Raw genomic sequence first — 57,013 nt, 5'->3', positions numbered from 1 at the left:
CGAGCTGGTCAACCAAGGCCCCACCGTGCAGCGGGACTTGGTGACGGCGACGGGGTCGGACAAGGCGGGCATCATGCGGATCGTGGACGACCTGGAGCGCAAGGGGCTGGCCGTCCGCAAGTCCGTACCGGGGGACCGGCGGGTGCGGGCGGTGGAGATCACGCAGCAGGGCCTCGACCTCTACGACGCGGCCCATGTGGCGGCGGAGCCGCTGGCCGAGCGGCTGGTCGCCGACCTGGGCCCCGGCGAGCCGGGGCAGCTGACGGATCTGCTGACCCGGCTCGCCCACCCCGCCGCCGACGGAACCTAGACGCACCTCATACGGCCTTCGTGGCCAGCCGCTCCGCGAGCGCCTTGGCCTTGGTGGCCGCGTCCTGGAAGGCGCGCTCGCGGGACGCCTCGTAGAGGGGGATCAGCCCGGACATGGCCGGGTTGCGGGGCGCCATGGTGAGTTCCGGGACGATGAAGTCGAGGTCCAGACCGAGGGTGCCCTGGAGGACGGCCTCCAGGTAGTTCTGTACGAAGTCGAAGCCCTCGCGCGGGGTGCCCGGCGCGTACGAACCGCCACGGCTGGCGATGACGGTGACCGGGGTGCCCTGGGCCGAAGGGGTCTCGCCCGCGGTGCGGCCGAGCAGAAGCACGTTGTCCAGCCACGCCTTGAGGGTCGAGGGGATCGAGAAGTTGTGCATGGGCGCGCCGATCAGGACGGCGTCCGCCCGCTCCAGCTCCTCGATGAGCGTGATGCGCGCGGCGAACGCGGCGGACTGCTCCGGGGTGTGCTCGGACGCGTCGGCGTAACCGGCGGACCAGGCGTCGGCGGTGATGTGCGGGACCGGGTGGGCGGCGACGTCGCGGTAGATCACGGTGCCCTCCGGGTGCTGCTCCTCCCAGGCCTGGCGGAAGGCGGCCGCGACCGAACGGGACGAGGACGCCTCGCCGGGGAGCACGGACGAGTCGATGTGCAACAGCGTGACCATGAGGTTTCTCCTGATGAGAGGGGTACGAGAGCTGTAGTCTCGCACGAGACTGTATCGAATGATACGGTTGTGAGCGTAACGAAGCGTGAGGGAAGCCGAACGACTGGGAGGCAGGCGATCGTGGACGTCTATGAGGCGGTCACCACCCGACGAGCGGTGCGCGGATTCACCGACCGGCCCGTCCCACGGGAGGCGCTGGAGCGCGTGCTGTCCGCCGCCGCGTGGGCACCGTCCGGGTCGAACATCCAGCCGTGGCACGCCTACGTGGTGACCGGCGCGCCGCTGGCCGAGCTGAAGAAGCGCGCCGGTGAGCGGCTGGCCACGGGCGACCCCTGGGACGAGGCGGAGTACACGCAGTACCCGCCCGCGCTGAAATCCCCGTACCGCGAGCGCCGAGCCGCCTTCGGCGAGCAGCGCTACGGCGCCCTCGGCATTCCGCGCGAGGACATCGAGGCACGTCAGCGGGCCGCCTCCGCGAACTGGGACTGCTTCGGCGCGCCCGCCGCCCTGTTCTGCTACATCGACCGCGACCAGGGCCCGGCCCAGTGGTCCGACGTCGGGATGTATCTGCAGACCGTCATGGTGCTGCTCCGTGCCGAAGGGCTGCACAGCTGCCCGCAAATGGCGTGGGCGAAATTCCACCGGACCGTCGCGGAGGTCCTGTCGCCCCCGGATGAGCTGATGCTCTTCTGCGGTATGTCGATCGGATTCGAGGACGTGGCGGTGGATGACGTCCGCACGGGCCGGGCGCCGCTCGGCGAGACGGTCACGTTCGCCGGGGATTAGCGCGGGATTAGCGCGGGTCGTCATGGCCAGAAGGCCGCTCCGGTCTTTACTTATGACCCATGCCGAGCAAAAAGCCACCATTCGAAGCGTGGAAGACGGCGCTGACCACGCTGCAGACGGCAACGCCGCCATTCGTCCCGGAAGGGGCGCACGTGATGACCGTCCTCGTCGAATATCCCCCGGGTGATCCCGGCACCCCTCCGCACCGGCATTCCGGTCCCGCGTTCGGATACCTGCTCGAAGGGGAGATGCTCTTCGAGCTGGAAGGCGAGCCGGAGCGGGTGATCAGGGCCGGAGAGACGTTCTGGGAGCCGGGCGGCGATGTCATCCACTACCAGGACGGGAACAACCGAACGGATTCCTGGAGCCGTTTTCTCGTGACGATGATGTGCGCACCGGATCAGCCCATGCTGACTCTGGTGGACGACGAGGAACTGGCCCAGCGCACGGACCGGCGCGCCCCGCGCCCTGCCCGACCCTGAAACGAAGGTGACCATGAAGATCGCAGTTCTCGGCGGTACCGGCCTCATCGGATCGAAGGTCGTGAAGAAACTGAACGCGGCGGGCCATGAGGCCGTGGCGTGTTCGCCCTCCACCGGGGTCGATATCGTCACCGGAAAGGGCCTGGAACAGGCGGTGGCCGGTGCCGACACCGTCGTCAACCTGACGAATTCCCCGACCTTCGACGCCGCCTCCACGGCCTTCTTCCAGACCTCGATGGACAACCTCCTGGCCGCCGCCCAGAAGGGCGGGGTGCGGCACGTCGTCATTCTCTCGATCGTCGGCGCGGAAAAGGTGACCGAGCTGGACTACTTCCAGGCCAAGGTCCTCCAGGAAGACGTCCTCAAGGCCGGGCCGGTCCCGTATTCGATCGTCCGCGCCACCCAGTTCATGGAATTCATGGACGCGGTCCTGTCCTGGACCACCGAGGGCGACACCGTCCGCCTGCCCGCCACGCCGATCCAGCCGATCGCCGCGCAGGACGTCGCCGACGCCGTCTCCGAGGTCGCCGTCGGCGCCCCGCTGAACGGCACCCGCGACATCGGCGGGCCCGACGTCTTCACCCTCGACGAACTCGGTCGGGTCACCGTGGACGCCCGCTCCGACGGCCGCACCGTCGTCCTCGACGACACCGCGGGCATGTACGCCGCCGTCCGCGGCGACGTCCTCACCACCAAGGGCGACGCCCGCCTCGCCCCCACCCACTACACCGACTGGCTCACCGCCTGAGCCGCCGGGCGCCCGGCCGCTTCGTGTCGGCCGCCGCGTTCGGCGGCCGACATGACGTACGGGCGGGCCGCTACTTCGTCCAGTAGCGCACGTTCCGGAAGCGGGCCTCGGCCTTGCCCGAACCGTGGTGGTAGACGCCGTTCTTGAAGTAGCGGGTGGCCTCTCCGCGGTCGTCGGCGGTCAGGACCAGCTTGTCGTCCGCGTAGACCTGGATCGTTCCGGCGGTCGCGTCGTGGGCGACCTTGAGGTTCCACCAGGTGTTGTAGATCCCGGTCTTGATGGTCTCGTTCGTATAGCGCTTGAGCGTGCCGCCGTTCGCGCTGGACGCCCGGAACATGATGTCGGTGGCGGGGGTCCCGGACGGGCGCTTGGTGCGCAGGATCTGCATGATGTCCGCGCCGTTGGTGCCGGACGGGATGTACACATCGGCGTCCCACATCCGCTTGCCCGAGGTGTAGTCGTTCTTCCAGCGCATCTCGGTGCGCGGATTGGTCGAATTGCCTTCCTCGAAGGGCTTGTCGGTGGAGTTCACCCACATGGTGTGGGTCTTGGTGCCGGAGTTGTAGCTGTAGCGGTCGCTGAGATCCAGGTCGTACGGCTTCTGCATGCTGTACGTGTACGTCTTCTCCGTCCACCCGTCGGTCGGATCGGCGGCGGCCTCCGCGCCGTGCGCGGTGGCGGTCCCCGTCAGCGCGGCCATGAGCGCGCCGACGGCGACGCCCACTCTGGCCCTCGTGCGTAACGCGGGCATGTGCCCACCTCCAGTCGTCATGCGGTCGTCATGGTCCGGACCAGGCGTCAACGTAGGCCAGGGTCGATGACGTGTCCATATCAATGAACGCACCGCTTCTGTCGATCTGAGTCGTCGGGCATTCAGAACTGAATTGGGTCGCTTGCGCCCGGAACCTCTCGGTCAGTACACCGAGTTGCTTGGCAAATGCGGAGTGTTAGGGTCCACTGCGGGTAAAGATCATCTTCTTGTGCCCCGACAGTTGCGACCGGCCGTTGCTGTCGTTCTCTCTCCCGCTCCTATGGATGGATGGCGCCTTCATGTCTATGCCGTTCGACCCGACCACTGCCGGCCAGGACGGCCGACAGCCGCAGCTGAGCCTGGCCACGGCTGCCGCGCGGAATCTGGCGAGTACGACCAAGACCCCGCCGCAGATGCAGGGCATCTCCTCGCGGTGGCTGCTGCGCCTGCTGCCGTGGGTGCAGGTCTCCGGAGGCGCGTACCGGGTGAACCGCCGACTCACGCACACCCTCGGCGACGGCCGGGTCGAGTTCGTCGCCACCGGCGAGGACGTCCGGGTCATTCCCGCCGAGCTGCGCGAGCTGCCGCCGCTGCGGGACTTCACGGACGAGCAGGCCCTGGGCGCGCTGGCGGAGCGGTTCGAGCAGCGGGAGGTGGCCGCCGGCGAGACCATAGTGGAGTCGGGCCGCCCGGCCGACGAGGTCGTTCTCATCGCGCACGGCAAGGGCAACAAGCTGGGCACCGGCAAGTACGGCGACCCGACCGTCCTCGGTGTGCTCGCGGACGGCGACTACGTCGGCGAGGGGATGCTGACCGGCTCGGCCGGCGAGTGGGAGTTCACGGTGCGCGCGGTGACGGCGTGCACCGTCCTGAGCCTGCCCCGGGCGGCCTTCGAGGAGGTCCAGGGCCGCTCGGAAGGGCTGCGCACGCACCTGGAGGCGCTCCGCTCCGTCGCTCGCCCGCCGCAGAACAAGCAGGGAGAGGCCGCCATCGACCTGGCCTCCGGGCACGAGGGCGAGTTGTCCCTGCCCGGCACTTTCGTCGACTACGAGCTGAGCCCCCGCGAGTACGAGCTGAGCGTCGCCCAGACCGTGCTCCGCGTGCACAGCCGCGTCGCCGACCTCTACAACGATCCCATGAACCAGGTGGAGCAGCAGCTCCGTCTCACGGTCGAGGCACTGCGCGAGCGCCAGGAACACGAGCTGGTCAACAACCGTGACTTCGGTCTCCTCCACAACGCCGACCTGAAGCAGCGCATCCGTACCCACAGCGGCCCGCCCACCCCCGACGACCTCGACGAGCTGATCTCGCGGCGGCGCAAGACCCAGTTCCTGCTGGCCCACCCGAAGGCGATCGCGGCCTTCGGCCGGGAGTGCAACAAGCGCGGGCTCTACCCGCAGGGCGGGGAGCTGGAGGGCCACCAGGTGCCGGCCTGGCGCGGCATCCCGATCCTGCCCTGCAACAAGATCCCGGTCAGCTCCACCGGCACCAGCTCCATCCTGGCCATGCGCACGGGCGAGGAGGACCAGGGCGTCGTCGGTCTCCACCAGACCGGCATCCCCGACGAGATCGAGCCCGGCCTCAACGCCCGCTTCATGAGCATCGATGAGAAAGCGATCATCTCCTACCTGGTCAGTACCTACTACTCTGCGGCGGTACTCGTCCCGGACGCGCTCGGCATCCTCGAAGACGTCGAAATCGGTCACTACGGGGACTAGAGATGCCCGGCGGATCAGGGTGCGCGCCCCCGGGTGATCCGCCGGACACGGCTTGATCGCACGCTTCGCATTCAGGAAAGGGCCGGGCACCCGTGACACAGCCTTTCGAACTGCCGGACTTCTACATGCCGCACCCCGCGCGCCGGAACCCTCATCTGGAGGAGGCGCGGCAGCACTCGAAGCGGTGGGCCCGTGAGATGGGCATGCTCGAGGGCTCGGGGGTCTGGGAGGAGCGGGACCTCGACGCGCACGACTACGCCCTGCTGTGCGCCTACACCCACCCCGACGCGTCCGGCCCGGCCCTTTCCCTGGTGACCGACTGGTACGTGTGGGTCTTCTTCTTCGACGACCACTTCCTCGAGGAATTCAAGTACACGAACGACCGGGAGGGCGGCAAGGCGTACCTCGACCGCCTGCCGCTCTTCATGCCGGCCGACCCCGCGGCGGCCGTCCCCGAGCCGACGAACCCGGTCGAGGCCGGTCTGGCCGACCTGTGGGCCCGTACGGTGCCGAGCATGTCCGCGGACTGGCGGGCCCGGTTCGCGGAGAGCACCGAGAACCTCCTCAACGAGTCGTTGTGGGAGCTGTCCAACATCAACGCCCACCGCATTCCCAACCCCGTCGAGTACATCGAGATGCGCCGAAAGGTCGGCGGTGCCCCCTGGTCGGCGGGGCTCGTCGAGTACGCGATCGGGGCCGAGGTGCCCGCGCCGGTCGCCGCCTCACGCCCGTTGCAGGTGCTGCGGGACAGCTTCTCCGACGCCGTGCACCTGCGGAACGACCTGTTCTCGTACCAGCGCGAGGTTGAAGAGGAGGGAGAGAACAGTAACGGCGTGCTGGTCCTGGAGACCTTCCTCGGCTGCGCCACCCAGGAGGCCGCCGACGCCGTGGGCGACCTGCTCACCTCCCGCCTCCAGCAGTTCGAGAACACCGTCTTCACCGAACTCCCCCCGCTCTTCGCCGAGACCGGCCTGAGCCCGGACCAGTGCGCGGCCGTCCTCGCCTACGTCAAGGGGTTGCAGGACTGGCAGTCGGGCGGCCACGAGTGGCACATGCGGTCCAGCCGCTACATGAACGGGGGCGGGGCGGAGGGGAGCCCGGATCCGTCGGGACTCGGCGGCTTCTCGCTCCTGCCGAGCGGGCTGGGCACCTCGGCGGCGCGGATCGGGCTGACGACCACCCGCCGGGCCGAGGCCGGCCGGCTGCGGAGCTTCACCCACGTCCCGCACCAGCGCGTGGGGCCCTCTCAACTTCCCGACTTCTTCATGCCGTTCACCACCCGGCTCAGTCCGCACCTGGACGGTGCCCGGCGGAACGTGGTCGAGTGGGGGCGCCGCATGGGCATGCTCGAAGCCCAGCCCGGCATCCCCGGCTCGCACATCTGGAACGAGCGCAAGCTCGCCGGTTTCGACTTCCCCTTGTGCGCGGCCGGCATCCACCCCGACGCCACCCCGGAGCAGCTCGACATCACCTCCGGCTGGCTGACCTGGGGCACGTACGGGGACGACTACTTCCCCGTAGTCTTCGGCCGCACCCGGGACCTGGCCGGGGCGACGGCCGCCAACCAGCGGCTCTCGTCCTTCATGCCGGTGGACGGCTCCGCGCCGCCCGCCCCCGCCAACGCGCTGGAGCGCGGCTTGGCCGACCTCTGGACCCGCACCGCCGGCCCCATGACCCCGCAGGCCCGCCGCACCTTCCGCACGGCCATCGAGGACATGAGCTCCAGCTGGCTGTGGGAACTGGCCAACCAGGCCCAGAACCGTATCCCCGACCCCGTCGACTACATCGAGATGCGCCGGATGACCTTCGGCTCCGACCTCACCATGAGCCTGTGCCGACTGGCCCACGGGCAGCAGGTCCCACCCGAGATCTACCGCAGCGGCCCGTTGCGCTCCCTGGAGAACGCCGCCGCGGACTACGCCTGCCTCCTCAACGACGTCTTCTCCTACCAGAAGGAGATCGAGTACGAGGGCGAGGTGCACAACGGCGTCCTGGTCGTCCAGAACTTCTTCAACTGCGACTACCCGACCGCCCTCGGCATCGTCCACGACCTGATGACCTCCCGGATGCGCCAGTTCCAGCATGTCGCGCAGCACGAACTCCCCGTCGTCTACGACGACTTCAAGCTGGGTCCGGACGCCCGCCGCATCCTGGACGGCTACGTGCGCGAGCTGGAGAACTGGCTGTCGGGCATCCTCACCTGGCACCAGGGCTGCCGCCGCTACAAGGAGGACGACCTGCGCCGTGACCTCCCCGGGCGCCCGCACCGCCGCCTCGACATCCCCACCGGTCTGGGAACCTCGGCCGCCCGCCTCCCTGGGCTCACGGGACGGCGGTGACGCCTCGGCATCAACCTCGCAGACCATGAGACTTCCCGTGGCCTCGGTGAGCCGCTGCGGAGCAGTGGTATCGACGTGCTTGCCAAGCACGGTCCGGCTGTCGCGAGGGCGTTGACGCGGTTCGCGTGGCTCACCCCGCTCCGCCGTCGAGGAGCCAGCTGTGGCGCAGCCGCAACGCTCGCTCGGTGCTGGCCGTCGCCGTGGCGAAGCCGAGGGTGATGTTGCCCCACTTCGGCAGGTCGATCGGCGAGGTGAAGGTCCCGGTGTGCTGGGCGATGGCCTCGGGCTGGGTGAGCTGTTCGGCGGCTTGTGGGATGAGGATGGCCAGGGCGGCGACGAGCACGCACAGCGAGAGGAGACCGATGGCGCGGCTCAGCGCGGGGTGCCCGTGTTCGAGGCGTGCGCGGCGCCCCTCGGCGGAGTGGGGATCGGGGACGAGCTGGTGCTCATAACCGCCGTCGGTGACGTAGTGGCAGCGCTTGACCCCGAAGGCGCTCGTCCTCACCTCGACGGTGCCGCCCGGGACGGGGAAGACGGCGGGGAGTGTGGACACGGCGTGCTGCCTGCCGTCGCGGTAGAGGTGGGCCTTGAGGGTGTCGGACGAGTAGTTCTGCCAGTGTCTTATGTCGACGGCGTAGACCGGGTGCGTGCCGTCGTCGCTCGTCGGCCGAAGATGGAACAGCGCGCGGAAGGGCAACTGCCACCAGCGGAAGGGCTTCAGCGCTCGCCCGTCTCCCGGCTTGACCCGCTGCGCAGCCCGCTGTCGCCGCCACTCTCTGATCACGTCTTCGCCGGACAGGTGAGGTCCCGTGGCGGGCGCTGGCCCGTGGTGAGGAACGCGGTCGTGGTGTTCAGCGCGCAGGGGTTGTCGCCCAGGACGTAGGCGCCGTGGCCGCCGTCGTCCACGCTGACGAGCCGGGAGCGGTTCGGGAACTTCTGGCGCAGCGTCTGCGCGCCGACGTGCGGTGTCGGCGCGTCGCGCAGGTTCTGTACGAGGAGTACGTTGCGCGGGCCGTCGTCGTTGACCGGGACCGGCGGCTCGGCCGGGGTGTGCGGCCAGTAGGCGCAGGGCGTGATGTTGGCGGTGGCGGCGCCGAACAGTGGGTAGCGGTCGCGGTCCTTGGCGACGCCGTTCCGGTAGGTGTCGACGCCCTTGGGCCACTTGACGTCGTTGCAGGTCACGGCGAGGAACACCGACAGGGAGTTGTCGAACGAGGACGGCGCGTCGTCCGTGGTGGCGTGACGCGGCAGGGGGCGGCGGGCCGCCGTACCGTCGCCGCCCGCTAGCGCCTGCCACTGCTGGGCCAGCTTCGGGTACTGCGTCTTCTTGAACAGATTGCCGAAGGTGTACAGCCGCATCAGGCTGCCGTCGAAGCCCGCCACCGGAGCCTTGTCGAGCCGCGCGGCCAGGGTGAGGTAGGTCCTGCGGACCTGCGCGGGAGTGCGGCCCAGGCCGTAGCTGTCGTGCCGTGCGGCGGCCCACTTCGCGAAGTCGGGGAACGACTGCTCCATCCCGAGGGCGTAGCGGCGCAGGCCGTCGCGGTCGAGGTGGGTGTCACCGATGTTGCTGTCGAGCACGACGCGGTCGGAGCGCTCGGGGAACATCGACGCGTAGGCGGCGCCCAGCGCCGTGCCGTAGGAGTAGCCCAGGTAGCTGGTCTTCTCCTCGCCGAGCGCGGCCCGGATGCGGTCCAGGTCGCGGGCGGTGTTCGCCGTGGTCAGGTGGCGCAGCCGTCCGTCGCGGTCGTGGCGCGCGCACTGCCTGGCCACCCGCTTGGCGACCTTCGCCTGTCGGGTGACCGCCGCGTCGTCGGCCGCGTAGGGAGGAATGTTGGCGATGTACGGGCCGTCGGGCGTGAACCCGCACGTGACCGGTGCCGAGTGGCCGATGCCCCGGGTGTCCATGCCGATCAGGTCGTAGCTGTCCAGGACGCTGGCGGGAATGCCCCGGGCCACCAGCAGCGCGGGCAGCGCCAGTCCGGACCCGCCGGGGCCGCCCGGGTTGAGCATGAGCGTCCCGCGCCGCTGGTCCGGGTCCGTACTGGCCAGCCGGGAGATCATGAGGTCGATCCGGGCGCTGCCGGGGTCGGCGTAGTCCACCGGTACGGGCACGGTGGCGCACCGCAGCACGGTCGGGGCCGCTTCCGCCACGACGTCCTCGGGGCAGGTGCCCCACCGCACCTGCGGCGCCCGCGCCCCGTCCGCGAGGACGGGCGGCGCCGCGAGCAGCGAGCCGCCGAGGCCGAGGACGGCCGCCAGGGCCGAGCCTCGGCCGATACCGCGTCGTCGTTTCATGTCCGGTCGTTTCATGTCCGGTCTCCGCATCCCCGTCTCACATCCGTGGTCGCCGCCCATCGCACTCCGTGCCCTTGGGGCATGGTCAACCCGGCGCGGCCGGATGTTGACCATGCCCCAGGGGCACGGTCTTGAATGGGCATCCGTCCAGGAAGGGCCTTGCCGTGGCGTGGAGTACGAGTCAGCTGGCCGAACTCGCCGGTACGACACTGAAAACCGTCCGGCACTATCACGCGATCGGCCTGCTGGACGAGCCGGAACGAGCGCCCAACGGCTACAAGCGGTACGGCGTCACGCACCTGGTCCGCCTGCTGCGCATCCGCAGGCTGGTCGACCTCGGCGTGCCGCTGTCGGACATCCCCTCGATCGAATCCGCCGACGAGAAGGCGGAGCAGATCCTGCGCGCCCTGGATACGGAACTCGCGGCGAGCATCGAACGCCAGCAGCGGATGCGGCGGGAACTGGCGGCGATCCTCGACAACCAGGCCTCCCTCGACATGCCGTTGGACTTCAGGACACTCGCCGACGACCTGCCGGAGGCGGCGCGATCCTTCCTGCTGGCGTGCTCCAGCCTGCTCACCCCCTCGGCGATGTCCGCCCTCAAGGAGCAGCTGTCCGCGCCGCGCGGCGACCTCGACGCGCAGTTCGAGGCCCTTCCGGCGGACGCGCCCGAGGACGTTCGCGAGCAGCTCGCGCGGCGCCTCGCGCCCGTAGCCCGCAGACAGCAGCGGGACCACCCGATCCTGCGCGACCTGGAAGCCTCCTCCCACCGGGGGCGGGCGGTCGCCGAGTCGGTCGTCGCGCACGCGCTGGTCGAGTTCTACAACGAGGCCCATATCGACGTCCTGCAGCGCGTGCACGCGTTGCTTTCGGAGGACGACGCCACGCGGTCCCCTGAGCGGTCTGGCGGATCGCCGGATCATGATCAAAGCTAGGTGGCGTGGATGGATTTTCGGACGGCACGGTCCTCGCCCTGATCGGCGTTCTGCTCGGGACGACGGGGACCCTCGTAGGGCAGCACCTGGCCAACCGCGTCGAGGTGCAGCGCGACCACCGGCACCGCGCGGACGTGGCGCGGTCGGAGCGCAAGGAGGCGATATCGGGGTTCTTAAAGGCGGTGCAGCGGGTCGAGTTGGTCCTTGACCGCCGAAAGCTCGGCATGCCGACCCTCGATGACCCCGAGGACGAGAAGCTGCACGACCTGTGGCTGGCGACGAAGGCCGTCGAGCTGGTGTGTTCCACCGAGGCCGCCCAGGCCGCCCACGACTACACCAAGGAGCTGCACGCGCTGATGCGCAGCGAGGAAGGGCGGTCGCCGGTCAAGCGGGAGCGGCGCGAGGCGTTCGTGGAGGTGGCCCGCGAGGAGCTGGAGAGCGGTCGCGCCCGTATCAGGCGGTGAGCCCTTCCGGCGGAAATCTCTAATGATCTCCCTGGCCTCCGGCGTGGACAATGCGGTCCGTGGTGGCCCCACCGACCCCCCACACGGACCGCCAAGGAGGATGTATGACGTCCGCCCAGCCCGCCGAGCCCCTGACGTACCCGTTCGCGGCCGAGAAGCTGAACCTGGCCCCGCTGTACACCCAGTTGCGCCACGAGGAGCCCCTCGCGTGGGTCCAACTCCCGTACGGCGAACCGGGGTGGCTGGCCACGCGCTACGAGGACGCCCGGCTCGTCCTCGGCGACCCCCGGTTCAGCCGGGCGGCCTCCGTCGGCCGCGACTCCCCGCGCGTACGGCCGTACGCGCCCGGCCCCGGCACGATCAGCACGTTCGACCCGCCGGAGCACAGCCGGTTGCGCCGCCTGGTGACGAAGGCGTTCACCGTGCGCCAGATCGACCGGCTGCGGCCACGCGTCCAGCACATCGCCGACGACCTGCTCGACGCGATACGGGCGGACGGCGCCCCCGCCGACCTGGTCGAGGACTTCGCCCTGCCGCTGCCGATCACCGTCATCTGCGAGCTGCTGGGCGTCCCGTTCGAGGACCGGGCCGACTTCCGGCTGTGGTCCGAGGCGTTCCTCTCCACCACGAAGTACACCCTCGAAGAGATCAAGGGCTACCGGACCCTCCTGCGCGACTACATGGCCGGTCTCGCCGAACAGCGCCGCACCGACCCGCAGGAGGACCTGCTCAGCTCGCTGGTCGCCGCGCGCGAGAACGACGACCGGCTGTCCGAGGACGAATTGCTCTCGCTGTCCGAAGCGATCCTCATCGCCGGTCACGAGACCACCGCCACCCAGCTCGGCAACTTCCTCTACGTCCTGCTCACCCAGCCCGACCACCTCGCCGCCCTGCGCGCGGACCTTTCCCTCGTCCCCCAGGCGGTCGAGGAGCTGCTGCGCTTCACCCCGCTCGGCTCGGGCAGCATGCAGCCCCGCTACGCGCTCGAAGACATCGAGCTGGGCGGGGTGACCGTACGGGCCGGTGAGCCGGTCGTCGTCGCGATCAACTCGGCCAACCGCGACGAGTCCGTCTTCACCGACTCCGCCCAACTCGACCTGCGCCGCCGCGAAGCCACCCACCTCGGCTTCGGCCACGGCCCCCACCACTGCCTGGGCGCTCCACTGGCCCGCGTGGAACTCCAGATTGCCCTGCGGACGCTGCTGGAACGGTTGCCGGGGCTACGGTTTGCCGACGCCGAGCGGGACGTGGAGTGGAAGGTCGGCGTATCCACGCGCGGCGTGCGGCACCTACCGGTTACGTGGGACGGGTGAGGGTGCCCAGGAAGGCCGACCAGGCGTCGGCAGCTATCTGAAGGTTCGGCCCGTCCGGGACCTTGGAGTCCCGGACGTGGACGGTGGCGGGCGTCTGCGCCACCTCGACGCACTGGCCGCCGGTGTTGTCGCTGTAGCTCGACTTGTGCCAGTCGAGGGCGACCTCGACGCATTGGCCGCCGCCGGAGTCGCTGTAGCTGCTCTTGAACCACCTGAGTCTGCTCATAGCTCACCCATCAACTGCTCGATGAAGCGCACGGATTCCTCTGGCCCGAGAGCCTGGGACCTGATCATGGCATAGCGACGGGCCAGGACGCCGACCTCGTCCGGCTTGGAAAGCAGCATGCTCTTCCCCTGGCCCTCCAGATAGACAAGCGTCGTGTCGTCCGGGGTCTCGATGAGTGTCATCGGGCCTGCAAGGCCCGCATGCCCGGGTCGACTTTGCGGCATGACCTGGATGACCACGTTGGGGCGGTTCGCGCACTCGATGAGGTACGCGTACTGGGCCTGCATGATCGTAAACCCGCCGATCAGTCGGCGCAGCGCTGCTTCCTCGATGATGACGTTGACGACCGCTCCCGGCTTGCGGTCGAACAGCGCCTTGCGATCCAATCGGGCCGCTACCAGTCGATCGGCTTCGTCTGCGTCGACGGGTGGGAATGCGTGATCGAACATCGCGCGGGCGTATTCCGGAGTCTGCAACAGTCCGTCGATCAGCTGCGTGCAGTACGACGACACGCTGAGCGCCTCCTGCTCCAGCTGTACGAAGCCCTGGAAATGTTCCGGGTACCGCTCCAGCCGCAGAAAGCCGATCGCCGCTGTCAGCAACCCGCCTGTGTCCAGCGCCTTTTCGGCCGCCTCAACGAATTCGTCTGTCGGCGGCTTCGCGCACGTCTCGACCGCGCTGATCGCCGAGCCCGTATACCCCATCAGCTTGCCCAGCTCTTCCTGGGTCAGCCCCGCCTGGACGCGCAGTAGCCGCAACACAGCGGCGAAGTACTGCACGGTCGGTGCTGTCGAGACCTTCTTCTTCGGCTGGCTCACCTCAGCCACCTCTCTCAACGTGACTCAACGCCAATCAACGGCTGTTCGACCAAAGTTGCTGAGCTGCGCCGTTGACTCTCTGCTACTAGCGCACGGTAGCGATGTGCACTGACAGTTGAGCCATGAATGCAGAAAGTCACGGCGTAAACCCCATCCATGGCTGGATGCGGAGGTTCGCCCCCAGGCCCCCATCCGTCCACCGCGCACGCCACGCGGCCGAGGCCGCACTGCGCGGGTGGGGCGTGGCGCCCGGCTCGCTCCCGTTGGCGATGCTCGTGCTGTCGGAGCTGGCGACCAACGCGGTACGGCATGGCCGCGTACCCGGGAGGTACTACGAGGTGCGTATCGCATACGACGCAGAGAAGTTGGTCGGCATCGAGGTGTCCGACCCCGGCGACGGGCTGCCGGTGGCCGGTGACGCGTCGCCGGACTCCGAGCGCGGGCGCGGGCTGGCGATCGTGGAGGGGTTCGCCGAGGCGTGGGGCGTACGACCGCGCACCGTCGGCAAGACCGTCTGGGCCCGCGTCCGTCTCTAAGGGGGGCGTCAGTCGGGCTGCTTCTCCATGTGCGCGAGCACACGGTTCGAGATTCGGGCGAGCGCGGCGAGGTCTTCAGGGGGGAGGGCGTCTATGAACAGTCGGCGCACGTGCTCGACGTGCACGGGCGCCGCGTCCTCGATCGCCTTGCGGCCCGCCGCGGTGGCGACGATGAACGCTCCGCGCCCGTCGTCGGGGCAATCTTCCTTGGCCACCAGCCCGCGCGTCGTCATCCGCTTGACCTGGTGAGACATGCGGCTCTTCTCCCACTCCACCAGCTTCACCAGGTCCATGAAGCGCATCCGCCCGCCGTTTTCGGTGAGTTTGGCCAGCACGATGTAGTCGGAGGCGGACATCCCGGAGTCGGCCTGGACTCGGCGGGAGAGCCGCCCGATGAGCTTCTCCTGCAGGTGGATGAAGCCGTCCCAGGCGGCCTGCTGCTCCGAGGTCAGCCAGCGAGGCGTTGCGTTCATGGGGGGAGCGTAACGGCGCGGCTCTGACGCGTGTCCGCCCACCCGGCACGTACCCCGAAGTCGCCCCCCATGGCGCCCAGTTGACGTATCAACTACTTGCCCCTAGCTTAGTTGTCACGTCAACCAAATGACGGACGTGAAGCTCCAGAAGGGGAATCCCATGAGCACCAAGAAGAAGGCCGGACTCGACGCCTTACTGACGCCCGAGGAGAGCGTGCTCGTACTGATCGACCACCAGCCGTTCCAGTTCGCCAACCTGAACAGCCACGAACCGACGATGGTCGTGAACAACGTCGTCGGACTCGCCAAGACCGCCAAGGTGTTCGACGTGCCGACCATCCTCACGACCGTGCTGGAGGAGCGCGGCGGCTACCTCATCCAGGGACTGCGGGACGTGTTCCCGGAGCAGAAGCCGATCGACAGGACCTTCATCAACACCTGGGAGGACGAGCGCGTCGTGGATGCCGTCAAGGCGACCGGGCGCAAGAAGCTGATCATCGCTGGTCTCTGGACGGAGGTTTGTTTGGCGATGCCAGCCATACAGGCGGCGGGCGAGGGCTTCGAGGTCTTCGCGGTCACCGACGCCTCGGGCGGTGCCACGAAGGAGTCGCACGAGATGGCAGTGCGCCGCATGGTCCAGGCGGGCGTGGTTCCGATCACCTGGCAGGCCGTGTTGGGCGAGTGGCAGCGCGACTGGGCCCGCGAGAAGACCGTGCCGGGCGCCGCCGAGGTCCTGGCGCAGCACGGCGGCGCCTCCGGGGTGGCCTTCGCCTGGGAGACGCAGCTCCTCGCCACCGAGCGCGCCGGAAGCGGCGCCTGACACGGCGAACGAGGTCAACGGGGCCCAAAACCTGACGGTTCAATCCCCATCGATCCCTTCTTGGAAGCGATGCAGCTCCGCGAAGAGCCCACCTCTCTCCAGTAATTGGCCGTAGGTGCCGGACTCCGCGATCCGGCCGTCCTGCAGGACCACCACGCGGTCGGCCACCCGGGCATTGGCAAGGCGGTGTGTGATGAACAGCGCCGTCTTGTCGCCCGCGAGGAGTCTGAGGCGGCTGAAGACCTGGTGTTCGGCTCGCGCGTCGAGGGCCGAGGTGGGCTCGTCGAGGAGCACGACGGGGGCGTCGCGGTGGAACGCACGGGCGATGGCGATGCGTTGCCACTGTCCGCCGGAGAGATCGTGTCCGCCCCACCAGGAGCGGGCGAGGGAGGTGTCCAGGCCGCTGGGGAGCTTCGCCAGTACGGTGTCGGCCCCGGCGCGCTCGGCCGCGAGGTGCACCGCGTGGTCACCCTGGGGGCGGGGCTGGCCCAGGGTGATGTTCTCCCGCGCTGCGAGCGGCCAACGGGTGTAGTCCTGCGGGACCATGGCGGTGGCTCGCCAAACGGTCGCGGGATCGAGGCCGGCGAGATCGTCGTCGTTCCAGGTGACGGTCCCTGTGGTGGGCAGATACAGCCCGGTCAGCAGCTTGGCCAGGGTGGTCTTCCCCGAGCCGTTCTCCCCGACGAGCGCGATGATCTCTCCGCGCCGGATGTCGAGGCTGACGTCGCGGATGGCGGCGGTGTCCTTGCCCGGGTAGGTGAAGGTGAGGTCGCGGGCGCGGATCATCTCGGGGCCGCGTGCCGGGGCCGTCTTGGTGCCACGGTGCATGGCCCAGTCGTCGGCGGTGTCGAGGAACCTGACCCAGTCGGTGACGTAGAGGCTGGTCGCGAACAGGCGCGCGGATGCCCGAACGCTGCCGGAGAGTGCGGCGTTGGCGGTGCGGACCACCACGACCGTGGTCGCCGAGGTGGCGACGTCCATGCGGCCGGTGAGCGTGAGGTACAGGATCCCGGCCCACACGACGGCCAGCGCGAGGGTGGCGAGCAGATCGCCCGTGCCCTGGGTGAGGGCCGCGCGCCGGGAGGCGCTGATCTGCTCGGCCTCCAGATGGCCGGAGATGATGCGGTACTGCTCCACCATGAAGTCGCCCATGGTCGCGGAGCGCAGTTCGGCGGCGGTGGCGCGGTCGGTGGTGTACTGGGCGAGGACTCGGCGCAGGCGGGTGTCGGCGAGGCCTCGGTGGGCGGCCTCGTGGTCGAGCCGGGCGGCGCGCACCGACCCCCACACTCGTGGGAAGACGGCGAGGAGCAGGAGCGGCAGGAGCGCGGCGTTGAGAGTGGCCACCACCGCCAGCGCGGCGAGGAGCTGCGCACACGCGGACACCAGGGTCTGGGCACCGGTGATCAGTTCGGGCATCTTCTCCGCGCCCTGCGTGGCGGCGAACCGCCCGTCTTCGAAGCTCGCGTTCTCGTAGGCGCCGAGTTCGGCGTTGACGGAGGCGGTGATGACGGCGAGGTCGGCCTCGCGGTTGACCTGGGGCGCCAGCCGGTTGGCCGACATGCGGGCAGCGGCGTCGGCCAGGTAGCTGGCGCAGGCCGCCGTGGTGACGATCACCAGGGCCGGTAAGGCTTGGTCCATACGGTGCGCCGCGGTGCCAGGGGCCAGAAGCCCGGCCAGAAGCCTGGAGGTTGCGCTCAGCGCCACGGCCGTCAGGACGGCGCAAGCGAGCGTGCAGCCCACCAGCGTGAGCGCGGCACGGCGGTCGGCGCGCCAGCTCAGCTGCCAGGCGCGGCGCAGCGCGGAGGGCAGCCGGGCGGCGATGGCCCGGGTGCTGATGCGGGCGGCCGCGGAATGGGCATCGTCTTGCAGCCGCATCACCGGCGGAGCCCCGGCGGCCGGGGCGGTTGCCGTGGTGTCGGGGGCCGGGGTGGTGGAGAGAGTCACGCGCCCATTGGGGGACAGCGGCCTGGGCGCGCTCAACCGCATTGGGCGGCGCGCGGTGCGTCAGGGCAGTTCACGCCCACCTGCGGTCAACGCCGCGACGCCGCGATCCCCTCGATCGGGTGAGTTTGGGTGGGGCCGGGCGGGATCATCCTGCCCGGCCCGGCCTCACGTCCTTACGCCGGTCAGCCCGCGGTTGGCGGGGCGAGTCGGGCGAGGTAGTTGTCCAGGTGCAAGTTTCTTTGGGAGAGGGCGTACAGCGCGCCGTCCGGGGTCGTTTCCAGCTGCGTCACCGTGTGGCCGGTGGTGAGCGAGGTGTCGGGCACCCACGAAGTGCCGCTCCAGCGCAGCAGCTTCGTGTCGCCGGGCGTGGAGGGCTGTAGGCCGACGTAGGTCTGACCGTCGTAGTTGGCGATCGTCCTGGCGATGCCGGACACGGGGAGGTCCCTGCGCGTCCAGGTCGCGCCGTCCCAGTGCGACACGTGGTTGTTGGAGATGACCCACACGTCCTTCGGACCGTTGCTGAGTACGTTACGCAGGCTGTACGTCTTGCCCGGCGTTTCGGGAACCGGTACCTCGCTCCACTTGGTGCCGTCGTAGTGCATGGCCAGCGGCTGGTAGTCGGCCGGGACGGTGTTCTTGTCGCGAGAGCCGACGGCCCAGATGTCGTTCTCGGACCGCACATCCACGGCCGAGAAACTTCCCTCTATGTCGGTGAATGTGGTGGTGTCCCATCTCTGGCCGTCCCAGTGAGTGACGCTCGGGTGCCAACCGTCGTTCAGGGTGGCGCCCGCGCCCCACAGGCTGGTTCTGCTGACCGCCTCGGCGTCGCTGATATGCATGCGCTTCGTGTCGGGGTGGAGGTCCGACGACCACTTGGTGCCGTCGTAGTGGTGAACATGATAGGTACCGGTGCTGACGCCGTCCTTCCGGCCGATCGCCCACAGGTCGTTGGGGCCGGTGCCGGCCAGCGTGCTCGACGAGGCGTCGGTGGGCAGCTGCAGCTCCTTCCAGGTGCTGCCGGACCGCTGCCACAGCTTCTCCTTGATGGGGCAGAAGTCAATGCAGCTGTTCTTCGTCGCGGCGTAGGAGTTCTGGTTGTCGAAGGGCAGCAGCGACATGTACCCCCCTGCGGTGGGGAGCGGGACCGGTAACGATTCCCAGGTCGGCGCGGAGTTCGCGGGCGTCGCGGCCAGGCCGACGGCCAGGAAGGCGGTCGCGGCGAGGAGCGGGGCGGTGCGACGGCGCCGGGAGGTGCTATGTGTCATGTGATGGCTCCTTGAGTTATTTGAGTGGACCCGTGGATCCTCTCCCAGAGACAGCTACTTGACTCCCCTATTTATGGACATCGCCCGCCCCACGAATGGCCAGTTTCCCCATGGCAGGAAAGGTGGGGAATGTGTCATTGCTGCCATCGCTCCCCGCCGCCAGCATGGACCGCATGGAAGCGCGCACCGTGCTCGTCGTCCTCTTCGACGGCGTACTCAGCCTGGACTTCACCGGGCCGTTGGAGGTCTTCGCCGGGGCGGCGGGGGTGGTTCCCGGTGCGTACGAGATCAGGACCGGGAGCCTGGACGGCTCGGCGGTGCGCACCTCCAGCGGGCTGTTGGTCACTCCGGACCTCGCGTTGTCGGAGGCGCCCGTTCCGGACACCCTGATCGTGCCGGGTGGTGAGGCCACCCGCGCGACGGATCCGGGGGTCGTGGCGTGGCTGCGGGAGCACGCCCCGGCGGCGCGGCGGCTGGTGTCGGTGTGCACCGGGGCCTACGCGCTGGCCGCCGCCGGGCTGCTGGACGGTCGCCGGGTGACGACCCATTGGGCGCTGTGGGAGGGGCTGGCCGAGCGGTTCCCCGCCGTGGAGGTGGATCCGGAGCCCATCTACATCCGCGACGGGCCGGTGGCCACCTCCGCCGGGGTCACCAGCGGCATCGACCTCGCGCTCGCCCTCGTGGAGGAGGACCTGGGCCGCGATGTGGCGCTCACCGTGGCCCGCTTCCTGGTCGTCTTCCTCCGCCGCCCCGGCGGGCAGCGGCAGTTCAGCGTCCAGCTGGCGGCGCAGAGCGCACAGCGCCGTCCGCTGCGCGACGTACAGCAGTACATCGCCGAACACCGTTCCTAAAGACTGAGCGGTAGTGAGTCCTGGTTCCAGGACTCGTGCTCAGCCGGGTGCCCCGGACGGTGTTGGGCACCCTGGTCACCCGCGTTCGCTCCGCCTCCGGTGCCGACGGATCGTGTCCGTGGTCCGGGAATGCGGGGGCGGGTTTCCTCACGCCCCGGAACATCCGATGCGGCCTGGACGGTCCGATGCCCCGCACCATCGCTCTGGTCGTGCGGGGGCGGTGCCGTCCGTCGCCGGATCGGGTGCCCCAGGGCGCGCCTTCCGATCGCCACCGCTGCCGCGTCGTGGCGAGTGGTCTTCCTGTTCTGGCTGGTGAGGGGCTTTTGCCAGTGCTGAGCGCCCCACTTGGACGTGTACGCGGGGTCGACGGCCACGATCGTGATGCCGAGCTCGGCGGCCATCGAGGCGAGCCGTGCCCGCAGCTTGGAGGTGGGCATGCCGGAGATCAGCTCGCGGAACCGCTTCCGCCGCCCGTGCTTCTCGCGGGTCTTGTCCGCCTGGAAGTCCAGATCCTCGATCGCGATGCTCAGGCCGTGGCGCTTGGCCCAGTGCAGCAGGCGTACCAGCGCGTGCCGTACCTGTGCGTCGCGGTAGGTGGCCGGTCCGTCTCGGTCGAAGGCGAACCGGCGAGGGTCGCCGACCGGGTTGCCGTGCTCGTCCAGGCGCCACGCCGCTAGGTGGTCGGCGTTGGTATCGACACCGACCAGGCCACCGGCGCAAGCCAGGGCCAGCGGAACGGTCTTGACCGGGGGGATGGTCCAGGAGGCGGTGATGTACCAGCGGTGGCGGGCCACGTCCAGGTGGATGCGGTAGGCCACAGCGCGGTTCGCCGATACACGGTCGGCCCACTCCGCCCCCCGGTGGCGGAAGGCGACGGCGCCGGTGAGGACGTACCGGCCGTGCTGGGCGTTCGCCAGATGTGCCAGCGGCGCCGGAAGCTTGATGCTGACCTGACCGTCCGGGGTGACGCGGATCGTCTCGTTCCCCAGCCGCTTCCCGCTCTCGCCGTCGGCCTGGAGGAACCAGCGTCCAGCCTCCCACCGCTGCCGCCACCCGGCCTCGGTGAGCTGCGCCTGTTCGAGGTGGTGGCGGTTGCGGGCCAGCCGCTTTCCTCCTCGCACCACGCGCACACGCCCCGCTTCGCGGTCGGCACGCGCGGCAGCCAGCCGGTCCCGCAGGAGGCGCAGACGGCGTGCCTTGGCGAACCACTCCTGCCGGGTGCGGTAGCCGCCCGGGCTCCGCTTCGTTCCCTCCGCGCCCACCGGCAGCGACAACCGGTGCGCGATGGTGCGAACACCGGCTTCCAGGGTCTGGATGTGGGCGTACTGCGCACGCCGCGACAGCGCCCACTGGTCGTGCGTGGCCTTGGTGATACTGCCCGCCCACCGCGACGAGGAATCCCCGGTCACAGCGCGCTTACGCGCCGCCCACGAGTCCGCGGAGTGCCCCAGCCCCTCGGCACAGCGCCGCTTGAGGTCACGCGAAGCCAAGGTCCCAAGATGCGCGCCGATCAGCCGCAGCGCCTCCTCGTCCCTCGCGGTCAGGCCCTTGAGCCGCGTACGGATCGCGACACCGGACGGACCGGGGACGACGAACGGCGCCGACAGCTCACGCAGCACACCCACCCTGCCCCCTCCCTCCCTTTCCGCGAGCCCGGCGGCAACACGCCTGTCACCCACCCAACGACCACACCCGCGAAAAGGTCACGCTTTCGATCCGGGAACTCCCGTTCCCTCCTCCGGAATCGGACAGTCCACAGCCCGGATACTCACTCACACACGCTAGAACGCACTCATACACACTCAACCAACAACTGCCTGCCACCCCGGCGCCGACCTGTCCGTACCCGTCCTGGCCGAGCGGGCGAACCTGTCGCCCCGCCACTTCGCCCGCGCCTTCCGGGACGAGATCGGCGTCACGCCCGGCCGGTACGTGGACCAGGTGCGGCTGGAGGGGGCGCGGCGGCTGCTGGAGGACACCGACGACGGGGTCGAGGAGGTGTCCCGCGCCTGCGGTTACGGCACCCCGGAGGCCATGCGCCGGGCCTTCGTCCGCGACCTGGGCACCGCCCCCGCCGAGTACCGGCGCCGGTTCCATCCCTGAACCCAACCGATGAACGAGAGGCACCATCGTGCAGATCGCGATCCTGCTCTACGAACGCTTCACGGCGCTGGACGCCGTAGGCCCGTACGACACCCTGGCCGGACTGCCCGGCGCCGAGCCGGTGTTCGTGGCCGAACGCCGCGGCCCGGTGCGCAACGACAGCGGCAGCCTCCAGCTGGTGGCCGAGGCCACGCTGGAGGAGGTGGCGCGGCCGGACGTCGTGCTGGTGCCGGGCGGTCCGTTCCCGGAGGAGCAGCAGAAGAACCCGGCGGTGCTCGCCTGGCTGCGGGCCGTGGACGCCACCACCACCTGGACCACGTCGGTGTGCACCGGTTCGCTGATCCTCGGCTCGGCCGGACTGCTGACCGGCCGCCGCGCCACCACCCACTGGACCGCCATGGAGGGCCTTCGGGCCCTGGGCGCGGAGGCCGTGGACGAGCGCTACGTGTTCGACGGCAAGTACGTGACGGCGGCGGGTGTCTCGGCCGGGATCGACATGGGCCTGGCCCTGGCGGGGCGGATCGCCGGGGACGACACCGCGCGGACCGTACAGCTGATGCTCCAGTACGACCCCCAGCCGCCGTACGACTCCGGCTCCCCACACAAGGCCCCGGCCGAGCTGACCGCCCGGATGCGGGCCGAAATGTAACCTGCCCGCGATGACAACTGATTCCGGAACACGACCCGGGCGGGAGGCGTTGGGGCGGGGGCTCCTTGGCGCGGGGGCTCTGGGGGCGGACTGGGTGGCTACGTTCGCCGCCGTGGACCGGGCCGCGTTCCTGCCCGACCTCATGTGGCCGTTCGACACCCGTACCCACGCCGCCACCGCCGTCCACAAGGCCGAAGACTCCGACGCCTGGTATGCTGCCGTCGACCGCGATGCGCCGATCGTGACGCAGTGGGACGACGGCGAGCACAGCGGCGCCGAACCCGGACGGGTGTCCACCAGCAGCTCCTCCATGCCGTCCGTCGTCTACACGTTGCTCCAGGACCTCGCCGTGGACGACGGCATGGCGGTGCTGGACGTCGGCACCGGCACCGGCGAGACGGCTGCGGCTCTCTCCCACCGCTGTGGCAAAGGTGCGATCACCACCGTCGACGTGGACCCCGACGTGTCGCGGAAGGCGGGCGAACGGCTTCGCGCCGCCGGGTGGGACCCGGCCGTCGTCGTGGGGGACGGGGCCCGGGGGTGCGCGGACCGCGCGCCGTACGACCGCGTCATGGCCACCGTCGGGGTCCGGGCGATCCCCGGGGCGTGGATCGAGCAGACCCGCCCCGGCGGGCTCATCGTCGCGCCCTGGGGCACCCACTTCACCCACGCCGACGCCATCGCCCGGCTCACGGTGCACCAGGGGACGGCGACCGGCCGCTTCACCCGGCCCGCCGAGTTCATGAAGCTGCGCGCCCAGCGGCTGGCGCTGCCTGACCACGGTGCGTACGACCCGACCGACGGCGCCGATACGTCCACCACGGACATCACCGAGGCGGAGTTCGTCACCGGGCAGTACAGCGCCCTCCCCTTCGTGCTGGGGCTGCGCGTACCGCGTTGCGTCCAGGCCGTGGCGGAGAGGGGGGAGGACGGGGCGCGGGCCGTGTGGTTCTACGGGCTGGGGGACCGGTCTTGGGCGTGTGTGGTGTTCCGCGACCATGCGAACACGGCGCGCGTCTGGCAGGCGGGGGCGCGTCGGCTGTGGGACGAGGTGGAGGGCGCGTACCGGTGGTGGCTGGGGGAGGGGGCGCCGGACCACACCCGGTTCGGGCTCACCGTGACGCCGGACGGGCAGCGGGTGTGGCTGGACGAGCCGGACAGCACTGTGGCGTAGGCGATGGACAGCGTTCGGCCAAGCGGTTCATGATCTTCGGCATGCACCCTCCTGTAGCGGCAGTGACCGAAGCCCACCGAACGCTGGAACGGGTCGTGTCCGGGCTGAACGACCAGCAGGTCGCCGAGGTGTCCGCCCTTCCGGGCTGGTCACGCGGGCATGTTCTGGCGCATCTCACGGACAACGCGCGGATGTTCGCCCGTCTCGCGGAGCACGCCCTGCGCGGTGAGCTGGTCGCGGGTTACGACGGAGGGATGGACGAACGCAACGCGATCATCGAGGCCACGGCGGGCCGGAGCGCCGTCGAGCACCGCGCGGAACTCGCCGCGCACACAGCCGGGCTGGAGGCGGTCTGGGCACGCGCCGACGACGTGGACTGGAGCCGTCCGGTCACGTTCCGCAACGCGGACATCGCCGCCACGGTCTTCGCGCGCTGGCGCGAGGCGTGGATCCACATGGTCGACCTGGACCTCGGCGTAGGGCCGGGCGACTGGCCCGAGGACCTGGCCGCGCATGCCATCGACTTCCTCCTCGGCCGCCTTCCGGCGGGCACTCTGCTCCGGGCCGAGGACATGCGCCGCGAATGGTCCGCCGGTGAGGGGACGCCGGGCACGGTGGTCAGCGGACGCGTGCGCGACCTGGCGGCCTGGCTGTCCGGACGTACGCCCGTGGTCCTACCGGTGGCGGCGGGGGAACTGCCCCCTCTCGGGCCGTGGCCGCCCCACCCGCCACAGCGCCTGGACCGCGTGTGAATGTCCCGGCCCGTCTCAGTGGCCGGAGGGCGGGGCGAAGCAGCCGGTCTCCAGGTACGGCACCGTTGGTGCTGACCTGGTAGTTGGTCGGTTGCAGGAAAGCCGTGACGCATCCGTCGTCATGGATGCGAAGGGCGACCCGGGCGCCCTCGGGTGTGATGGAGTGGTCGACCTCGTAGCGCGACGATCCGAGTGCGCCGGACATCGGCGACATGCGTCCCTCCGCGGGCCGGTGTCGACCAGCGCGATCGCCCGCCGCGCTCAGCACGATGTCGGCGACAACTTACGGCGGAACCGACTCCCGCGCTTGAGAACCCCGATCGCCCTGCTCGTGACCCTGCTCCTCGCATGCGCGGGGGTCGTCGCCGTTCCCGGTACCGCACAGGCGGCCGACCCGGACAGCAGTTCCCCGGCGACCTGGAACATGGACCAGAGCAGGTCACGCTGGAGCGCTGCCTACGACCTGGCTCGCGCCCACGACGTGGTCGCCCTTCAGGAGGTGCCCGCCACCCCGCCGACAGGTGCCCGTTACCAGGGAAGCACCAACGGGATCGACCACTACCTGTGGCAGGAAGGCCCACGCGGCCCCGAGCGGCATCTGTACATACTGGAAACCCCCAGCCGGAACCTCGGGATGGTCACCTCGTGGGAGCCGGACGAGGTGCTGAACATCCCCGGTGCCTACCGGCCCGCCCTCGCGGTGACCAACCGCGGCAACGACATCCTGTTCGCCTCCGTGCACGCCCAGTCCCGCGGCGGGAACGACGGCGGGTCCCTGGTGCAGCGCATCGACATCGCGGCCAGAGCCGCCGCCATCGGCAACTGGGCGGCGCTCGGCGACTTCAACCGCCACCCGAGCAGCCTTCCCGGACTCGGCCTCCCCGGCAGCGCGCGCATCTACAACGCGGGCGAGCCCACGTACATTCGCGGCTCCGACGCCGAGTACGACTACCTGGTCTCCAACGTCGACACGGACCGGTGGCGGGCTACCGTGGAGTCCAACGCCGGGAGCGACCACTGGCCCGTCCATTTCGGGGCCCTGGAAGGGGCCGCCGGGCCGCGCTCCTTCACCATGCACGTCGAGTCGAGCGAGCAGTTGCTGAGCGTCGGCCTGGGCCGCCCGGAAAACGGCACCCACATCGTCCAGTACAGCGACGACCAGGGCCAGGGTGCCCGCTCCCGCTGGTTCACGGAAGACGCGGGCACCAGCAGTTTCGGGGAGCCGCTGGTCCGGCTTCGGTCCGCGGCCAGCCAGGGCCGCTGCCTGGATGTGCACAACCGCGAGTTCTCCCGCGTCGGGGACTACCTCCAGCTCTGGGACTGCAACGCCAACCTTCCCCCCGACGAAGACGAACAGACCTACGTCCTGCAGAACCTCGACCCGCGCTACCCGAACAGGACGGTGCTGCTCAACTACGACAGCGGCTACTACGCCGCCCTGGAGCGCCGGACCAACCAGCAAGGCGTCTGGGCCGTCCTGGACTACCTCACCCCAGCAGGGCAGCCCCTGGACACGGAGGCCTTCTACCTCCACCCCACCGTGTAGAGATCCGCTGAAGACGCGGCGGCCCCGGCCCCGGCCCACCGGGGCCGGGGCCGGACGCGTAGGCCGACCGGTCCTGGGCGTGCGTGGTGTTCCGTGCGGACAAGGAGCGGGCGCGCGTCTGGCAGGCGGGGGCGCGTCGGCTCTGGGACGAGGTGGAGGGCGCGTACCGGTGGTGGCTGAGGGAGGGGGCCCCGGACCAGACGCGGTTCGGGCTCACCGTGACGCCGGACGGGCAGCGGGTGTGGCTGGACGATCCGGCCGTCAGCCTGTCGTGAGCGGCATCGGTCCGCGCTTCAATGGCGGAGGCCGCGGTCTTCGAGTTCGTCCACGCACTCCTCCGGTAGACGCGACCCCGTGACGGTGAACTGGCGCCCGTACTCGGACGTGGCGGATGGGCGGAGTGCTTCTTGCCGCTTGCGCTCGGCCTCGGCGCGGGCCTGCTCCATGTCGTCGGCGATCTTCTGGCAGTCGACGGGGTGCGTTTTCGTCGGCGTCGGTTCTACGTAGGGGGAGTCCGGCTTGCCCGGGGACCCGGCGTTCAGGGCGGAGGTGGCGGCGATGCCCGCCAGGCACAGCCCCGCCCATACGGGGATGATCCATCGGCGTGTGTTCACGATGTGGCGTCCCGCACCGGCTCAGTGGCCGGAGGGTGGCATGAAGCAGCCGGTTTCCAGGTAGGGCCCGTTGGCGGTGACCTGGAAGTTGGTCTTCTGCAAGTACGCCGTGACGCACGCGTCCTCGTGGACGCGAAGGCTGACCCTGGCGCCCTCGTAGCGCGATCCCAGCCCCTGCACGGTGAGCGTTCCGCCCAGCCGTTCTCCCTTGGGCCCGGTGCGCTCCTCCTCGTAGCCGAGGTCGAGGAGTGCGGCGCGCACGGTCTTGGGGGCCCACTTCTTCTGGTCCCACAGCCGCTTGAGCACGGGCTTGATGCGGTCGGCTTCCTTCTGCGCGTCCCTGGCGCTGGCGGGGGACATCTCGCGCGGTTGGCGGTGGGCGTTGTTCTCGCCGTAGTGCGGGGCGCCGTCGACGATTCCGGGCTCTACGTAAGGGGGAGCGGGGGAAGCGCTGGTGCTGGATGTCGGGCGGGCGCTCGGGGTGTCGGACGCCGTGACGCGCTGCTCGCCGCAGGCGGTCAGGGAGAGGCCGACGAGTATGAGGAGAGCGGCGGCGGGTCTGTACCGGCCGGGCCTTAAGGTCTGCATGCGCATGACTCTGCCATGACGTGCAGGGCGGGCGCCGTGACCGTGCCGTAAGCGGAACGGTCCCCTCCTCGTCACCTCGTGCCCGCCGGGACGCACCCGCGCTGTGTAACGCTGGAAGCCGGTCCGCGCGCCCAGCGCGGACCGGAGTCTGAAGTGAGGCCCCGGCGTGCAGAAGCCCCGATGGAAGACCGTGGGGGGAGCCCTGCTGCGGGTGGCGGCCGTGTGGGCGGTGTCGACGCTCACCATGCTGGCGCTCGCGGGCATCCTGCCCGATTTCCGCTTGCAGGCCGCTGACGGCGACAGCGCGACGAGGATCGCGGTCACCGCCGCCAGCGGCGCGGGCGCGTTCGGTGTGCTGAGCGCGCTCGTCTGGCCGCTGCTGGTGCGGGCGTTGCTGCTGATGCCCGCGCTCGTGCTGGGGCTGCTGGTGTTCGTGCTGAACGGGTCGTTGCTGCTGCTCGCGATCAGCCTGATCCCCGGGCGGGGCACGGTCGACCCGGAGACGGCGGTCGTGGTGGCGGCGGTGATGTCGGCCGCGTCCTCGGCGACGAGCACGTTCCTGACGGTGCGGGACGACGGGGCGTACCGGCGGCGGCTGGCGCGGCTCGCGGACCGCGAACGGCGGCTCAGCGGCGGGGACGGCGGCCGGGAGCGGCCGCCGGGGACGGTGTTCCTCCAGCTCGACGGGGTCGGGCACGCCGTGCTGCGGGACGCGCTGCGGCCACGGGACAGCAGACCGCCGGTCATGGAGACCGTGTCGGCGTGGGTGGGCGGCACCCACACCGTCACCCCGTGGCGCACCGACTGGTCCAGCCAGACCGGCGCCAGCCAGCTCGGCATCCTGCACGGGTCGAACGAGGACGTGCCCGCCTTCCGCTGGTACGAGAAGAAGAGCGGGGAGGTGATGGTGAGCAACCGGCCGACGAGCGCGGCCGTGCTGCAGCGCCGCGCCGCCGCCCGCGCCGGGCACGACGGGCTGCTGACGGTGGACGGCGCGAGCCGGGGCAATCTGTTCACCGGGGGCGCCGACGAGCTGGCGCTCGTCCTCTCCGTGGCGGCCCGGCGCAGCAAGCGCAACCGCTCCCGCAGCGGCTACTTCACGTACTTCTCCGACCCGGCCAACGCCACCCGCACCGCGGCCTCGTTCATGGCCGAGGTGGTCCGGGAGCTGTGCCAGTCCACCCGCGCCAAGCTGCGCCGGGAGACGCCCCGGGTGGGGCGGGGCGGGCTGTACCCCTTCATCCGGGCGTTCGCGACGGTCGTCGAGCGGGACGTGGTGGTGGCGGCGGTGAGCGGGGACATCCTGGCGGGCCGTACGGCGATCTACGCCGACCTGGTCGCGTACGACGAGGTCGCGCACCACTCCGGGCCGCGCAGCCGCGACGCGCAGCAGGTGCTGGCCCGCCTCGACCGGTCGATCGCGCTGATCGCCAAGGTCGCGGAGCGGGCGCCGCGCGACTACCGCATCGTGCTGCTGTCCGACCACGGCCAGAGCCCGGGGGCCACGTTCGCGGGGGCGTACGGGCTGACGCTGGAGGACCTGGTGCGCGCCGGGTGCGGGCTGCCGGTGCCGAAGGCGGTGGGGCGTACGGCGAGCGGGGCGGAGGCGCGCGAGGCGGCGCGGGCGGCGCTGCACCGGCCTGAGAAGGACGATACGGACGCGGAAGGGGCCCGGCCGGTGGTGCTCGCCTCCGGGAACCTGGGGCTGGTCTCGTTCCCCGACGTCCCCGGCCGGATGAGCCGCGAGGCCATCGACCGCCGCCATCCGGCGCTGCTGCACACCCTCGCCAACCACCCCGGGGTCGGCTTCCTGCTCGTACGCTCCGAAACGGAGGGCGCGGTGGTGCTGGGGGCGAAGGGCGCCGAGCACCATCTCGACACCGGCCGGGTGGTCAAGGAGAGCCCGCTCGCGGTCTTCGGGCCGGGCGCCGCCGACGCCGTACGGCGGACCGCGCACTTCCGGAACACCCCCGACATCATGGTCAACTCGGCCTACGACGCGGCGACCGGCGAGGTGCACGCGTTCGAGGAGCAGATCGGCTCGCACGGCGGGCTCGGCGGCGAGCAGGGCCACCCGTTTCTGCTGTGGCCGGTCCAGCTCTCCGCGCCCGTCGCGGCGGGGGAGGAGCTGGTGGGCGCGGAGCGGGTGCACACGGTGCTGCGGCGCTGGCTGCGGGAGGCGGACGGGCCGGAGGTTCCGGCGCCGCAGGAATGGACCTTGTCTGACGGTGCGCAGGATCCCGCGAAGGAATCCCGGATTCCGAGTCCTCCGGCCGTACCATTTCCGGCCGCCGACCCCGTCCTGCCGGACAAAGCCCGGTGATTTGGTGCACCGTACATCGTCCATGACGATGTTCACATGCTCGACCAGCACCACACGCGCCGTTTCGGCCTGCCCACGGCGACCGCCCTCGTCATGGGCAACATCATCGGCGGCGGCATCTTCCTGCTCCCCGCCTCCGTCGCCCCGTACGGCACCCTCAGCCTGCTGGCGTTCGTTGTCCTGACGGTCGGCGCGATCGCGCTCGCGCTCGTCTTCGGGCGGCTCGCGCGGCGCGACCCGAGCACGGGCGGGCCGTATGTGCACGCCCGCGCCGCCTTCGGCGACTTCGCGGGATTCCTGTCGGCGTGGTCGTACTGGACGATGACCTGGGTCAGCAACGCGGCGCTCGCGGTGGCGGCGGTCGGCTACGTCCATGTGCTGGCCCCCGGGAACGAGTCCAAGGGCGTGGACCTGGCCATCGCGCTGCTCGTGTTGTGGCTGCCGGGGCTCGCGAACCTCGCGGGGACGCGCTGGGTCGGCGCCGTCCAGCTGGTGTCGACGGTGCTGAAGTTCGTCCCGCTGCTCTTCGTCGCGGTCGTCGGGCTCTTCTTCTTCGACCCGGACAAGATGGGCCCCTTCAACGCGGGCGGCGGCAGCGCGGTCGGTGGGATGTCGGCGGCGGCCGCGATCCTGCTCTACAGCTACCTGGGCGTGGAGTCGGCGTCGATGAGCGCGGGCGAGATGGAGAACCCGGAGCGCAACGTGGGGCGGGCCAGTGTGCTCGGCACGATCGGCGCGGCCGTGGTCTACCTGCTGGGCACGGTGGCGGTGTTCGGCACGGTCGCCCACAAGGACCTGGTGAACTCCACCGCCCCCTTCTCGGACGCGGTCGACGCGATGTTCGGTGGCACCTGGGGCGGCACGCTGATCGCGGTGGCCGCCGTGGTGTCCATCGTCGGCGCGCTCAACGGCTGGATCCTGATGAGCGCCCAGGCGCCGTACGCGGCCGCCCAGGACGGGCTCTTCCCGGCCGTCTTCGCGGCCAAGCGGCGCGGGGTGCCCACGGCCGGGGTGATCATCGGCGTGATCCTGGCGTCGCTCCTGACCGTGGTCAACTACACCTCGGGCTCGAACGGCGTCTTCGCGACCCTCGTCCTGATCACCACCTTCTCGGCGACGGTCCCCTATCTGCTGGCGGCCGCTGCCCAGCTGTACTTCCTGCTCGCGGGGCGCCGCGACGAGGTCAGGACCGGGCGCTTCGTCTGGGACCTGGTGCTGGCGCTGGCGGGCTTCGGCTTCTCCTTCTGGCTGGTGTCGGGCGCCGGGTACGCGGCGGTGTACCAGGGCGTGCTGTTCCTGTTCGCCGGGGTGCTCGTGTACGTGGTGATCGCGGCCCGCCGCCAGAGCCAGGGCCAGGGCCAGGGCGACCCGGAGGACATGGCCGCCCCGGGCGCGGAGGCGGGAATTCCGTAAAGCCGGGGCGCGTCGCGTTTTCTTGCCCGCCCGGTATTCCCCGGGGATATGCGGAAAGCGTCGGCGAATTCCCCGCTGAAACGCCGTATTTCTTATGCGGCGCATGAGGTCGAGGGGGTGGAAGTTGCGTTCTTCTCTGCGAATTTCCTCTTTTCATGGACACCGCGATTGCGCGAGCATTTCCCTCTATGAGCGTCGACCTGAACACCGGCTGCCCCTTCCGTCTCGACCCCACCGCGGGTGACATCCACGCCGAGGCGGACAGATTGCGGGATCTGGGTCCGGCGACGCCGGTGGAGCTGCCCGGCGGAGTGGTGGCCTGGTCGGTGACCGACCCGGCGCTCGTGAAGCGGCTGCTCGCGGACCGCCGGATCTCCAAGGACGCCTACCGGCACTGGCCCGACGGCTACATCGAGGAGCGCATTCCGCCTAAGTGGCCGCTACGCATTTGGATGGACGTCCGTAGCGCGCTGACCGCGTACGGACCCGAACACGTCCGGCTGCGCCGTCTGATCGGCGCCGCGTTCACGCCCGGCCGGGTACGGGCGCTCGCGCCGCGCATCGAGGAGATCACCGGGTCCCTGCTCGACGGACTGGACGCCACCGAGGCCACCGCGCCCGGAGCGGTGGTGGATTTACGGTCGCGGTTCGCCTGGGTGTTACCGCTGATGGTCGTCAACACGCTCCTCGGGGTCCCCGACGCGCTGCACGACGACTTCCGCACCGCCATCGCCGGGGTCTTCGCGACCGGGTATTCGGAGGCGGAGGCCGAGGCCAACAACCGTGAGCTGTACCGGCTGTTGACCGAGCTGCTGGCCATCAAGCGGCAGGCCCCCGGCGACGATGTGACCAGCGCGCTCATCGAGGCGCACGACGACGAGACCGACTCCCGGCTCAGCGAGCAGGAGCTGATGGACAGCGTGCTGCTGCTGATCGGCGCGGGACACGAGACCACGGTCAACCTGCTCGATCACGCCATCGTCAATCTCCTCACCCACCCCGCACAACTCGCCCTGCTGCGCTCCGGAGGGGCGTCATGGCAGGACGCGGTGGAGGAGACGCTGCGCCACCAGGCGCCGATCGCCACCATCATCATGCGGTTCCCGATCGAGGACGTGCATGACGCGGCGACCGGGCTCACCTTCCGCGAGGGCGACCCCATCGTCATCAACTACGCCGCCGCGGGACGCGATCCGGGCGTCCATGGCGAGCGCGGCGAGCACTTCGACCTTACGCGGGAGACCCGCCGCGAGCACCTGGCGTTCGGATACGGCCCGCACTTCTGTCTGGGCGCGGAACTGGCCCGGCTGGAAGGCCGTATCGGACTGCGCGCGCTCTTCGAACACTTTCCCGATCTCGCCCTCGCGGTACCGGGCGCCGAGCTTCGTCCACTGGAGTCGTTCATCTCCAATGGACATCAACAACTGCCCGTCCGGCTGCGGGGCTAGATCCGCGGGACTAGATCTACTTCAGGGCATCCACCTGGCATACCTCGCAAAGCGTGAGTTGACCATAAAATGGTCGATCACGTTTTGGTTGCGTACTCCGCGCGGCGACTGCTACGGTCGCTTGGTATTGGAACTGATGTTAACTCGCCACGATGAATACGCGGTTGCGTCAACAATCCCGACCGGATTCGTTCCACGCGACATACGGGGTAAGCGGAAGTCCACGGGGGTGGCCTTGAGCCGGTCATTACTGCACCTTCGCGTCGATGTGGCTGGGCCTGTCGTCCAGCACCCAGCCCTCCATGGGTAGTACGCCTCCTGATGTCTTCGTCCAACGCTGTCTTCCATGAAGCACCGGATTGTCACAGGGGGATAGGCACATGAATGGTCAGCTCATGGCTGACACTGCCGAGATCATGGCGCAGCGGTCCACCGAAATGGTATCCCTGAGCGAGTTAACGCACTTCGATTCGCCCCGGCTGTCGGGCGCGGACACCGAGCATGTGCGCCTCCTCGCCGAGTCGGACGCCGAACTGCCGCCCATTCTGGTCAATCGCAGGACGATGCACGTCATTGACGGGATGCATCGAGTGCAGGCCGCGGATCTGCGCGGTCAGGGCAAAATAGAGGCGATTTTCTGCGAATGCGATGACGAGGAAGCGTTCGTCCTCGCCGTCAAAGCAAACGTCTCGCACGGACTTCCCCTGCCGCGCGCCGACAGAAATGCCGCCGCCAAACGTATCATCAACTCCCATCCCGAATGGTCCGATCGAGCCATCGCCTCGGTGACCGGGCTGTCCCATAAGACGGTCGGCGCGATCCGCCGCCGTGCGAGTGGGGAAATTCCCCAGTCGAGCACCCGGCTCGGGCGCGACGGCCGGGAACGCCCGGTCGACGCCGCCGAAGGCCGTATCCAGGCCGGTCGGATACTCGCCGAACGCCCCGGCGTCTCGCTGCGCGAGGTCGCCCGGGAGGCCGGGGTCTGCGCCGCCACCGTGCGGGACGTCCGCGACCGGCTGCGGCGCGGTGAGGCCCCGTCGGGGCCCACCCGGCGCGAGCCCAAGGCGGCGGCCAGCGCGACCCCGCTGGGGCCCAAGGCGGTGGCCAGGATCGACGGCGCCGACCGCGCCCCCGACCTCCCCGCCCTGCTCCACAACCTGCGCAAGGACCCCTCGCTGCGGCTCTCCGAGTCGGGCCGCACGTTGCTGCGGCTGCTGGACGCCTGCACGGTGGGGCCGCAAGAGTGGACCCGGATCAGCGACAACGTCCCGCCGCACCGCGTGGAGCTGATCGTCACGGCCGCACGTGAGTGCAGCCGGGCGTGGCAGGACTTCGCTACGGAGCTGGAGCAGCGCTCCAGTCAGCAGGCATCCGGCTGATATCCGGGCTGACACTCCCATTCCCCATTCCCCACTCGCTTTGTGGCGCCTAGGGAAGGCAGGCATGACGACCCATCAAGTCAGGGGTTTCCGTGCGACGGACGCCCAGGACCTCCTCCACTCGACGCTGGCATCCGACCCGCCCCCGTTCGCCCTGCTGCGCAGAGCGGGCGCGGGCGGGGAGGAGGTGGAGGTGCTGACCGGGACGGTGGCCGAGGTGGCGACCCTCGCCGAACTGCCGTGTCCCGGACCGGCGGACGCGGCCGCCACCGGGGGCGACGGACCGGCCGAGGTGCTGGCCGTCATCCCCTTCCGCCAGGTCACCGAGCGCGGCTACGCGTGCAACGACGACGGCGAACCGATCCTCGCGCTCACCGCCGAGCGGCGCGCCGCGCTCTCCGTCAAGGAAGCCCTGGACCTGCTCCCGGACGCGGAAGTCGATCTGCGCGACGGCGGGTTCGACATCGGGGACGAGGACTACGAGAAGGTCGTCGAGAAGATCCTCGACCAGGAGATCCGCGCCGGTGAGGGCTCCAACTTCGTCATCAGGCGGTCCTTCCGGGCCACCCTCACCGACTACCGTCCCGAGGTCGCCCTGACCGTCTTCCGGCGGCTGCTGACCATGGAGTCGGGCGCGTACTGGACGTTCGTCGTGCACACCGGCGAGCGCACTTTCGTCGGCGCCTCCCCGGAACTGCACGTCCAGGTCGACGGCGGCACCGCGCGGATGAACCCGATCAGCGGCACCTACCGCTATCCGCCCTCCGGCGCGGACCTGGACGGGGTGCTGGAGTTCCTGGGCGACCAGAAGGAGACCGACGAACTCTTCATGGTCGTGGACGAGGAGCTGAAGATGCTCTCCCGGGTCTGCGACCGGGGCGCCCGGGCCCGTGGCCCGTATCTGCGCGAGATGGCCAAGCTCGCGCACACCGAATACCTGCTGGAGGGCGCCACCTCGCGGGACGTGCGCGAGGTGCTGCGCGAGACGATGTTCGCGCCGACCATCACCGGCAGCCCGCTGGAGAACGCCTGCCGGGTGATCGCCCGGCACGAGGAGAGCGGACGCGGCTACTACGGCGGCGCCCTCGCCCTCCTCGGCCGGGACGCCACCGGCCGGTCCACCCTGGACTCGGCGATCATGATCCGCACCGCCGACATCAGCCGCGAGGGCGCCCTGCGCGTCGACGTCGGCGCCACCCTGGTCCGGGACTCCCGGCCCGCCGCGGAGGTCGCCGAGACCTGGGCCAAGGTGGACGCGCTGCTGGCCGCCACCGGACTGGAGCGGCGGGCCGGGCCCACACCACCGGTCCGGCCTGCGGGCGCGGGTGCGCCACTTGCCCACGACCCCAAGGTGATCAGCGCGCTGGAGCGGCGCAACGCCGGTCTGTCGGCGTTCTGGCTGGGCAAGGAGGACTCCATGGACGCCGCGCCCGCGCGGTGGGCCGGTCCGGACGCCGGGCGGGTGCTGATCGTGGACGCCGAGGACATGTTCACCGGCATGCTCGGCCACCAGACCCGCTCGCTGGGCCTGGACGCCACCATCCGCTCGTGGGACGCGGTCCGCGCCGAGGACATCGACGGCTGCGACTGCGTGGTGCTGGGGCCGGGCCCCGGCGACCCCCGGGCCACCGCCGACCCCAAGGTGCGCGGCATCGCCGAGCTGATCGGCGGGCTCTTCGCCCGGGGCATCCCGTTCGTCGGCGAATGCCTCAGCCACCAGGTGCTGTGCGCGCTGCTGGGGCTTCAACTCTTCCCCCGGGAGCGGCCCAACCAGGGAACCCAGCGCCGTATCGACTTCTTCGGCCGGTCCGAGCCGGTCGGCTTCTACAACTCGTACGCCGCCCGCCACACCGCCGACCGGCTCTTTTCCCCACTTGCCCACGGCGCCGTCGAGCTGTGCCGCAACCCGGCCACCGGCGAGGTGCACGCGGTGCGCGGGGAGCGGTTCGCCGCCACCCAGTTCCATCTGGAGTCGGTGCTCACGGAGAACGGCACCGACCTCCTCGCCGACCTCCTCGGCTGGGCCCTCCGGCAACCCGCCGAGCTGATCGAATGCGAAGCCGACCGGTGATCGGCGAGGTGGTGGCCGCGCAGCAGCCGGAGTGGACATCCCATCCCGACTACGTGGCGAGCCGTGCCGCCCTGACCGCCGCGCCCGCGCTGGTGACCACCGCCGAAGTGGCCCGGCTGCGCGGGGCGCTGGCGGTGGTGGCCGGTGGCGGCGCGCGGATGGTCCAGCTCGGCGACTGCGCGGAGAGCTTCGAGGAGACCGGCGCCGACCACGTGCGCGCCAAGACGGCGGTGCTGCACGCCCTGGCCGGTGAACTCGCGGACGGCGGGCCGGTGTTACGGGTCGGCCGGATCGGCGGCCAGTTCGCCAAGCCGCGCAGCCAGCCCTTCGAGGACGTCGACGGGGTGCCGCTGCCCGCCTTCCGTGGCCACATGGTCAACGGCGAGGCCCCGACCGCCGAGGCGCGGGCACACGACCCGCGGCGGATGGTGCGGGCGTACGAGGCGAGCGCCGGGGTGTTACGGGTCCTGGCCCGCGACCGGGACCGCCGCGCCGCCGCACCCGCCAAGCACCTTGAACGGTTTCCCGACGGGCCCTGGGCCAGCCACGACGCGCTGGTCATGGACTATGAGGCCGCGCTGGTCCGTACCGACGAGGCCGGGCAGCGCGTCCTCGGCTCCACCCATCTGCCCTGGCTCGGCGACCGCACCCGGGCGCCCGGCTCGGCCCACGTGCGGCTGCTGTCCCAGGTGGCCAACCCGGTCGCGCTCAAGCTCGGCCCCTCCACCGACCCCGCCGAACTCGCCGAGGTGTGCGCGCTGCTGGACCCCGACCGGACTCCCGGCAGACTCACCCTCATCGCGCGGATGGGCGCCGAGCGGGTCACCGAACTGCTGCCGCCGCTGGTGGCCGCCGTACGGGCGCGGGGCCACCGGGCGGTCTGGCTGAGCGACCCGATGCACGGCAACACCGTCCGGGCGGGCGGGGTGAAGACCCGTCACCTGGCCGCCGTCGTGGACGAGGCGGTCCGCTGCAAGTCGGTCCTGGAGAGGGCGGGGGAGCACCCCGGCGGACTCCACCTCGAAGTCGCCGCGACCGATGTCACCGAATGCCTCGGCGGAAAGGTCGACGGGGTCGAGCGACTGGCCGAGCGCTATACGACGCTGTGCGATCCGCGGCTGAATCCCGACCAGGCCTCCGAATTGCTGCGCACCTGGATTCGCGCATAGGAATCCGTAGACTCGGAATACCCGCCGACGTCGATACCTGTACTGGCGGGTGCCCCTTCTCTTTCAAGAAGGTGAGGATTTGACCGAGCACAAGCACACTGCCGAAAGCGCCTGCCGGGTCGCCCTGGTCACCGGCGCGGCCGGTGGAATCGGAACCGCCATCGCACGGGCGCTCGCGGGCCAGGGAACCCTGGTGGCCGCCGTGGACCGGGACGCCGACCGGCTGAGGGATCTGGTGGAGAAGATGGCGGCGGACGGACTCACCGCCATCGCCTTTCCCGCCGATGTCACCGACAGCCAACGGATCAATGACGTCGTCGAGCTGATCGAAGCCGAACTCGGCGCCGTGGACCTCCTGGTGAACGCGGCCGGAGTCATGCGGGCCGGATCCGCCCTGGAGATGTCGGACGCCGATTGGCGGGCCATCTTCTCCATCAATCTGGACGGCGTCTTCCACTGTTCCCGGGCCGTCGCCTCGCGCATGAGGGAACGCGGCGAGGGCGCCATCGTGACCGTCGCCTCCAACGCCGGGCGGATACCCCGCACGCATATGGCCGCGTACGGCGCCTCGAAGGCCGCCGCGTCCCTCTACACCAAATCCCTCGGCCTGGAACTGGCCGAATACGGAATCCGCTGCAACGTGGTCTCGCCCGGTTCGACCGACACCGACATGCTGCGTTCGCTATGGTCCACGGATGCCGACCGGCAGACCACCCTCGACGGTTCGATGGCCACGTACAAGACCGGAATCCCGCTGCGCCGGATCGCCGAACCCGGCGACATCGCGGACGCCGTTCTCTTCCTCGCCTCCGACCGGGCCCGGCACATCACCATGCAGGACCTGTGCGTCGACGGCGGCGCCATTCTGGGGGTGTGACAAAAGGTCATGAGCATTCCCGCCATCGCGCCCTATCCGATGCCGACCGCGGCCGACCTGCCGAAGAACCAGGTCGACTGGCGGCCCGCCCCGGAGCGCGCCGTCCTCTTCTTCCACGACATGCAGGAATACTTCCTGGCGCCCTACGACCCCGGCAGCGCCCTGTACGGGGAGCTGTTGGCCAACACCCGTGCCCTGCGCCAGCGGGCGGACGCGCTCGGCATCCCGGTGGTGTACTCGGCCCAGCCCGGCGACATGGACCGCGACCAGCGCGGACTGCTGTACGACTTCTGGGGGCCCGGCATGTCCGCGCACGAGCGGGACACCGGGATCGTCGCACCGCTGCGGCCGTCCGACGGGGACACCGTGCTGACGAAATGGCGTTACAGCGCTTTCGTCCGCTCCGAACTCCGTGATCTGTTTCAGAAGTCCGGCCGCGATCAATTGATCGTGTGCGGGGTTTACGCCCATGTCGGCTGTCTGATGACCGCCGTCGACGCCTTCAGCTCCGATATCCAGCCGTTCCTGGTGGCGGACGCGCTCGCCGATTTCACCGCCGACCACCACCGGTCCGCGCTGGACTATGCCGCGCGCTGCTGCGCGGCGATCCACACCACCGAGCAGATGCTCGACTTCCTGGCCGCCGAGAAGTCCTCCGCCCGCTAGAGGGGTGCTGACCCATGAGTTCCACGGAAACGTTCCGGGTGGCCGCCACCACCGACATCCGCGCCGATCCCGCCACCGTCTTCGCCTATGTCAGCGACCTCACCCACAGCGGTGACTGGAGTCCCGAATGCCTGGGCGGGGAGTGGACCGAGGGAGAACCGGCGGCCGTCGGTTCCGTCTTCACCGCGCGCAATCACCGGGAGCCGGATGTGGTCGCCTGGGCGCCGGTCGTACGCGGGGACTGGACCACCCAATGCGAGATCGTGGAATCCGCGGCCCCGCGCGTGTTCAGCTGGGCCATGCGCACCGGCGACGGCCGCGCCCAGGAGAGCGTATGGTCGTTCACGGTCGAGCCGACGGCGAACGGCAGCGCGCTCACCCACGCCTTCTGGATGGGCGAACTGACCGAAGGCATGCGGGGAATTCTCCACGGCATGAGCGACGCCGAGGTGAAGAAGTTTCTCGACGACTGGTCGGACAAAATCGACGGCGATATGCGGCAGTCGCTCGCCCGCATCAAGGCCGCACTCGAAAACGCCTCCTGACGGCGCACGCGGACGCAACGCGAAGGGTGACGCCACCGTGATCCTGCAACGCATCGGGAACAGGGGTCTGTTCCTGGGTTCCTTCTTCGACGAAGCCGCCAAGAAGAGCCCGTACCAGAAAATCACCCTCGACCATGAACTCGACATCGCACCGGAGCTGGGCAGCGACCTCACCGTCTACGCCTGCGCGAATCTCGTCGCCGAAATGGCGTCCGCGCTGCGCGATCTGCGGGTGCGTCCGGGCGACAAGGTCGCCGTCTACAAGTCGGACGGCTTCGACATCTTCCTGCTCACCTGCGCGGTCGCCCGCGTCGGTGCCGTCCCCGTCGCCCTCTCGCCCAGCCTCGGCGGCGAGGTCGTCGCGGAGCTGCTGAACCGCTGCGACTGGCCGCATCTGATCACCGACGAGAAGAAGCTCGTCGGCGAGCTGCCGCCGGACGTGACCAAGCGCTGCGAGCGGGTCTTCCTGGTGACCGGCGAGGCCGAGGGCACCACCGCGCTGCGGCGGGACCCCGAGGCGCAGTTGCGCCCGTACACCCGGACCAGGACCCGCAGCCCCGCGCTGCTCACCCACACCTCCGGCACCACCGACATCCCCAAGCTCGTCGTCCACACCGCCCGTTCGCTGCGCGCCCGCTACCGCCCGCAGGCGCTCGGCGCCCGGCTGCTGATACGCGGCCGCGAAACCCTCGCCGTCCGGGTGTCGTTCGTCCACTCGCGCCTGGTGACGGCGCTCGCCATCGCGCTCAAGCGCGGTTTCCCGATCGTCATCACCAAGGACGCCACGCCCGAGCGGATCGCCGACATCTTCGCCGAGGTCAAACCCGGCGTCCTGGAGGCGCATCCCAATACGTTCGTGGAGTGGGAGCCGCTGGCGGACGACCCGCGCGGCCCGCTGTCCAACGTGCAGGCACTGAGCAGCACGTTCGACGCGATCCACCCGAGGACCGTGCAGAAGATCCTGGGCGCGTCGCGGCGCAGGCGCCCGTTCCACCTCCAGCTGTACGGGCAGAGCGAGATCGGGCCCACGGTCGGCCGGGCCACCTCCCGGCGGCGCGCGATGTCCGCCGACGGACGCTGCGTCGGCTTCCCGTTCCCCGGGATGACGGCGGTCCGGGTGGTCGACCGCAACGGCCGCACCCCCGGCCCCGGCGACCCCGGCTTCATCGAGGTCCGCTCGGACGGCCGGGCGCTCACCTACTTCGGCGAGGACGCCCGCTTCCAGCGGCAGCTGGACGACGGCTGGTGGCGGATGGGCGACGTCGGCTACCGCACCCGCTGGGGCTGTCTGCACGTCTCCGACCGCGAGGTCGACGTCATCCCCGGCTTCGGCAGCGCGCTGGAGGCCGAGGACCTGCTGATGTCGCGGCTCGACAGCCTGCTGGAGGTCGTGGTCGTGCCCGGTGAGGAGGGCGCGCCGACCCCGGTCGTGGTGACCCGGGACAGCGGGCCGCTGGACCTGGCCCGCTGGGCGGAGGCGGCCGCCCGGCTGGCCCCGATGCGCCCGCCGGTGCAGCTGACCCTGGACGAACTGCCGCGCACCGCCACCGCCAAGGTGCAGCGGCTGGAGCTGGCGCGGCTGCTGCGGGACCGGCCCGCCGAGCCCGGGCCGGACGCCCGGCCGACCGAATAAAGGGGGAAGGTCACCTTGTCGCAGCAGAAAACGCCCGACCACGAGCGCGTCTTCGGCTGGCTGGACGACCCGTCCGACGACCGGGGCATGCGGTTCCGGCTGGACGACGGCTCCTGGCAGCGGCTCACCTACCGGGAGCTGGCCCAGCGGACCCTGGGCGCGGCCGCCGCGCTCGCCGACGCGGGGGTGCGGCCCGGCGATGTGGTGCCGCTGGTGGTGCCCGGCGGGGAGGACTTCGTCACGCAGTTCTTCGGGCTGCTCGCGATCGGCGCCACCCCGTCCGTCCTGCCCCTGCCGCTCGCCCTGCGCGGCGGCGAGGGCTACGAGAACCAGCTGAAGGCCATCACCGCCCGCATCCACCCGCGCCACGCCATCGCCGACCCGCGCTACCGGGACGTCGTCGCGGAGAACGTGGCCCGGCTCGGCGGCGGCACCGAGGTCCTGGCGCCGCGGTACGCCGACCGCCCGGAGGAGGCGCCGCGCGCCTGGGGCGAGCTGGCGGTGCTCCAGTTCACGTCGGGCTCCCGTGGCTCACCGCGCGGGCTGCGCATCTCGATGGCGAACCTGGCCACCAACCTCCGCATGATCCAGGGCTGGATGGACCCGGTGGGCTACGGCGCGGTCACCTGGCTGCCGCTCTACCACGACATGGGGCTCGTCGGCGGGCTGCTGGGCGCGCTGACCCTCCAGGTGGAGCACGCGCTGATGCGGCCCGAGCAGTTCATCCGGGACACCCGGGGCTGGATCGCCGAGTACGGCCGCACCCCGTACTCCAACATGTGCATGCCCAACTTCGGCTTCGAGCGGGTGCTGTCGGCGGTCCGCCCCGGCGACCTCGACGGGCTGGACTTCTCCCCGCTGACCGCCGTCGTCAGCGGCGCGGAGCGGATCGACCCCGCGGTGCTGGCCCGCTTCGCCGCGCTGCTCGGCCCGCACGGCTTCGACGTACGGGCGCTGATGCCCGCGTACGGGCTGGCCGAGGGCACCCTCGCGGTGACCGGCGTGAGCAAGCACCACGTCCCCCGGATGGTGCGGGCGGGCGGTCTGGAGCGGCGGCTCGGCGAGAAGCTGGACGTGAGCGAGATCGTTGAGCTGAGCACCGTGCCGGTGGACGAGCCCTGGACCTGGCAGGTCTCCTGCGGTCCGGCGCTGGAGACCGCGCGCGTGGAGATCCTGGACGAGGACGGCGCCCCGCAGCCCGAGGGCGTACTCGGGGAGATCTACGTCGAGGGCCCCTCGGTCGCCGACGGCTACGCCGACCCCGGCCCCGACGACCTGGCCAAGCTGCACGACGGCAGGCTCTATACCGGCGACGCCGGGTTCCTGCTGGACGGCGAGCTGTATGTGATCGGGCGGCTCGGCGACAGCGTGAAGATCAACGGTCAGAACGTCTTCGTGGAGGACATCGAACTCGAACTCATCGCCTCCGGGGCCATCTCCCGGCGCTACGCGACCGTCGTCGCCGGGATCACCGGGGGCGAACCGACGGTGCTGGTGGTCACCGAACGCCCGTTGGGCGAGCGGCTGGACGGCGCGCTGTCCGTCATCGCGTCGTTCACCGGCGACGCGGCCCACGCCCGGGTGCTGTACGTCAAGCGCGGCACCATCCCCCTGACCTCCAGCCGCAAGCCCCGCCGCCGTTCGCTGTGGCTGTCGTACGTGGCGGGCGAACTGAAGGAGCGTAACGACTCGTGAGTGTTGTGGCCGCACCGGCGGAGCAGACCGCTCCGGCCGGGCAGACCTCCCGCCTCTTCACGGCCGGGCCGTTCGGCGAGCGGGTGGAGGACACCCGTAAAGGCATCGCGGAGCTGCTGCGGCGGACCTTCGAACCGGTCGCGGAACAGGCCGAGGCCGAGGGGCTGTTCCCGCGCGACGCACTGGCCGACCTCGGCCGCGCCGGACTGTTCGAGGAGCGCTGGCGCGAGGCGTCGGCGGCGGAGCCGTACGGCGACCCCGGGTTCGGCGTGATCGTCGCCGAGGAGAGCGGACGGCTCGGGCACGCCAGTCTCTCGGTCGGGCTCAGCCTGCACTGCGAGACGGTCCTGTCCATCCTCACCCGCTTCGGGGACTCGGCCCTGCTCGCCGAGTACCGGGCCGGGGCGCTGGAAGGCCGCCTCGTGGGCTGTCTCGGCGCGTCCGAACCGACCGGCGGCTCCGACCTCAACGGAGTGCGCACCCTCGCCCGCAAGACGCCCGGCGGCTGGCGGGTCACCGGCGAGAAGAAGTATCTGTCGCTCGGCCTGGTCTGCGACTTCGCCCTGCTGCTGTGCAGGCTCGACGAGGGCTCCGGGCCGGTCGACGGCAGGCTCGGGCTGTTCGCCGTACCGCGCGCCGGGCTCACGCCCCGCAAACGGCTCGACAAGGCGGGCACCGCCGCGCTGGACACCACCTGGATGCTCATCGACACCGAGGTCCCCGACGAGGCCCTGGTCGGGCGGCGCGGCGGCGGACTGCTCGGCGCCACCTGGGGGCTCAACCACGAACGGCTCTCCATCGCCGCCCAGGCCGTCGGCGGCGCGGCCCGCGCCATCGGGCTGGCCACCGCGCACCTCCAGCGCCGCAAGCAGTTCGGCAAACCGCTGATCGAACAGCAGGCGCTGCGGCTGCGGCTGGCCGAGCTGTCGTCCCGGCTGATCGCCCTGCGCTACGCCGTCTACACCGCCGCCCAGGGCGTGGCCGTCCCCGGCGCGTGCGGCACCCGCGAGATCGCGGCGCTCAAGACCACGGCGGCACGCTTCGTCGAAGAGGTCATGAGCGAGTGCATGCACCTGTTCGGCGGCCCCGGCTATCTGGAGGACGAGACCCCGCTCGCCCGCATGTGGCGCGACTCCCGGCTGGCCCGGCTCGGCGGCGGCACCGACGAGATGATGTGGGAGCTGGTCGCCGGGGGCCTGGTGCCCGACATCGCCGCCTACGACGAGGGTGTCGATCTCGGATGAAACTGCTGCTGACCGGAATCACCGGACAACTCGGCACCGCCGTCGCCGAGATCGCCCCGAGGCGCGGGATCGAGATCGTGCCGCTGGTGCGCCGCGCCCGCCCCGGCCAGGTCCCCTTCGAGCGGCTGTTCCCCTCGCTCGCCCCGGCCCAGGTCGGCGGCGATGTGCGCGAACCGCTGTGGGGGCTGACGGACGCGGAGCTGGACGAACTGGCCGAGGACGTCGACGCCGTCGTCAACCTCGCCGGGGACACCAACTGGGCGGGCAGCGGCCGCGATCTGTACGCCGTCAATGTGCTCGGTGCCGTCAACGGCTACGACGTCGCCCGCGAGCTGCAACGCCGCTCCGGCCGCCGGGTGGTCTACGGCTACGCGTCCTCGATCTTCGTCGCGGGCGGCACCCTCGGCCGGATCGCCGAGACCCCGCTCCCCGCCGACCGCCACCGCACCGCGTACGAGCACAGCAAGTGGCTGGCCGAACAGGAGCTGACGCGGCGCCACGGCCCCGGCGAACCCGATGTCCTCATCAGCCGGGTCGCCGCCCTGCTCGGCGACTCCCAGACCGGCGCCACCCGCAAGCGCAACTCGCTGTACCTGCTGGCCGAGCGGTGGGACGAGCTGCCCGGCCGGGTGCTGCCCGCCATGCGCGGTGCCCGGGTCGACGTCCTGCCGCGCGACCTCGCGGCGGGCACCCTGCTGGACGCGCTGGCCGGGCTGCACCGCTCCGGCCCGCGCCCCGAACCCGTCGTCACCCATCTGTCGGCGGGCGAGCGGGCCCCCTCGATCCGCGGCCTGCTGGAGGTGGCGCGCGCCCTGTCGCCGCTGCACTTCGGCAAGTGGCTGCGGCTGGTCCCGGCCTCCGCCGAACAGGTGCTGTGGATCTCCGCCAACGCCGAACGCTTCCTGCCGCTGTCCCAGGCGTGGCGCAACAGCGTCATCGGACTGCGCTACATCGGGCTCGACCGGGTGATGGAACGCGGCCGCCTGGCCGGTCTGGTGGACGGGCCCCTGCCCGAACCCTCCACCGAACTGCTGGCCCGGCTGCTGTTCGACCTCCCGGCGCCGAAGCGTCCCCTGGCCCCCGCCGACAGCGGATTGTCGAGGTTCCTGGCATGAACGATCCCGGCATGAACGTCTTGATTTTGGGTGGCTCCGGCTTCCTGGGCACGGCCGTGGCGCAGGCGTGCGAACGCGGCGGCGCCACCGTCCGGGTGCTCTCCCGTAGCGGCCGTACCGCCGTCGGCGAAGGCGTCCGTGGCGACGTACGGATGCCACGCCTCGGCCTGTCCGCCGCCGACCTGGCCCGGGTCCGGGACGAGACCACTCATGTGGTGCTCTGCTTCGGCTCGGTGTCCTGGACCTCCGGGCCCGGCGAGGTGCTGGAGACCCACAGCTCCGGGATGCGCCAGGCGCTGGCCTTCCTGCGCGAACTGCCCGGGCTGCGGCAGGCCGTGCACATCTCCTCGCTGCTGGCGCTCGGCCGCGCCAAGGGCCGGATCACCAACCGCGAGCTGTACACCGGCCAGCGGTTCCGCAACTGGTACGAGTACGGCAAGTACTGCGCCGAACGGCTGGTCCGGGACACCCCCGAACTCCCCGTCGGCGTCGTCCGCTTCGGCCCGGTGCTCGGCCCCGACCCGCGCGGCGGACGGCCCGACACCCGGCACGGACTGCCGATGGTCTTCCCGCATCTGCTCGCCGGATATCCGGTGCACCTGGCCCGGCGCGGGGAGTTCCCGTGCTGGATCACCGACGCCGCCTCCGCCGCGCAGATCGTGCTGAAGGCGCTCACCACGCCCATCGGCCGGTCCACCTGGACCTGGTTCGACCCGGCGCTGCCCACCCTCGGCGAGGTCTTCACCGAGGTGTGCCGCCCCTGGGGCGTCGTACCGAAGATCGTCGAGGCGAAGCAGCTCGGCCGGTTCACCCGCCTGGTCGGCGAACGGGTCGGTGCGCCCAAGGAATTGACCGAGTACACCGAGCCCTGGTTCGACCTGGACGTGGGCGTCCTGGGGGACATCCCCGAGCCCTGGCCCGTCCCCGACCCCGACTACCTCGGGGCCACCGGGGAGGCCCTGCGCGGCGGTACGGAGAGGAGGGCCCTCGTATGACCGAGCAACCGCAGACGGTGGAGATGTCCGTCGACACCGACGCGCACCCCTACTTCCGCGTCTACTCGGCGGGCAACTTCGGCGAAGTGGCGCCGCAGCGGCTCTCGCCCATGTCCTGGTCGCTGGTGGGCGACCCGATGGAGCGCGGCACCCGCGCGCTCGCCCGGCGGCTGTGGGGCCGCCCGGCCTGGGCCGAGGGCGGACACTACGTCTTCGTCGGCTACTTCGGCTGCCGCCCGTACCACAATCTGGCCGCCTACTGTCATCTGTCCGCGTCCATCCCGGGACTTCAGCCGAGCGATGTCACCGACGCGTACTTCGAGGGCATCGACTCCCCGGAGGAGCTGACCGCGCTGCGCTCCGGCCGGGTCCGCCAGGTCGCGGGCAGCGCCAAGCTGCTGGGCGAACTGCGCGACACCGGGCCCCGGCTGCGCGCCCTGGAGGAGCGGGTCGCCGAGCTGGAGTGGGGGCTGCGCGCCGCGACCACCACCGACAGCCCCATCGCGCTCGCCGGGGTGCTGCGCGACGCACAGCCCGTCCTCGAAGAGGCCTGGGCGGTGCACATCCTGACCACCTCGGGGCTGGTGCCGGTCACCGCGCTGCAGCGGCGCGTCTACGGCAAGCTGCTGCGGCACGGCAAGGAGATCGCGCACTGGCTGACCCGCCCGCGCGAACTGGTCTGGGACCGGCTGCACACCGCCGCGTCCACCCTCGACCCGTACGGCCCCGGCGACTTCCTGGCCTCCTCCTTCTACGAGGTCGCGGACGACCAGGCGCCCTGGCAGGACTACGCGGTGCGGCACAAGCAGGTCGCGGGCGGCAGCGGCGAGGCCTCCGTGGCGCCGATCGACCCGGCCGAGGCCCTGGCGGGCATGGTCTCGCCCTGGCGCAGCCGCACCGTACGGTCGCTGGCGGTCGCGGTCGGCGAGATGATGGCCGGACGCGAGCACTCCAAGTCCCTCGCGATGCGCACCCTGCACATCTACCGGCGGCTGCTGCCCGCGCTGGCGTCCTCGATGGGCGGCGACGCCGACCTGTGGCCGTATCTGACGATCCGGGAGTTCACCGAACTCGCCACCCGGCCGGGGTTGATCGAGCGGGCCCGGCCACGGATCGAGGCCTGCCGGGCGGCGCTCGCCACCCCGATGCCCGAACACCTCGACCTCACCGGCGACGACGGGGTGATCCGCCCGTGGCTGAGCCGGACGCCCCAGGGGCTGCGCGGGGTGGCGCCCGGCATCGGCACCGGCACGGTGATGACCCCCGAGGGCGATCTGCCCGACGAGCCGGTGGTCATCGTCTGCTCGTCCGCCGACGCGGACATCGCCCCGCTGCTGCCCTTCGCCGAGGGCGTGCTCAGCGAGCGCGGCAGCGATCTGTCGCATATCGCGATCCTCTCCCGCGAGTACGGGATTCCGTGCGTCGTGGGCTATCCCGGCGCGGCCTCGCTGCCTGCGGGCACGGCCGTCTCCATCAATGGCAGTACCGGAGAGGTGAACATCCTTGACCCTTCCTGACTCCACCCGGACATCCGTCCATTCCGAGACCCTGACCGCGCTGGAGGAGGTCTACGCCCAGGTCAAACGGGTCCAGCGGGATCTGCGGCCGACCGACCGCATCATCCAGGACCTGGAGATCGACTCACTGGCCACCCTGGAGATCCTGCTGGCCCTGGAGGAGCGCTTCAGCGTGGCGCTGGTCGACAACCCCAAGGCCGCCAGGATCACGACGGTCGGCGACCTCGTCGGACTCCTCGACGAACTGCGCGCCGACGCCGACGCCACTTCGACATGACGACGGGAGATGCCGTGCTTCCCGACACCGACACCGAGACCGCCTCCTTCGACGTCCTGCACACCCTGGTCATCAAGGGCATGGCCACCGCCGACCCGCTGGTGGCGGGCGCCGGGCACGACCGTGACGACGTCCTCGCCGAACTGGAGAAACTGCGGGCCGACGGGCTCGCCACCCATATGGAGCGGCGCGGACTGTGGCGCATCACGGCGGAGGGCCGCGAACGGCACGCCACGCTGATCGCCGACGACCTGACGGGCGACGCCCGGGACCGGCTGCGACCGGGATATGAGCGCTTCCTGCCGGTGAACGACCGGTTCAAGGAGCTGTGCACCCGCTGGCAGCTCCGCGACGGCACCACCAACGACCACACCGACCCCGCCTACGACCAGGAGCGGGTGTCCGAACTGGGCACGGTGCACGACGAGGCCGGCCCGATCCTGGCCGAACTGGCCGCCGTACGCCCCCGGTTCGGGCGCTACGCCGATGGGCTCACCGGCGCGCTGACCCGGCTGCGCGACGGCGACCACAAGGCGTTCACGGGCGTCATGTGCGACTCGTACCACGACACCTGGATGGAGCTGCACCGCGATCTGCTGCTCTCGATGGGGATCGAGCGGGAGGCCGAGGAGCGGGCGGGGACGCCGTGATGAGCGGCGCGGACACTCCTGTCGGCAGCGCGGACACCGTGCTGCGGCTCACGGGCGCGCTCGGCGACGGCGACCGGATCGCGGTCGGCGGCAAGGCCGTGGGGCTCGCCGCGCTGCTGCGCGCGGGGGTGACCATCCCCGACACGTGGGTGGTGCCGGTCGGCGGGGAGCCCGCCGCCGACGACCTCGCCCGGCTCGCGGCGGTCGCCCCGCGCTGGGCGGTGCGCAGCTCGGCCACGGTCGAGGACGGAGCGGCGCTCAGCTACGCGGGCATGTTCCGCAGCGAACTCGACGTGCCCGCCGCCCAGTTGGCCGACGCCATCGCCGCCGTACGGGACTCCGCGCGCAGCGGCCGGGTCGCCGCCTACCGGGAGCGCACCGCCTCCGGCCGTCCGCTGCTCGACGTCGGGATGGCGGTGCTGCTCCAGCCCTTCCGTACCCCGGTGCGCAGCGGGCTGTGGCTGGGCCGCGCGCCCGGCCGGGGGCGGCTGGAGTGGGTCCACGGCAGCGGCGACGCCCTGGTTTCCGGTGCCGTCACCCCGGCCTGGGAGGAGTGGACGCCCGAGGGGCCCGCCGGGGGCTCTGAGCCGGAGCCGCTGACGAGCGGCGGACTGCCGGTCGGCGTGGCGTGCGTCGCGCTGCAGGACGCGCTCGGCGTGCCCGCCGACCTGGAATTCGCCCTGCTGGACAGCGGTCTGGTGTGGCTTCAGTTCCGGCCGATGACCACCGCGCTGGGGGAGTCGCCGGGCGCTGTCCCCGCCGAGGCGGACGGGAAGGTCGTACATGGCATCGCCGCCTCCGCCGGGGTGGCCACCGCGCGGGCGCTGCGGCTGCGGGACATCGACGACCCCCGCTGGGAGCCGGGCGCGGTGCTGCTCGCCGAGCAGACCGACCCGGACTGGGTCCCGCTGATGGCGGAGGCCGCGGCCCTGGTCACCGCCGAGGGCGGGATGCTGTGCCACGCCGCGATCGTCGCCCGCGAACTCGGGGTGCCCTGTGTGACCGGGGTCGGCGCGGTGGCGCTGGAGCGGCTGGCCACGGGCGGCCCGGTCGCGGTGGACGGCTCGGCGGGGACGGTGGCGATCCTGTGACCCCCGTACGTGAGACCCCGGTGACCCCGGTACGCGAGGAGCTGGCCGATCTCGCCGCTGAGCAGCGGGAGTTCGGCGCGCTGGTGCGGTCCCTCGCCGACGCCGACTGGGGACGTGACTCGGCGGCGGACGGCTGGACCGTCGCCGACCAGGTGTCCCATCTGGCCGACACCGAGGAGGTCGCCCGCGACACCCTGGCGGGCGGCCCGCGCGCGTTCGCCGCGACCGTCCCCGAGTATCCGACCGCCGAGGACTTCACCGCCGCCGGATGCCGCCGGGGGGATGGACTCTCGCCCGGCGACCTGACCGCCTGGTGGGACCGCGCCGGTATGACGACCCGCCGACTCATGGCGGAGCGCGCCCCCGGCGACCGTGTGGCCTGGGGCTTCGGCATGACCACCGAGGTGTTCGCCACCGCCCGGCTCATGGAGCACTGGGCGCACGGCCTGGACATCCGGGACGCGCTGGGCCTTCCGGTGGCCGATACGCCCCGGCTGCGCCACATCGCCGCGCTCGGCCACGCCACCCTGCGCTACGCGCTGGCCCGGTCCCGGGTGCGCCCGCCCGGCGGCCGCACCCTGCGGTTGGAGCTGACCGCGCGGGACGGCACCGGCCACGCCTTCGGACCGGAGGACGCGACCGATGTGCTGCGCGGACCGCTGCTGGCGTGGTGCCGGGTCGCGACCCGGCGCACCCGGGGCGCGGCGTCGGGGCTGAAAGCCGATGGTGAACTCGCCGAACTCGCGGTGCTGTACGCGCGGGCGTATCTCTGAAAGCGAGGCAGGACGGTAGTGTGACGTCATGGTCAAGGTGGAGAAAGAACAGACAATCGCCTGTACACCGGAAGCCTTCCTCGACTTCGTGATGGACATCGAACGTTACGTCGAAGTCGATGACAAGGTCGGACCGATCTCCTGGGTGCGCAGGACCGGAAATCTCACCGAGTTCAAGTTTCAGCCCAAGCTGCCCGGGCTGCCCCTTCCGGAGCCGAAAGCCGTGGCCCAGATGCGGCTTACCCCGGGTTCGTGCATCGACATCCGTCTCGCACCGCTGCCACTGAACAAGTTCAATCACCGGATGGCCGAATTCAGCGCCCGGTTCTCCTGTGTGCCGGTGGACGGCGGCATCCGGGCCACCCGCATGATTTCCTTTGACTTCAACCCGCTCACCCGCTGGATGCTCGATCCGGTGCTGCGGCGTACCATCCCCGGCTCTGTGGAGCGGGAACTGCGGTTGAGCAAGGAGATTCTGGAACGCGCGTGATGACGCGACAGGGGGAAACCCATGGCGATATCGACGGACGACGACACCCCGGCCCCGGCCAGGGAACAGCAGGCGCATGTCATCGTGATCGGCGCGGGATTATCGGGTATCGCCGCCGCGGTCAAACTGCGGCGCGGCGGCATCACTGACTTCCTGGTCCTGGAGAAGGCCGACCGGGTCGGCGGGACCTGGCGGGAGAACACCTATCCGGGATGTGCCGTCGACATCCCCTCGTCGATCTACTCCTTCTCCTTCCACCCCAATCCGGGCTGGAGCAGGAATTTCGTCGGCCAGCCCGAGCTGCTGTCCTATATCGAGGACACGGTGGAGAAGTTCCGTCTCGCCCCGGCGCTCCGCTTCGGCACCGAGCTGCTGGAGGCCGCCTGGTCCGAGGAACGGCGGCGCTGGGTCCTCGACACCAGCCGGGGGCGCTTCGTCGCCCAGCACGTCATCTTCGCCTCCGGGCTGCTGCACGAGCCGATCGTGCCGTCCCTGCCCGGGCTGGACGGGTTCCCCGGCGATACGTTCCACTCGGCCCGCTGGAACCACGACGTGGACCTCACCGGCAAGCGGGTCGCCGTCATCGGCACCGGCTGCTCGGCCATCCAGCTCGTGCCCGAGATCCAGCCGCACGTGCGCGAGCTGTACGTCTTCCAGCGCACCGCCGCCTGGGTGATACCCCGGCTCGACTTCCGGGTCCCGGGGCCCGTGCGGCGGCTCTTCCGGCACGTACCCGTCACCCAGCGGCTGTTCCGAGGCGTCAGCGACGGCTTCCTGAAGGCACTGGCCCTGGTCATGCGCCGCCGAAGCTCCGCCCGGCTGCTCACCCCGGTCGGCAAGGGGCTCCTGCGGCGCCAGGTGCCCGACCCCGAGCTGCGCGCCCAGCTGACCCCGGACTTCACCGTCGGCTGCAAGCGGCTGCTGCTGTCGAACACCTACCTCCCGGCCCTGACCCGGCCCAACGCCCGGCTCGTGCCGCACGCCCTCGCCGGGGCGGACGGCAGCGAGCTGATCGCGGCGAACGGCGAGCGGGTGGAGGTGGACGTCGTCGTCTTCGGCTCCGGCTTCGAGATGCGCCATCCGCCGATCGCCGAACGCATCCGGGGACGGGACGGCCAATTGCTGTCCGAAACCTGGAAAGCGAAAAGCCCCGAGGCCTATCGGGCCACCACGCTGCCCGCCCTGCCCAACGCCTATCTGCTGCTCGGCCCGAACATCGTGATGTACAACTCGCTGCTCGCCCTCGCCGAGGCCCAGCTCGATTACGTCGTGGACGCGATACGCACCGCACGCGACCGGGGCATCGACGCGATGGAAATCCGGCCCGAGCCCTTCCGCTCGTTCAACGACGAGGTGCAGCGCGGCCTCGCCTCGACCGTCTACAACACCGGCGGATGCAGCAGCGTCTATCTCGACGAAAAAGGCAAGAACTTCGTCACCTGGCCATGGTCCACCAAAAGGCTGCGCAACGGCCTGGCCCGCTTCGACATCGAGAACTACGCGACGACCCCTGCGGAGCGCTGAATGTACGACTACACCCAGCCCCTGAGCCGGAGCGAGGCGAGCCGGGCCGAAGTGCGGAAGCGAACGGATATCGAGCTGCGCGGCAAGGAATGGACCCTGCTGCCGGATGTGTTCTCCCCGGCGCACTCGAAGTCCAGCCTGGCCCAGCTGTCCCTGCTGGACTTCCCGGCCGGCGGCACGTTCCTCGAAATAGGCTCCGGCATCGGACTGATCGCCGTCGAAGCCGCGCTCGCGGGCTGCCGCGCCGTATACGCCACGGACCTCAATCCGGCGGCGGTGAAGAACACCGAACTCAACGCCGAGCGCTTCGGCGTCGCCGACCACGTCACCTCCGTGCACAGCGATCTGTTCAACGCGCTCCACGACGCACCCGCGTTCGACGTGGTCTACTGGCATTCCAACAATGTGTGGGCGCCGCCGGAACTCGATCTGAGCGCCCATGAACTGGCCTATGTCGACCCCGGATACGAGGCACACCAGCGGTATTTCCGCGAGGCGAGGCATCATGTCGCGCCCGGGGGACGGGTGCTGATCGCACTGAGCAGCCGGGCCGGTCGCGCCGAGCTGGACGAGCTGGCGGCCGCCGAGAAGCAGCGGCTGATCACCGTCGACTCCACCACCGTGGACGAGCCGGAAGGCCCCGTGGTCTACGAACTGCTGGAAGTCGTCCCCTCGTAGGACGCCCCTCGTAGGGGAATCGTAGGAGAAGAGGCCCACCCTTGATCTTCGACAAGCTGCTGAGTCTGCCCAGTGACGCCGAGCCCTGGATCGTCGACCACCAGCCGATCGCCGTCGCCGCCGAGGACGAGAAGGTACGGCCGGGCGATGTCGCCGACGCCGCCGCCCGTGGCGCGACCGCCCTCCGCGCCCATGGCGTCGAGCCGGGGCGGCGCTGCGTCGTCTGGCTGGAGTCGCCGACCGACATCATCGTCGCCTACGCGGCCATCACCGCCCTCGACGCCGTGCCCATCCTGATGAGCCCGACCCTCTCCGGACCGGTCGTCGCCTCGATGGTGGAGAACGTCTCCGGCATCACCGCCGTCATCTCCACCGACGCCCGGCTCGCGGAGAGCGAGAAGACCTTCCCGGACATCGGCACCTTCATCGACTGGCGCGACATCGCCGCCGAACTCCCCGCCCACAAGCGGATATCGAGGCCCCGCGAGGTCGCCTCCGACGCCGCGTACGTCGTCGTCCACACCTCCGGCACCACCGGCACCCCCAAGCTGGCCGAGTGCTCCAGCGCCAGCATCCAGTTCAACGCCCGCGTCCAGGCCGTCATCCACTGGCTCTCCCGGCTGGACGGCCACCTCGCCCTCGCCATCTCGCCCGTACACGGCCGGACCGTGGTCGGCATCCTCGCCGCCCTCATGCGCAAGGCGCCGCTGCTGCTGCTGGAGGACGACTCCGCGGACAACGTGGACCGGATGCTCAAGCGGCACCGCCCCAGCTATCTGGAGACCCACCCCAACACCTTCCGGGCCTGGCAGCACCTCGCGCCCGGCGGCGCGTTCCGCTCGATCCGCTTCTTCGGCGCCGGATTCGACGTCATCCACCCGGACACGGTCAGCGCCCTGCTGAAGGGCTCGGACCACCGCTTCGCCGTCTGCGTCGAGGTCTACGGGCAGAACGAGACCGGGCCCATCTCCATCCGCAGCCACCTCAAGGGCACGCAGAAGCCGCTGCGCGCCCTGCGCCGACTGCGCCGCGCCAAGCTGCTGCGCGGCCACCCGGCCGGGCCCCGGTTCCCGTTCTGCCGGGTCCGCATCGTCGACGACTCGGGACGGCCCGTACCGGCGGGCACCCCCGGGCGCATGGTGGTGCACACGCCCGGTGTCTTCTCGGGATACATCAACCGGCCCGATCTGACGTCCAAGAACTACCCCGACAAACGCTGGTGGGACACCGGCGACTGGGGCACCAAATCGCGCACCGGGCGCATCACCCTGATCGACCGCCAGGTCGACAAGGTCTCCGGGGCCATCAGCGGCATCGGCATCGAGGACATCCTGCTGGAGAAGTTCCCCGAGTTCCTGGAACTCGTCGTGCTGGAAATGGGCGGCACACTTCAGCCCGTCCTCTCCCTGCGGCCCGGAACCGAATTCCGGCGCAAGGCCTGGGAATCGGCGTCCCGCCGTCTCGCCGCGATGGCCGAACCGGTCATCATCCCCGACAGCGAGTTCCCCCGGACCGTCACCGGAAAGATCAAGCGGGAGCTGCTGAAGAAAACCCTGGCCGAACAGCAGCGCCTTTCCATCAGCGTCTGAGGGAGCGTGCCCATGACCGCCACCAGCGCATCCGGCACCACCTCCAACGCGGCGTCCGGCGCGGCCAAGACACCGCTCGGCACCAAACTCATCGGCTACGTCCAGCTCGGCAAGGTCCGGATCTACCACCACGCCTACGGCTGGCTCCTCGCCCTGCTCCTGCTGCGCCTGGACGGCCGGGTCGGCGGCGACACCGCGGCCGCGCTCGCCCTGACCCTGCTCATGGTGTGCGCCACCCAGTGGAGCGGCGGCGCCGCCGACGACCTCGGCGGCTACCGGGACGGCAGCGACGCCCGTAACTACGCGGGCCGCCCCGCCTCCACAGTCGCCAAGAAACCGCTGCTCACCGGGGTGCTGACGGAACGCGAGGCAGTCCGGTTCGGCGTGGCGATGTGGGTGATCGCGATCGCCGCCGGGCTCGGGGCCGTGGCCAGCCTGGACGGTACGGCGCCGCTGGCCGCCATCCTGGTGATGCTCGTCGGGCAGATCGCCTCGGTGCAGTACTCGACGGGACTGAAGCTCAGCTATCTGCCCGCCGGACTGGAAATCACCATCTTCTACGTCATCGGCTGTATCGGCCTGGTGCCGTACTGGCTGATCGCGGGCCAGGTCTCCAGCGAATCCCTGATCGCCAGCGCACTGGTCGGACTGTGGTTCCTGCTGATCGTGTCCTATGGGAACGCGTCCGACAAAGAAGGCGACTCCGAGGTCTCCCGCTACACGCTCGCGGTCCTGCTGCCGACGGCGGCGTTCAAGGTATTCCTGGGTCTGCTCTTCGCCGCCAGCGTCACCCTGCTGACGCTGCTTTACACCACGACCCGATTCGATCCGATGCTCGGGCTCACGGCCGTGCCGGTCGTTGTCCTCCATGCCGTTCAGCTCTATTACGGTGCCGGAAAGGAAGAATGGCGAAAGGCGCGTTTCATCGGGCTCAGCTCGGTCGACCTCGGCTGCCTGGGGCTGGCCCTCGCCTTCCTTCTCGCATAACGGTCTGCCATGGGAGCGCAGTGCAGTGAACGGCGATATGACGGCGGCGTACATCACCGGTTTCGGCGGTGCCGATGACATCCGGACCGGGCCGCTGCCCCGTCCCGTACCCGGCCCGGACGAGGCGCTCGTCCGGGTCGAGGCGGTGGCGGCCAACCATGTGGACACCTTCGTCCGGTCCGGCGCGTTCGCCACCGAGGTGACCTTCCCGTTCGTCATCGGACGTGACCTGGTCGGCACCGTCGAGAGCCCCGCCGGGCCCTTCGCGCCCGGCGACCGGGTGTGGTGCAACAGCCTGGGCCACGACGGCAGACAGGGCTCGTTCGCCCAGTACGCCGCCGTGCCCGTGGACCGGCTCTATCCCCTGCCCGCCGGGGTCGACCCGGTGGGCGCGGTGGCCGTGCTGCACACCGCCGGTACCGCGCACCTCGGCCTGTTCAGGGAGGCCCGGGTCCGGCCCGGCGAGACCGTGCTCGTCGAGGGCGCGGGCGGCGGGGTGGGCAGCGCCGTGGTCCAGCTGGCGAGCGCGGCCGGGGCGCGCGTCATCGCCGTGGACCGCGCTGAGAACGCCGAGTGGTGCCGTACCTGCGGCGCGGCCGACGTCCTCGACCGCGCCGCGCCGGACACCCCCGACGTGGTCCGCCGCCTCGCCCCGGACGGGGTCGACGTGGCGTGGGACTGCTCCGGGCGCCATGACTTCGAGACGACGCTCCCGCTGCTCGCCCGGGGCGGCCGCGTCGTCCTGATGGCCGGGATGGGCGCGCGCGCCGTGCTGCCCGTGGGCGCCGTCTACACCCGCGACATCAGCCTCCACGGCTTCGCCATCAGCAACGCCTCGGTGGCGGACCTCGCGGGCGCCGCCGAGACCATCAACCGCGAGCTGGCCACCGGTCGGCTACGCGGCCGGGTCCGCGCCGAGCTTCCGCTGACGGAGGCGGCACGGGCCCACCGCCTGCTGGAAGGCCGGGAGGGCGGTGAACCCGGGCCCGGTGGCCCGGGCCGCATCGTGCTGATCCCCTGACCGGAACTGACCTGACCGGAACAGACCTGACCGGAACAGAAAGGAAGGCCGTACGTGCCGCGTCTGCTCAGCAAGGAATGGTGGGAACAGCGATTTCTGCGGATGTACGACTCCTGGCGTGACCCGGTGACCTGGCAGGTCACGGCGACCCCGGGCGGCCCCGGCGACCTGCGGCAGTTCAGGCGCCGCCGGTTCGCCCTCCTGGTCACGTACAAGCGCAGCGGCGACCCCGTACCGTCCGCGATGTGGTTCGGCCTCAAGAACGGCCGCGCCTATCTGCGCACCGGCTGCGACTCCTGGAAGGTGCGGCGGATGCGGAACAACGACCAGGTGCTGTTCGCGCCGTCCAACATCCGGGGCAAGCCCAAGGGCGCCGTCATCCCGTGCACGGCGCGCATCCTGCCGGACGAGGAGAAGCCGCGCGCCGCGCAGATCATCGTGGACTCGTACGGCAAGGGCCGGAAGCTCTACGACCGCACGGTGGCCACGGTGTACGAGGAGGCCGCGTACATCGAGATCACCCCGAACGCCCTGCTGAAGGCCGAAGCGGAACGCGCCGAGGCCCAACGGGCCAGGGACTAGCCACCCCTACGCAAGCGCCGGGCGCGTCCGGGAAGATCCCACCTCCAGCAGAATGTGCAGCCCACGCGGGGGCGGGCGACACTCGTGCTCCGCA

The 57,013-nt window shown here is 70.7% G+C and carries 53 protein-coding genes and 3 pseudogenes (1 of these 56 cut by a window edge); 44 read left to right on the top strand and 12 right to left on the bottom strand.

Annotation, left to right across the window (positions count from 1 at the left end; all coding sequences use genetic code 11):
- On the top strand, window positions 1–310 hold the 3' portion of the coding sequence (locus tag ACWC5C_RS28325; protein WP_450879839.1) for a MarR family winged helix-turn-helix transcriptional regulator. Its footprint begins 176 nt before the window's first position; 310 of the gene's 486 nt are visible here — the last part of the coding sequence; its start codon lies beyond the left edge, outside the window; it ends in the stop codon at window positions 308–310.
- Window positions 311–317: 7 nt separating this feature from the next.
- On the opposite strand, the gene ACWC5C_RS28320 is transcribed toward ACWC5C_RS28325, so the two are convergent.
- Complete coding sequence (locus ACWC5C_RS28320; protein ID WP_450879837.1) at window positions 318–977, bottom strand: FMN-dependent NADH-azoreductase; 660 nt, start codon at window positions 975–977, stop codon at window positions 318–320.
- A gap of 120 nt (window positions 978–1,097) precedes the next feature.
- Here ACWC5C_RS28320 and ACWC5C_RS28315 point away from each other — a divergent pair, with 120 nt between their 5' ends.
- Genes ACWC5C_RS28315 through ACWC5C_RS28305 form a run of 3 tightly spaced genes read left to right on the top strand, consistent with a single transcriptional unit; the run spans window position 1,098 to window position 2,993 of the window.
- A complete protein-coding gene (locus ACWC5C_RS28315; protein WP_450879835.1) occupies window positions 1,098–1,763 on the top strand; it encodes a nitroreductase in 666 nt (221 codons plus the stop codon).
- A gap of 59 nt (window positions 1,764–1,822) precedes the next feature.
- Window positions 1,823–2,245 carry a cupin domain-containing protein gene (locus ACWC5C_RS28310; RefSeq protein ID WP_450879833.1) on the top strand — a complete coding sequence of 141 codons (423 nt, stop codon included), beginning with the start codon at window positions 1,823–1,825 and terminating at the stop codon, window positions 2,243–2,245.
- Between the two features lie 13 nt (window positions 2,246–2,258).
- Window positions 2,259–2,993, top strand: a complete 735-nt coding sequence (locus tag ACWC5C_RS28305) for an SDR family oxidoreductase (RefSeq protein WP_450879831.1) — start codon at window positions 2,259–2,261, stop codon at window positions 2,991–2,993.
- 70 nt (window positions 2,994–3,063) lie between these two features.
- Here ACWC5C_RS28305 and ACWC5C_RS28300 read toward each other — a convergent pair whose 3' ends face one another.
- A complete protein-coding gene (locus ACWC5C_RS28300; RefSeq protein WP_450879829.1) occupies window positions 3,064–3,744 on the bottom strand; it encodes a polysaccharide lyase family 7 protein in 681 nt (226 codons plus the stop codon).
- Window positions 3,745–4,043: 299 nt separating this feature from the next.
- Between ACWC5C_RS28300 and ACWC5C_RS28295 the strand changes: the two genes are divergently transcribed.
- Both ACWC5C_RS28295 and ACWC5C_RS28290 read left to right on the top strand, forming a co-directional pair.
- On the top strand, window positions 4,044–5,462 hold the full coding sequence (locus ACWC5C_RS28295) for a family 2B encapsulin nanocompartment shell protein (RefSeq protein ID WP_450879827.1): 1,419 nt from the start codon (window positions 4,044–4,046) through the stop codon (window positions 5,460–5,462).
- Between the two features lie 92 nt (window positions 5,463–5,554).
- Entirely contained in the window at window positions 5,555–7,801 is a 2,247-nt protein-coding gene (locus tag ACWC5C_RS28290) for a family 2 encapsulin nanocompartment cargo protein terpene cyclase (RefSeq protein WP_450879825.1), read from the top strand.
- A 130-nt stretch (window positions 7,802–7,931) separates the two neighbouring features.
- Here ACWC5C_RS28290 and ACWC5C_RS28285 read toward each other — a convergent pair whose 3' ends face one another.
- Together ACWC5C_RS28285 and ACWC5C_RS28280 are read right to left on the bottom strand one after the other, a co-directional pair.
- Window positions 7,932–8,585 (bottom strand): hypothetical protein, encoded by a 654-nt coding sequence (locus ACWC5C_RS28285; RefSeq protein WP_450879823.1) that lies wholly within the window; start codon window positions 8,583–8,585, stop codon window positions 7,932–7,934.
- Window positions 8,582–10,096 carry an alpha/beta hydrolase gene (locus ACWC5C_RS28280; protein ID WP_450880045.1) on the bottom strand — a complete coding sequence of 505 codons (1,515 nt, stop codon included), beginning with the start codon at window positions 10,094–10,096 and terminating at the stop codon, window positions 8,582–8,584. Before ACWC5C_RS28280 ends, ACWC5C_RS28285 begins: the two co-directional genes overlap by 4 nt.
- Window positions 10,097–10,260: 164 nt before the next feature.
- Here ACWC5C_RS28280 and ACWC5C_RS28275 point away from each other — a divergent pair, with 164 nt between their 5' ends.
- The 3 genes from ACWC5C_RS28275 (at window position 10,261) to ACWC5C_RS28265 (ending at window position 12,808) form a co-directional block, all read left to right on the top strand.
- Entirely contained in the window at window positions 10,261–11,031 is a 771-nt protein-coding gene (locus ACWC5C_RS28275; protein ID WP_450879821.1) for a MerR family transcriptional regulator, read from the top strand.
- 5 nt (window positions 11,032–11,036) lie between these two features.
- Entirely contained in the window at window positions 11,037–11,495 is a 459-nt protein-coding gene (locus tag ACWC5C_RS28270) for a hypothetical protein (RefSeq protein WP_450879819.1), read from the top strand.
- Window positions 11,496–11,599: 104 nt separating this feature from the next.
- On the top strand, window positions 11,600–12,808 hold the full coding sequence (locus tag ACWC5C_RS28265) for a cytochrome P450 (protein ID WP_450879817.1): 1,209 nt from the start codon (window positions 11,600–11,602) through the stop codon (window positions 12,806–12,808).
- On the opposite strand, the gene ACWC5C_RS28260 is transcribed toward ACWC5C_RS28265, so the two are convergent.
- Window positions 12,792–13,034 carry a DUF397 domain-containing protein gene (locus tag ACWC5C_RS28260; RefSeq protein WP_450879815.1) on the bottom strand — a complete coding sequence of 81 codons (243 nt, stop codon included), beginning with the start codon at window positions 13,032–13,034 and terminating at the stop codon, window positions 12,792–12,794. The genes ACWC5C_RS28265 and ACWC5C_RS28260 overlap by 17 nt on opposite strands.
- Window positions 13,031–13,852: a helix-turn-helix domain-containing protein gene (locus tag ACWC5C_RS28255; RefSeq protein WP_450879813.1), complete on the bottom strand. Its 822-nt coding sequence runs from the start codon at window positions 13,850–13,852 to the stop codon at window positions 13,031–13,033. The genes ACWC5C_RS28260 and ACWC5C_RS28255 overlap by 4 nt, the downstream gene beginning before the upstream one ends.
- 122 nt (window positions 13,853–13,974) lie before the next feature.
- Between ACWC5C_RS28255 and ACWC5C_RS28250 the strand changes: the two genes are divergently transcribed.
- Window positions 13,975–14,388, top strand: coding sequence for an ATP-binding protein (locus tag ACWC5C_RS28250; RefSeq protein WP_450879811.1), 414 nt, complete (start codon window positions 13,975–13,977; stop codon window positions 14,386–14,388).
- Between the two features lie 8 nt (window positions 14,389–14,396).
- Here the strand turns inward: ACWC5C_RS28250 and ACWC5C_RS28245 are convergent, their stop codons facing one another.
- A complete protein-coding gene (locus ACWC5C_RS28245) occupies window positions 14,397–14,861 on the bottom strand; it encodes a MarR family winged helix-turn-helix transcriptional regulator (RefSeq protein WP_450879809.1) in 465 nt (154 codons plus the stop codon).
- Between the two features lie 160 nt (window positions 14,862–15,021).
- On the opposite strand from ACWC5C_RS28245, the gene ACWC5C_RS28240 reads away from it, so the two are divergent.
- Window positions 15,022–15,681 carry a hydrolase gene (locus tag ACWC5C_RS28240; RefSeq protein ID WP_450879807.1) on the top strand — a complete coding sequence of 220 codons (660 nt, stop codon included), beginning with the start codon at window positions 15,022–15,024 and terminating at the stop codon, window positions 15,679–15,681.
- Window positions 15,682–15,720: 39 nt separating this feature from the next.
- On the opposite strand, the gene ACWC5C_RS28235 is transcribed toward ACWC5C_RS28240, so the two are convergent.
- A complete protein-coding gene (locus tag ACWC5C_RS28235) occupies window positions 15,721–17,625 on the bottom strand; it encodes an ABC transporter ATP-binding protein (protein WP_450879805.1) in 1,905 nt (634 codons plus the stop codon).
- Between the two features lie 182 nt (window positions 17,626–17,807).
- On the bottom strand, window positions 17,808–18,890 hold the full coding sequence (locus ACWC5C_RS28230; protein WP_450879803.1) for a hypothetical protein: 1,083 nt from the start codon (window positions 18,888–18,890) through the stop codon (window positions 17,808–17,810).
- Window positions 18,891–19,063: 173 nt separating this feature from the next.
- Here ACWC5C_RS28230 and ACWC5C_RS28225 point away from each other — a divergent pair.
- A pseudogene (locus ACWC5C_RS28225) lies at window positions 19,064–19,732 on the top strand (GlxA family transcriptional regulator); the annotation flags it as partial.
- A 5-nt stretch (window positions 19,733–19,737) separates the two neighbouring features.
- Here ACWC5C_RS28225 and ACWC5C_RS28220 read toward each other — a convergent pair.
- Entirely contained in the window at window positions 19,738–21,366 is a 1,629-nt protein-coding gene (locus ACWC5C_RS28220) for an IS200/IS605 family accessory protein TnpB-related protein (RefSeq protein WP_450879801.1), read from the bottom strand.
- 196 nt (window positions 21,367–21,562) lie between these two features.
- On the opposite strand from ACWC5C_RS28220, the pseudogene ACWC5C_RS28215 reads away from it, so the two are divergent.
- The 6 genes and pseudogenes from ACWC5C_RS28215 to ACWC5C_RS28190 all read left to right on the top strand — a co-directional run.
- Window positions 21,563–21,844, top strand: a pseudogene (locus ACWC5C_RS28215) (helix-turn-helix domain-containing protein); the annotation flags it as partial.
- Between the two features lie 28 nt (window positions 21,845–21,872).
- Window positions 21,873–22,493 carry a DJ-1/PfpI family protein gene (locus tag ACWC5C_RS28210; RefSeq protein ID WP_450879799.1) on the top strand — a complete coding sequence of 207 codons (621 nt, stop codon included), beginning with the start codon at window positions 21,873–21,875 and terminating at the stop codon, window positions 22,491–22,493.
- Between the two features lie 10 nt (window positions 22,494–22,503).
- Window positions 22,504–23,667 (top strand): methyltransferase domain-containing protein, encoded by a 1,164-nt coding sequence (locus ACWC5C_RS28205; protein WP_450879797.1) that lies wholly within the window; start codon window positions 22,504–22,506, stop codon window positions 23,665–23,667.
- Between the two features lie 62 nt (window positions 23,668–23,729).
- Window positions 23,730–24,419 carry a maleylpyruvate isomerase family mycothiol-dependent enzyme gene (locus ACWC5C_RS28200; protein ID WP_450879795.1) on the top strand — a complete coding sequence of 230 codons (690 nt, stop codon included), beginning with the start codon at window positions 23,730–23,732 and terminating at the stop codon, window positions 24,417–24,419.
- A 307-nt stretch (window positions 24,420–24,726) separates the two neighbouring features.
- The gene (locus tag ACWC5C_RS28195) at window positions 24,727–25,965 is read left to right on the top strand and encodes a hypothetical protein (RefSeq protein WP_450879793.1); all 1,239 of its coding nucleotides are present in this window, start codon (window positions 24,727–24,729) and stop codon (window positions 25,963–25,965) included.
- A gap of 65 nt (window positions 25,966–26,030) precedes the next feature.
- A pseudogene (locus tag ACWC5C_RS28190) lies at window positions 26,031–26,240 on the top strand (protein-L-isoaspartate(D-aspartate) O-methyltransferase); the annotation flags it as partial.
- A gap of 18 nt (window positions 26,241–26,258) precedes the next feature.
- On the opposite strand, the gene ACWC5C_RS28185 reads toward ACWC5C_RS28190, so the two are convergent.
- Together ACWC5C_RS28185 and ACWC5C_RS28180 are read right to left on the bottom strand one after the other, a co-directional pair.
- Entirely contained in the window at window positions 26,259–26,579 is a 321-nt protein-coding gene (locus ACWC5C_RS28185) for a hypothetical protein (protein ID WP_450879791.1), read from the bottom strand.
- Window positions 26,580–26,600: 21 nt separating this feature from the next.
- Window positions 26,601–27,167, bottom strand: a complete 567-nt coding sequence (locus tag ACWC5C_RS28180) for a hypothetical protein (RefSeq protein WP_450879789.1) — start codon at window positions 27,165–27,167, stop codon at window positions 26,601–26,603.
- 166 nt (window positions 27,168–27,333) lie between these two features.
- Between ACWC5C_RS28180 and ACWC5C_RS28175 the strand changes: the two genes are divergently transcribed.
- From ACWC5C_RS28175 to ACWC5C_RS28050, 26 genes are all read left to right on the top strand, one after another.
- Window positions 27,334–29,490, top strand: a complete 2,157-nt coding sequence (locus tag ACWC5C_RS28175) for a phage holin family protein (protein ID WP_450879787.1) — start codon at window positions 27,334–27,336, stop codon at window positions 29,488–29,490.
- 36 nt (window positions 29,491–29,526) lie between these two features.
- Window positions 29,527–30,903 (top strand): amino acid permease, encoded by a 1,377-nt coding sequence (locus ACWC5C_RS28170; RefSeq protein ID WP_450879785.1) that lies wholly within the window; start codon window positions 29,527–29,529, stop codon window positions 30,901–30,903.
- 188 nt (window positions 30,904–31,091) lie between these two features.
- Window positions 31,092–32,351 (top strand): cytochrome P450 family protein, encoded by a 1,260-nt coding sequence (locus ACWC5C_RS28165; protein ID WP_450879783.1) that lies wholly within the window; start codon window positions 31,092–31,094, stop codon window positions 32,349–32,351.
- Between the two features lie 395 nt (window positions 32,352–32,746).
- The gene (locus ACWC5C_RS28160) at window positions 32,747–33,730 is read left to right on the top strand and encodes a ParB/RepB/Spo0J family partition protein (protein ID WP_450879781.1); all 984 of its coding nucleotides are present in this window, start codon (window positions 32,747–32,749) and stop codon (window positions 33,728–33,730) included.
- Window positions 33,731–33,794: 64 nt separating this feature from the next.
- The gene (locus tag ACWC5C_RS28155) at window positions 33,795–35,801 is read left to right on the top strand and encodes an anthranilate synthase family protein (protein ID WP_450879779.1); all 2,007 of its coding nucleotides are present in this window, start codon (window positions 33,795–33,797) and stop codon (window positions 35,799–35,801) included.
- Entirely contained in the window at window positions 35,783–36,970 is a 1,188-nt protein-coding gene (locus tag ACWC5C_RS28150) for a 3-deoxy-7-phosphoheptulonate synthase (RefSeq protein WP_450879777.1), read from the top strand. Before ACWC5C_RS28155 ends, ACWC5C_RS28150 begins: the two co-directional genes overlap by 19 nt.
- Before the next feature lie 79 nt (window positions 36,971–37,049).
- A complete protein-coding gene (locus ACWC5C_RS28145) occupies window positions 37,050–37,847 on the top strand; it encodes a 2,3-dihydro-2,3-dihydroxybenzoate dehydrogenase (RefSeq protein ID WP_450879775.1) in 798 nt (265 codons plus the stop codon).
- Window positions 37,848–37,856: 9 nt separating this feature from the next.
- Window positions 37,857–38,513 (top strand): isochorismatase family protein, encoded by a 657-nt coding sequence (locus tag ACWC5C_RS28140; protein ID WP_450879773.1) that lies wholly within the window; start codon window positions 37,857–37,859, stop codon window positions 38,511–38,513.
- A 14-nt stretch (window positions 38,514–38,527) separates the two neighbouring features.
- On the top strand, window positions 38,528–39,058 hold the full coding sequence (locus tag ACWC5C_RS28135; RefSeq protein WP_450879771.1) for an SRPBCC family protein: 531 nt from the start codon (window positions 38,528–38,530) through the stop codon (window positions 39,056–39,058).
- A gap of 37 nt (window positions 39,059–39,095) precedes the next feature.
- Window positions 39,096–40,691, top strand: coding sequence for a class I adenylate-forming enzyme family protein (locus ACWC5C_RS28130; RefSeq protein WP_450879769.1), 1,596 nt, complete (start codon window positions 39,096–39,098; stop codon window positions 40,689–40,691).
- A gap of 15 nt (window positions 40,692–40,706) precedes the next feature.
- Window positions 40,707–42,386, top strand: coding sequence for an AMP-binding protein (locus ACWC5C_RS28125; RefSeq protein WP_450879767.1), 1,680 nt, complete (start codon window positions 40,707–40,709; stop codon window positions 42,384–42,386).
- Window positions 42,383–43,630: an acyl-CoA dehydrogenase family protein gene (locus ACWC5C_RS28120; protein ID WP_450879765.1), complete on the top strand. Its 1,248-nt coding sequence runs from the start codon at window positions 42,383–42,385 to the stop codon at window positions 43,628–43,630. Before ACWC5C_RS28125 ends, ACWC5C_RS28120 begins: the two co-directional genes overlap by 4 nt.
- Complete coding sequence (locus ACWC5C_RS28115) at window positions 43,627–44,745, top strand: SDR family oxidoreductase (protein ID WP_450879763.1); 1,119 nt, start codon at window positions 43,627–43,629, stop codon at window positions 44,743–44,745. The genes ACWC5C_RS28120 and ACWC5C_RS28115 overlap by 4 nt, the downstream gene beginning before the upstream one ends.
- Before the next feature lie 11 nt (window positions 44,746–44,756).
- Window positions 44,757–45,740, top strand: a complete 984-nt coding sequence (locus tag ACWC5C_RS28110) for an SDR family oxidoreductase (protein WP_450879761.1) — start codon at window positions 44,757–44,759, stop codon at window positions 45,738–45,740.
- Entirely contained in the window at window positions 45,737–47,257 is a 1,521-nt protein-coding gene (locus ACWC5C_RS28105) for a PEP-utilizing enzyme (protein ID WP_450879759.1), read from the top strand. Before ACWC5C_RS28110 ends, ACWC5C_RS28105 begins: the two co-directional genes overlap by 4 nt.
- On the top strand, window positions 47,244–47,534 hold the full coding sequence (locus tag ACWC5C_RS28100) for an acyl carrier protein (RefSeq protein ID WP_450879757.1): 291 nt from the start codon (window positions 47,244–47,246) through the stop codon (window positions 47,532–47,534). Before ACWC5C_RS28105 ends, ACWC5C_RS28100 begins: the two co-directional genes overlap by 14 nt.
- On the top strand, window positions 47,531–48,184 hold the full coding sequence (locus tag ACWC5C_RS28095) for a transcriptional regulator (RefSeq protein ID WP_450879755.1): 654 nt from the start codon (window positions 47,531–47,533) through the stop codon (window positions 48,182–48,184). The genes ACWC5C_RS28100 and ACWC5C_RS28095 overlap by 4 nt, the downstream gene beginning before the upstream one ends.
- Window positions 48,184–49,275: a PEP-utilizing enzyme gene (locus ACWC5C_RS28090; RefSeq protein WP_450879753.1), complete on the top strand. Its 1,092-nt coding sequence runs from the start codon at window positions 48,184–48,186 to the stop codon at window positions 49,273–49,275. The genes ACWC5C_RS28095 and ACWC5C_RS28090 overlap by 1 nt, the downstream gene beginning before the upstream one ends.
- Entirely contained in the window at window positions 49,272–50,048 is a 777-nt protein-coding gene (locus ACWC5C_RS28085; protein WP_450879751.1) for a maleylpyruvate isomerase family mycothiol-dependent enzyme, read from the top strand. Before ACWC5C_RS28090 ends, ACWC5C_RS28085 begins: the two co-directional genes overlap by 4 nt.
- A gap of 28 nt (window positions 50,049–50,076) precedes the next feature.
- Window positions 50,077–50,538: an SRPBCC family protein gene (locus ACWC5C_RS28080; protein ID WP_385446263.1), complete on the top strand. Its 462-nt coding sequence runs from the start codon at window positions 50,077–50,079 to the stop codon at window positions 50,536–50,538.
- 21 nt (window positions 50,539–50,559) lie between these two features.
- Window positions 50,560–52,062 carry a flavin-containing monooxygenase gene (locus ACWC5C_RS28075; RefSeq protein WP_450879749.1) on the top strand — a complete coding sequence of 501 codons (1,503 nt, stop codon included), beginning with the start codon at window positions 50,560–50,562 and terminating at the stop codon, window positions 52,060–52,062.
- Entirely contained in the window at window positions 52,063–52,740 is a 678-nt protein-coding gene (locus tag ACWC5C_RS28070; protein WP_450879747.1) for a methyltransferase, read from the top strand.
- A 41-nt stretch (window positions 52,741–52,781) separates the two neighbouring features.
- On the top strand, window positions 52,782–54,329 hold the full coding sequence (locus ACWC5C_RS28065) for a class I adenylate-forming enzyme family protein (RefSeq protein WP_450879745.1): 1,548 nt from the start codon (window positions 52,782–52,784) through the stop codon (window positions 54,327–54,329).
- 12 nt (window positions 54,330–54,341) lie between these two features.
- The gene (locus ACWC5C_RS28060) at window positions 54,342–55,316 is read left to right on the top strand and encodes a UbiA family prenyltransferase (RefSeq protein WP_450879743.1); all 975 of its coding nucleotides are present in this window, start codon (window positions 54,342–54,344) and stop codon (window positions 55,314–55,316) included.
- Window positions 55,317–55,341: 25 nt separating this feature from the next.
- Window positions 55,342–56,337, top strand: a complete 996-nt coding sequence (locus ACWC5C_RS28055; RefSeq protein WP_450879741.1) for an NADPH:quinone reductase — start codon at window positions 55,342–55,344, stop codon at window positions 56,335–56,337.
- A 54-nt stretch (window positions 56,338–56,391) separates the two neighbouring features.
- Window positions 56,392–56,919, top strand: coding sequence for a PPOX class F420-dependent oxidoreductase (locus ACWC5C_RS28050; protein WP_450879739.1), 528 nt, complete (start codon window positions 56,392–56,394; stop codon window positions 56,917–56,919).
- Window positions 56,920–57,013 lie beyond the last annotated feature (94 nt).

The sequence above is a fragment of the Streptomyces sp. NPDC001700 genome (assembly GCF_053596435.1).
Note: the sequence above shows the minus strand (reverse complement) of the source record. Positions and strands in the feature narration are given on the sequence as shown.

Coding starts and splice junctions, on each gene's coding strand:
- ACWC5C_RS28115 (WP_450879763.1), top strand. CDS start 43,627: ATGAAACTGCTGCTGACCGGAATCACCGGACAACTCGGCACCGCCGTC.
- ACWC5C_RS28295 (WP_450879827.1), top strand. CDS start 4,044: ATGTCTATGCCGTTCGACCCGACCACTGCCGGCCAGGACGGCCGACAG.
- ACWC5C_RS28250 (WP_450879811.1), top strand. CDS start 13,975: ATGAATGCAGAAAGTCACGGCGTAAACCCCATCCATGGCTGGATGCGG.
- ACWC5C_RS28265 (WP_450879817.1), top strand. CDS start 11,600: ATGACGTCCGCCCAGCCCGCCGAGCCCCTGACGTACCCGTTCGCGGCC.
- ACWC5C_RS28320 (WP_450879837.1), bottom strand. CDS start 977: ATGGTCACGCTGTTGCACATCGACTCGTCCGTGCTCCCCGGCGAGGCG.
- ACWC5C_RS28280 (WP_450880045.1), bottom strand. CDS start 10,096: ATGAAACGACGACGCGGTATCGGCCGAGGCTCGGCCCTGGCGGCCGTC.
- ACWC5C_RS28180 (WP_450879789.1), bottom strand. CDS start 27,167: ATGCAGACCTTAAGGCCCGGCCGGTACAGACCCGCCGCCGCTCTCCTC.
- ACWC5C_RS28105 (WP_450879759.1), top strand. CDS start 45,737: ATGACCGAGCAACCGCAGACGGTGGAGATGTCCGTCGACACCGACGCG.
- ACWC5C_RS28070 (WP_450879747.1), top strand. CDS start 52,063: ATGTACGACTACACCCAGCCCCTGAGCCGGAGCGAGGCGAGCCGGGCC.
- ACWC5C_RS28135 (WP_450879771.1), top strand. CDS start 38,528: ATGAGTTCCACGGAAACGTTCCGGGTGGCCGCCACCACCGACATCCGC.
- ACWC5C_RS28155 (WP_450879779.1), top strand. CDS start 33,795: ATGACGACCCATCAAGTCAGGGGTTTCCGTGCGACGGACGCCCAGGAC.
- ACWC5C_RS28170 (WP_450879785.1), top strand. CDS start 29,527: ATGCTCGACCAGCACCACACGCGCCGTTTCGGCCTGCCCACGGCGACC.
- ACWC5C_RS28080 (WP_385446263.1), top strand. CDS start 50,077: ATGGTCAAGGTGGAGAAAGAACAGACAATCGCCTGTACACCGGAAGCC.
- ACWC5C_RS28230 (WP_450879803.1), bottom strand. CDS start 18,890: ATGACACATAGCACCTCCCGGCGCCGTCGCACCGCCCCGCTCCTCGCC.
- ACWC5C_RS28205 (WP_450879797.1), top strand. CDS start 22,504: ATGACAACTGATTCCGGAACACGACCCGGGCGGGAGGCGTTGGGGCGG.
- ACWC5C_RS28110 (WP_450879761.1), top strand. CDS start 44,757: ATGAACGTCTTGATTTTGGGTGGCTCCGGCTTCCTGGGCACGGCCGTG.
- ACWC5C_RS28150 (WP_450879777.1), top strand. CDS start 35,783: ATGCGAAGCCGACCGGTGATCGGCGAGGTGGTGGCCGCGCAGCAGCCG.
- ACWC5C_RS28305 (WP_450879831.1), top strand. CDS start 2,259: ATGAAGATCGCAGTTCTCGGCGGTACCGGCCTCATCGGATCGAAGGTC.
- ACWC5C_RS28165 (WP_450879783.1), top strand. CDS start 31,092: ATGAGCGTCGACCTGAACACCGGCTGCCCCTTCCGTCTCGACCCCACC.
- ACWC5C_RS28245 (WP_450879809.1), bottom strand. CDS start 14,861: ATGAACGCAACGCCTCGCTGGCTGACCTCGGAGCAGCAGGCCGCCTGG.
- ACWC5C_RS28060 (WP_450879743.1), top strand. CDS start 54,342: ATGACCGCCACCAGCGCATCCGGCACCACCTCCAACGCGGCGTCCGGC.
- ACWC5C_RS28140 (WP_450879773.1), top strand. CDS start 37,857: ATGAGCATTCCCGCCATCGCGCCCTATCCGATGCCGACCGCGGCCGAC.
- ACWC5C_RS28260 (WP_450879815.1), bottom strand. CDS start 13,034: ATGAGCAGACTCAGGTGGTTCAAGAGCAGCTACAGCGACTCCGGCGGC.
- ACWC5C_RS28095 (WP_450879755.1), top strand. CDS start 47,531: ATGACGACGGGAGATGCCGTGCTTCCCGACACCGACACCGAGACCGCC.
- ACWC5C_RS28300 (WP_450879829.1), bottom strand. CDS start 3,744: ATGCCCGCGTTACGCACGAGGGCCAGAGTGGGCGTCGCCGTCGGCGCG.
- ACWC5C_RS28075 (WP_450879749.1), top strand. CDS start 50,560: ATGGCGATATCGACGGACGACGACACCCCGGCCCCGGCCAGGGAACAG.
- ACWC5C_RS28160 (WP_450879781.1), top strand. CDS start 32,747: ATGGCTGACACTGCCGAGATCATGGCGCAGCGGTCCACCGAAATGGTA.
- ACWC5C_RS28090 (WP_450879753.1), top strand. CDS start 48,184: ATGAGCGGCGCGGACACTCCTGTCGGCAGCGCGGACACCGTGCTGCGG.
- ACWC5C_RS28240 (WP_450879807.1), top strand. CDS start 15,022: ATGAGCACCAAGAAGAAGGCCGGACTCGACGCCTTACTGACGCCCGAG.
- ACWC5C_RS28310 (WP_450879833.1), top strand. CDS start 1,823: ATGCCGAGCAAAAAGCCACCATTCGAAGCGTGGAAGACGGCGCTGACC.